Origin of the sequence: Mesonia sp. K4-1, assembly GCF_008017825.1 — a bacterium.
In the GTDB taxonomy this organism is placed as follows: domain Bacteria; phylum Bacteroidota; class Bacteroidia; order Flavobacteriales; family Flavobacteriaceae; genus Mesonia.
The window spans coordinates 115,343-173,013 of record NZ_VRLS01000057.1; the positions used below are offsets into that span (position 1 = coordinate 115,343).

The 57,671-nt window shown below is 32.8% G+C and carries 52 protein-coding genes and 1 pseudogene (2 of these 53 running past the window's edge); 25 read left to right on the forward strand and 28 right to left on the reverse strand.

Going from position 1 to position 57,671, the window contains the following annotated elements; translation table 11 throughout:
• Both scpA and coaD read left to right on the forward strand, forming a co-directional pair.
• Positions 1 to 1,923 carry the 3' portion of a methylmalonyl-CoA mutase gene (gene scpA, locus FT986_RS10665; protein ID WP_147865036.1) on the forward strand. Its footprint begins 207 nt before the window's first position, so the window shows 1,923 of its 2,130 coding nt (coding positions 208–2,130); the start codon falls outside the window, past its left edge; it ends in the stop codon at positions 1,921 to 1,923.
• A 123-nt stretch (positions 1,924 to 2,046) separates the two neighbouring features.
• Positions 2,047 to 2,505, forward strand: a complete 459-nt coding sequence (gene coaD / locus FT986_RS10670; RefSeq protein WP_147865037.1) for a pantetheine-phosphate adenylyltransferase — start codon at positions 2,047 to 2,049, stop codon at positions 2,503 to 2,505.
• 72 nt (positions 2,506 to 2,577) lie between these two features.
• On the opposite strand, the gene FT986_RS10675 is transcribed toward coaD, so the two are convergent.
• Positions 2,578 to 3,435 (reverse strand): T9SS type A sorting domain-containing protein, encoded by an 858-nt coding sequence (locus FT986_RS10675; protein ID WP_147865038.1) that lies wholly within the window; start codon positions 3,433 to 3,435, stop codon positions 2,578 to 2,580.
• Between the two features lie 87 nt (positions 3,436 to 3,522).
• Between FT986_RS10675 and FT986_RS10680 the strand changes: the two genes are divergently transcribed.
• Positions 3,523 to 5,274: a M14 family metallopeptidase gene (locus FT986_RS10680; RefSeq protein ID WP_147865039.1), complete on the forward strand. Its 1,752-nt coding sequence runs from the start codon at positions 3,523 to 3,525 to the stop codon at positions 5,272 to 5,274.
• Here FT986_RS10680 and FT986_RS10685 read toward each other — a convergent pair.
• Positions 5,242 to 5,865: an NUDIX hydrolase gene (locus tag FT986_RS10685; protein ID WP_147865040.1), complete on the reverse strand. Its 624-nt coding sequence runs from the start codon at positions 5,863 to 5,865 to the stop codon at positions 5,242 to 5,244. The two genes, FT986_RS10680 and FT986_RS10685, sit on opposite strands and share 33 nt — an antisense overlap.
• An 8-nt stretch (positions 5,866 to 5,873) precedes the next feature.
• On the opposite strand from FT986_RS10685, the gene pyrE reads away from it, so the two are divergent.
• Both pyrE and FT986_RS10695 read left to right on the forward strand, forming a co-directional pair.
• Positions 5,874 to 6,521 carry an orotate phosphoribosyltransferase gene (gene pyrE, locus FT986_RS10690; RefSeq protein ID WP_147865041.1) on the forward strand — a complete coding sequence of 216 codons (648 nt, stop codon included), beginning with the start codon at positions 5,874 to 5,876 and terminating at the stop codon, positions 6,519 to 6,521.
• A 2-nt stretch (positions 6,522 to 6,523) separates the two neighbouring features.
• Positions 6,524 to 6,916, forward strand: a complete 393-nt coding sequence (locus FT986_RS10695) for an SRPBCC family protein (protein WP_147865042.1) — start codon at positions 6,524 to 6,526, stop codon at positions 6,914 to 6,916.
• On the opposite strand, the gene FT986_RS10700 is transcribed toward FT986_RS10695, so the two are convergent.
• Entirely contained in the window at positions 6,913 to 7,644 is a 732-nt protein-coding gene (locus tag FT986_RS10700; RefSeq protein WP_187248612.1) for a biotin--[acetyl-CoA-carboxylase] ligase, read from the reverse strand. The two genes, FT986_RS10695 and FT986_RS10700, sit on opposite strands and share 4 nt — an antisense overlap.
• 92 nt (positions 7,645 to 7,736) lie before the next feature.
• Here FT986_RS10700 and rsfS point away from each other — a divergent pair, with 92 nt between their 5' ends.
• The 10 genes from rsfS (at position 7,737) to FT986_RS10750 (ending at position 19,688) form a co-directional block, all read left to right on the forward strand.
• Positions 7,737 to 8,108: a ribosome silencing factor gene (gene rsfS / locus FT986_RS10705; protein ID WP_147865044.1), complete on the forward strand. Its 372-nt coding sequence runs from the start codon at positions 7,737 to 7,739 to the stop codon at positions 8,106 to 8,108.
• Between the two features lie 21 nt (positions 8,109 to 8,129).
• Positions 8,130 to 10,124 (forward strand): ATP-dependent zinc metalloprotease FtsH, encoded by a 1,995-nt coding sequence (ftsH, locus tag FT986_RS10710; RefSeq protein ID WP_147865045.1) that lies wholly within the window; start codon positions 8,130 to 8,132, stop codon positions 10,122 to 10,124.
• A 97-nt stretch (positions 10,125 to 10,221) separates the two neighbouring features.
• Positions 10,222 to 10,830, forward strand: coding sequence for an LUD domain-containing protein (locus FT986_RS10715; RefSeq protein WP_147865046.1), 609 nt, complete (start codon positions 10,222 to 10,224; stop codon positions 10,828 to 10,830).
• A 1-nt stretch (position 10,831) separates the two neighbouring features.
• Positions 10,832 to 11,626: a phosphatidate cytidylyltransferase gene (locus FT986_RS10720; protein ID WP_147865047.1), complete on the forward strand. Its 795-nt coding sequence runs from the start codon at positions 10,832 to 10,834 to the stop codon at positions 11,624 to 11,626.
• Between the two features lie 2 nt (positions 11,627 to 11,628).
• Positions 11,629 to 12,279, forward strand: coding sequence for a phosphatidylserine decarboxylase family protein (locus tag FT986_RS10725; protein WP_147865048.1), 651 nt, complete (start codon positions 11,629 to 11,631; stop codon positions 12,277 to 12,279).
• A 3-nt stretch (positions 12,280 to 12,282) separates the two neighbouring features.
• The gene (locus FT986_RS10730; RefSeq protein WP_147865049.1) at positions 12,283 to 12,558 is read left to right on the forward strand and encodes an acyl-CoA-binding protein; all 276 of its coding nucleotides are present in this window, start codon (positions 12,283 to 12,285) and stop codon (positions 12,556 to 12,558) included.
• A 129-nt stretch (positions 12,559 to 12,687) separates the two neighbouring features.
• A complete protein-coding gene (locus FT986_RS10735) occupies positions 12,688 to 16,317 on the forward strand; it encodes a CheR family methyltransferase (RefSeq protein WP_147865050.1) in 3,630 nt (1,209 codons plus the stop codon).
• A gap of 3 nt (positions 16,318 to 16,320) precedes the next feature.
• On the forward strand, positions 16,321 to 18,534 hold the full coding sequence (locus tag FT986_RS10740) for an ATP-binding protein (RefSeq protein WP_147865051.1): 2,214 nt from the start codon (positions 16,321 to 16,323) through the stop codon (positions 18,532 to 18,534).
• A gap of 49 nt (positions 18,535 to 18,583) precedes the next feature.
• Entirely contained in the window at positions 18,584 to 19,135 is a 552-nt protein-coding gene (locus FT986_RS10745) for a response regulator (protein ID WP_147865052.1), read from the forward strand.
• On the forward strand, positions 19,128 to 19,688 hold the full coding sequence (locus FT986_RS10750) for a biliverdin-producing heme oxygenase (RefSeq protein ID WP_147865053.1): 561 nt from the start codon (positions 19,128 to 19,130) through the stop codon (positions 19,686 to 19,688). The genes FT986_RS10745 and FT986_RS10750 overlap by 8 nt, the downstream gene beginning before the upstream one ends.
• Before the next feature lie 25 nt (positions 19,689 to 19,713).
• Here the strand turns inward: FT986_RS10750 and FT986_RS10755 are convergent, their stop codons facing one another.
• Entirely contained in the window at positions 19,714 to 19,866 is a 153-nt protein-coding gene (locus tag FT986_RS10755) for a YqaE/Pmp3 family membrane protein (RefSeq protein WP_147865054.1), read from the reverse strand.
• Positions 19,867 to 20,001: 135 nt separating this feature from the next.
• Between FT986_RS10755 and FT986_RS10760 the strand changes: the two genes are divergently transcribed.
• A complete protein-coding gene (locus FT986_RS10760; RefSeq protein ID WP_147865055.1) occupies positions 20,002 to 21,495 on the forward strand; it encodes a S10 family peptidase in 1,494 nt (497 codons plus the stop codon).
• Here FT986_RS10760 and FT986_RS10765 read toward each other — a convergent pair.
• The 4 genes and pseudogenes from FT986_RS10765 to FT986_RS16180 all read right to left on the reverse strand — a co-directional run bounded on the left by FT986_RS10765 (position 21,492) and on the right by FT986_RS16180 (position 26,890).
• Positions 21,492 to 22,112 carry a response regulator gene (locus tag FT986_RS10765; RefSeq protein ID WP_147865056.1) on the reverse strand — a complete coding sequence of 207 codons (621 nt, stop codon included), beginning with the start codon at positions 22,110 to 22,112 and terminating at the stop codon, positions 21,492 to 21,494. The genes FT986_RS10760 and FT986_RS10765 overlap by 4 nt on opposite strands.
• The gene (locus FT986_RS10770) at positions 22,112 to 25,168 is read right to left on the reverse strand and encodes a two-component regulator propeller domain-containing protein (protein WP_147865057.1); all 3,057 of its coding nucleotides are present in this window, start codon (positions 25,166 to 25,168) and stop codon (positions 22,112 to 22,114) included. The genes FT986_RS10765 and FT986_RS10770 overlap by 1 nt, the downstream gene beginning before the upstream one ends.
• 66 nt (positions 25,169 to 25,234) lie before the next feature.
• A pseudogene (locus FT986_RS16175) lies at positions 25,235 to 26,182 on the reverse strand (phytoene desaturase family protein); the annotation flags it as partial.
• A 24-nt stretch (positions 26,183 to 26,206) separates the two neighbouring features.
• Positions 26,207 to 26,890: an NAD(P)/FAD-dependent oxidoreductase gene (locus FT986_RS16180; protein WP_255505947.1), complete on the reverse strand. Its 684-nt coding sequence runs from the start codon at positions 26,888 to 26,890 to the stop codon at positions 26,207 to 26,209.
• A 76-nt stretch (positions 26,891 to 26,966) separates the two neighbouring features.
• On the opposite strand from FT986_RS16180, the gene FT986_RS10780 reads away from it, so the two are divergent.
• The 3 genes from FT986_RS10780 (at position 26,967) to yidC (ending at position 30,920) form a co-directional block, all read left to right on the forward strand.
• Positions 26,967 to 27,206 (forward strand): DUF3820 family protein, encoded by a 240-nt coding sequence (locus FT986_RS10780; protein WP_111541581.1) that lies wholly within the window; start codon positions 26,967 to 26,969, stop codon positions 27,204 to 27,206.
• A gap of 107 nt (positions 27,207 to 27,313) precedes the next feature.
• Positions 27,314 to 28,933, forward strand: a complete 1,620-nt coding sequence (locus FT986_RS10785; protein WP_147865058.1) for a CTP synthase — start codon at positions 27,314 to 27,316, stop codon at positions 28,931 to 28,933.
• 148 nt (positions 28,934 to 29,081) lie between these two features.
• Positions 29,082 to 30,920, forward strand: a complete 1,839-nt coding sequence (gene yidC, locus FT986_RS10790; protein WP_147865059.1) for a membrane protein insertase YidC — start codon at positions 29,082 to 29,084, stop codon at positions 30,918 to 30,920.
• Between the two features lie 57 nt (positions 30,921 to 30,977).
• On the opposite strand, the gene FT986_RS10795 is transcribed toward yidC, so the two are convergent.
• Both FT986_RS10795 and FT986_RS10800 read right to left on the reverse strand, forming a co-directional pair.
• The gene (locus tag FT986_RS10795; protein WP_147865060.1) at positions 30,978 to 31,337 is read right to left on the reverse strand and encodes a hypothetical protein; all 360 of its coding nucleotides are present in this window, start codon (positions 31,335 to 31,337) and stop codon (positions 30,978 to 30,980) included.
• 169 nt (positions 31,338 to 31,506) lie between these two features.
• Positions 31,507 to 32,898, reverse strand: a complete 1,392-nt coding sequence (locus tag FT986_RS10800; RefSeq protein ID WP_147865061.1) for a fasciclin domain-containing protein — start codon at positions 32,896 to 32,898, stop codon at positions 31,507 to 31,509.
• Positions 32,899 to 32,946: 48 nt separating this feature from the next.
• On the opposite strand from FT986_RS10800, the gene FT986_RS10805 reads away from it, so the two are divergent.
• The 4 genes from FT986_RS10805 to FT986_RS10820 are packed head-to-tail and all read left to right on the forward strand — an operon-like array spanning position 32,947 to position 37,441.
• Entirely contained in the window at positions 32,947 to 33,672 is a 726-nt protein-coding gene (locus FT986_RS10805) for a toxin-antitoxin system YwqK family antitoxin (RefSeq protein WP_187248613.1), read from the forward strand.
• Positions 33,673 to 33,703: 31 nt separating this feature from the next.
• The gene (gene mnmA, locus FT986_RS10810; RefSeq protein ID WP_370451171.1) at positions 33,704 to 34,885 is read left to right on the forward strand and encodes a tRNA 2-thiouridine(34) synthase MnmA; all 1,182 of its coding nucleotides are present in this window, start codon (positions 33,704 to 33,706) and stop codon (positions 34,883 to 34,885) included.
• A 10-nt stretch (positions 34,886 to 34,895) separates the two neighbouring features.
• A complete protein-coding gene (locus tag FT986_RS10815) occupies positions 34,896 to 36,497 on the forward strand; it encodes a S8 family serine peptidase (RefSeq protein ID WP_147865064.1) in 1,602 nt (533 codons plus the stop codon).
• Positions 36,497 to 37,441: a nitronate monooxygenase family protein gene (locus tag FT986_RS10820; RefSeq protein ID WP_147865065.1), complete on the forward strand. Its 945-nt coding sequence runs from the start codon at positions 36,497 to 36,499 to the stop codon at positions 37,439 to 37,441. Before FT986_RS10815 ends, FT986_RS10820 begins: the two co-directional genes overlap by 1 nt.
• Positions 37,442 to 37,517: 76 nt before the next feature.
• Here FT986_RS10820 and FT986_RS10825 read toward each other — a convergent pair whose 3' ends face one another.
• The 3 genes from FT986_RS10825 to guaA are packed head-to-tail and all read right to left on the reverse strand — an operon-like array spanning position 37,518 to position 41,400.
• Positions 37,518 to 37,925 carry an OsmC family protein gene (locus FT986_RS10825; protein WP_147865066.1) on the reverse strand — a complete coding sequence of 136 codons (408 nt, stop codon included), beginning with the start codon at positions 37,923 to 37,925 and terminating at the stop codon, positions 37,518 to 37,520.
• Positions 37,926 to 37,927: 2 nt separating this feature from the next.
• On the reverse strand, positions 37,928 to 39,841 hold the full coding sequence (locus tag FT986_RS10830) for a LysM peptidoglycan-binding domain-containing protein (protein WP_147865067.1): 1,914 nt from the start codon (positions 39,839 to 39,841) through the stop codon (positions 37,928 to 37,930).
• Positions 39,842 to 39,870: 29 nt separating this feature from the next.
• Positions 39,871 to 41,400 carry a glutamine-hydrolyzing GMP synthase gene (guaA, locus tag FT986_RS10835; protein ID WP_111541569.1) on the reverse strand — a complete coding sequence of 510 codons (1,530 nt, stop codon included), beginning with the start codon at positions 41,398 to 41,400 and terminating at the stop codon, positions 39,871 to 39,873.
• 84 nt (positions 41,401 to 41,484) lie between these two features.
• On the opposite strand from guaA, the gene FT986_RS10840 reads away from it, so the two are divergent.
• Entirely contained in the window at positions 41,485 to 42,210 is a 726-nt protein-coding gene (locus FT986_RS10840; RefSeq protein ID WP_147865068.1) for an SIMPL domain-containing protein, read from the forward strand.
• 5 nt (positions 42,211 to 42,215) lie between these two features.
• Here the strand turns inward: FT986_RS10840 and FT986_RS10845 are convergent, their stop codons facing one another.
• The 14 genes from FT986_RS10845 to recR all read right to left on the reverse strand — a co-directional run bounded on the left by FT986_RS10845 (position 42,216) and on the right by recR (position 54,995).
• On the reverse strand, positions 42,216 to 43,604 hold the full coding sequence (locus tag FT986_RS10845; RefSeq protein ID WP_147865069.1) for an aminotransferase class V-fold PLP-dependent enzyme: 1,389 nt from the start codon (positions 43,602 to 43,604) through the stop codon (positions 42,216 to 42,218).
• A gap of 38 nt (positions 43,605 to 43,642) precedes the next feature.
• Positions 43,643 to 45,238 carry a bacillithiol biosynthesis cysteine-adding enzyme BshC gene (bshC, locus tag FT986_RS10850; RefSeq protein ID WP_147865070.1) on the reverse strand — a complete coding sequence of 532 codons (1,596 nt, stop codon included), beginning with the start codon at positions 45,236 to 45,238 and terminating at the stop codon, positions 43,643 to 43,645.
• A gap of 219 nt (positions 45,239 to 45,457) precedes the next feature.
• On the reverse strand, positions 45,458 to 46,768 hold the full coding sequence (gene rimO, locus FT986_RS10855) for a 30S ribosomal protein S12 methylthiotransferase RimO (protein ID WP_147865071.1): 1,311 nt from the start codon (positions 46,766 to 46,768) through the stop codon (positions 45,458 to 45,460).
• Between the two features lie 140 nt (positions 46,769 to 46,908).
• Complete coding sequence (gene ftsY / locus FT986_RS10860; protein ID WP_147865072.1) at positions 46,909 to 47,865, reverse strand: signal recognition particle-docking protein FtsY; 957 nt, start codon at positions 47,863 to 47,865, stop codon at positions 46,909 to 46,911.
• 210 nt (positions 47,866 to 48,075) lie between these two features.
• On the reverse strand, positions 48,076 to 48,228 hold the full coding sequence (locus tag FT986_RS10865) for a DUF4295 domain-containing protein (protein ID WP_111541563.1): 153 nt from the start codon (positions 48,226 to 48,228) through the stop codon (positions 48,076 to 48,078).
• A 6-nt stretch (positions 48,229 to 48,234) separates the two neighbouring features.
• Entirely contained in the window at positions 48,235 to 48,417 is a 183-nt protein-coding gene (gene rpmG, locus FT986_RS10870) for a 50S ribosomal protein L33 (RefSeq protein WP_111541562.1), read from the reverse strand.
• Between the two features lie 24 nt (positions 48,418 to 48,441).
• Positions 48,442 to 48,681, reverse strand: a complete 240-nt coding sequence (rpmB, locus tag FT986_RS10875; RefSeq protein ID WP_111541561.1) for a 50S ribosomal protein L28 — start codon at positions 48,679 to 48,681, stop codon at positions 48,442 to 48,444.
• A 95-nt stretch (positions 48,682 to 48,776) separates the two neighbouring features.
• The gene (locus FT986_RS10880) at positions 48,777 to 50,018 is read right to left on the reverse strand and encodes a competence/damage-inducible protein A (protein ID WP_147865073.1); all 1,242 of its coding nucleotides are present in this window, start codon (positions 50,016 to 50,018) and stop codon (positions 48,777 to 48,779) included.
• Complete coding sequence (locus tag FT986_RS10885) at positions 50,015 to 50,356, reverse strand: Hpt domain-containing protein (protein ID WP_147865074.1); 342 nt, start codon at positions 50,354 to 50,356, stop codon at positions 50,015 to 50,017. The genes FT986_RS10880 and FT986_RS10885 overlap by 4 nt, the downstream gene beginning before the upstream one ends.
• Positions 50,356 to 50,970, reverse strand: coding sequence for a fumarylacetoacetate hydrolase family protein (locus FT986_RS10890; RefSeq protein ID WP_147865075.1), 615 nt, complete (start codon positions 50,968 to 50,970; stop codon positions 50,356 to 50,358). The genes FT986_RS10885 and FT986_RS10890 overlap by 1 nt, the downstream gene beginning before the upstream one ends.
• A gap of 6 nt (positions 50,971 to 50,976) precedes the next feature.
• Positions 50,977 to 51,753 carry a 3'-5' exonuclease gene (locus tag FT986_RS10895; protein ID WP_147865076.1) on the reverse strand — a complete coding sequence of 259 codons (777 nt, stop codon included), beginning with the start codon at positions 51,751 to 51,753 and terminating at the stop codon, positions 50,977 to 50,979.
• Between the two features lie 101 nt (positions 51,754 to 51,854).
• Positions 51,855 to 53,162: a dihydrolipoamide acetyltransferase family protein gene (locus FT986_RS10900; RefSeq protein WP_147865077.1), complete on the reverse strand. Its 1,308-nt coding sequence runs from the start codon at positions 53,160 to 53,162 to the stop codon at positions 51,855 to 51,857.
• 84 nt (positions 53,163 to 53,246) lie between these two features.
• A complete protein-coding gene (locus tag FT986_RS10905) occupies positions 53,247 to 54,374 on the reverse strand; it encodes a glycosyltransferase family 2 protein (protein ID WP_255505948.1) in 1,128 nt (375 codons plus the stop codon).
• Positions 54,375 to 54,995: a recombination mediator RecR gene (recR, locus tag FT986_RS10910; RefSeq protein ID WP_111541555.1), complete on the reverse strand. Its 621-nt coding sequence runs from the start codon at positions 54,993 to 54,995 to the stop codon at positions 54,375 to 54,377.
• Positions 54,996 to 55,155: 160 nt separating this feature from the next.
• Between recR and pheT the strand changes: the two genes are divergently transcribed.
• On the forward strand, positions 55,156 to 57,582 hold the full coding sequence (gene pheT / locus FT986_RS10915) for a phenylalanine--tRNA ligase subunit beta (protein ID WP_147865078.1): 2,427 nt from the start codon (positions 55,156 to 55,158) through the stop codon (positions 57,580 to 57,582).
• A 71-nt stretch (positions 57,583 to 57,653) separates the two neighbouring features.
• Here pheT and FT986_RS10920 read toward each other — a convergent pair whose 3' ends face one another.
• Positions 57,654 to 57,671, reverse strand: the 3' portion of a protein-coding gene (locus FT986_RS10920) for a fasciclin domain-containing protein (RefSeq protein ID WP_147865079.1). The gene runs 534 nt beyond the window's last position; the window shows 18 of its 552 coding nt (coding positions 535–552); its start codon lies off the right edge, out of view; its stop codon occupies positions 57,654 to 57,656.

Genomic DNA, 57,671 nt, shown 5'->3' on the forward strand with positions numbered 1-57,671 from the left:
CCTTGGACAATTAGACAATATGCTGGATTTTCTACAGCCGAAGAAAGCAATGCCTTTTATAGACGAAATTTAGCTGCAGGACAAAAAGGACTATCGGTCGCATTCGATTTGGCTACTCATAGGGGTTATGATAGTGACCACGATCGTGTGGTTGGAGATGTAGGAAAAGCCGGCGTAGCCATAGATTCAGTGGAGGATATGAAAGTTCTTTTCGACCAAATTCCACTCGACAAAATGTCGGTTTCAATGACTATGAACGGTGCTGTACTTCCTATTATGGCTTTTTATATCGTCGCTGCGGAAGAGCAAGGCGTTTCTCCAGATAAATTGGCGGGAACCATTCAAAATGATATTCTTAAAGAGTTTATGGTGCGTAATACTTATATTTATCCGCCTACACCTTCCATGAAAATCATTTCAGATATTTTTGAGTTTACTTCTCAAAATATGCCCAAATTTAATAGCATTAGTATTTCTGGCTATCATATGCAAGAAGCTGGGGCAACCTGTGATATTGAGTTGGCATATACCCTAGCAGACGGTCTAGAATACATTCGTAAAGGGTTAGCAGCAGGAATGGATATTGACACTTTTGCTCCGCGTTTATCTTTCTTTTGGGCTATTGGAATGAATCACTTTATGGAAATTGCCAAAATGCGTGCTGCGCGTATGCTTTGGGCAAAATTGGTAAAACAATTTAATCCTAAAAACCCTAAATCTTTAGCCTTAAGAACCCACTGTCAAACGAGTGGTTGGAGCTTAACAGAACAAGACCCTTTTAATAATGTAGCTCGTACTTGTATTGAAGCTTCGGCAGCAGCCTTTGGCGGAACTCAAAGTTTACATACTAACGCTTTAGATGAAGCCATTGCTTTGCCTACAGATTTTTCGGCAAGAATTGCCAGAAATACACAACTTTACTTACAAGATGAAACGCAGATTACTAAAACAGTAGATCCCTGGGCTGGAAGTTACTACGTAGAAAAGTTGACTCAAGATATTATGGATGAAGCTTGGAAACTTATTGAAGAAGTAGAAGAACTTGGCGGAATGACTAAAGCTATTGAAGCTGGTATTCCTAAACTACGTATTGAAGAAGCTGCAGCTAAAAAGCAAGCAAGGATAGATAGCGGACAAGATATTATTGTTGGAGTTAATCAATACCGAAGAGAAAAAGAAGATCCTATTGTTACTTTAGAAGTAGATAATCAAACCGTTAGAAGACGACAAATAGAACGCTTAGAGCAAATTAAAAGCTCACGAAATCAAGATAAAGTAGATCAAGCCTTGCAAAATTTAACTCAAGCGGCTAAAACGGGTGAAGGTAATTTATTAGCTTTAGCAGTAGAAGCTGCCAGAGAAAGAGCAAGTATTGGAGAAATAAGCGATGCCCTCGAAAAAGAATTTGGTAGGTATAAAGCACAAATTAAATCATTTAGCGGCGTGTATAGTAAAGAAATAAAAGACGATTCTTCATTTAGTAAAGCTAAAGAATTAGCTAATAAGTTTGCAGATTTAGAAGGTCGCCGACCAAGAATCATGATTGCTAAAATGGGACAAGACGGTCACGACCGTGGTGCAAAAGTTGTTGCTACAGGTTATGCCGATGTTGGTTTTGACGTAGATATAGGTCCGTTATTCCAAACCCCTCAGGAAGCAGCAAAACAAGCAGTAGAAAATGATGTTCATGTACTTGGTGTTTCTTCTTTAGCAGCCGGACACAAAACTTTAGTTCCGCAAGTTATTGAAGAATTGAAAAAGTTAGGCAGAGAAGATATCATGGTTATCGTTGGAGGTGTAATTCCTTCTGCAGATTATGAGTTTTTATTCGATGCTGGTGCCGTTGCCGTTTTTGGCCCAGGAACTAAAATTAGTGAAGCGGCAATTCAGATTTTAGAGATTTTGATAGATTCTGTGGCTTAATTAACCAAATTACCTCAACTCCATCCATACTTATGTACTGATTAACTGACATTTACAGTAATTAAATTAGTTATGTTTTATTAAAATAATATGTCAGTAACCTTGTAACTCGAAATTTTAAAAATGAGAAAAGCTGTATTCCCCGGATCTTTTGATCCTATCACCTTAGGCCATTATGATATTATAGAGCGTAGTCTTCAACTATTTGATGAAGTTATTCTAGCTATTGGAGTAAACGCTGATAAAAAGTATATGTTTTCATTAGAAGAAAGAAAACAATTTATAGAAGAAGCTTTTAAAGGAGAACCTAAAATTAAGGTAAAAACTTATCAAGGCTTAACTGTAGATTTCTGCATTAAAGAGAATGCACAATTTATATTGAGAGGGCTTAGAAACCCTGCGGACTTTGAATTTGAAAAGGCCATAGCTCATACAAATAGAAAGTTAGAGAAAATAGAAACCGTTTTTTTACTAACCTCCAGTGGCAAAAGTTATATTTCTTCTTCTATTGTAAGAGATGTAATTAGGAATAAGGGAGATTATACTATGTTAGTCCCAGATTCTGTACGCGTTAAATCTTAATAATTAATTTTAAAATTAAGTATAAAAAAAGCTCCCAAATTGGGAGCTTTTCTATTATTAAATATGTTAGGCTTATTGCTTAACAATTTTCTTTGTAATATTTCCTTCATTAGTATTGATCGATAATAAATATACACCAGAAGCTAAAGAAGAAGTGTTAATTGTATTGTTAGCAGAAATTTCTACTTGTGTACCTTTTCCTAAGATATCATACATTGTAGCACCTTCAATTTGAATAGAAGAAGGAATACTAACATTTAATACATTATTTACAGGGTTAGGATATAGAGAAACTTGAGAAGCAATTGCATTGTTAACCGCTAAGACCTCATCAGATAAGTTAAAAACATATTCTGCAGCAGGTGCACTTCCAGTTCCAGTTTCTGTTGGCACAGTAATACCACAAGATTCAGCTTCAAGATATGAAGGGGCATTTTGACCTGATCCATTAGTTCCTGGGAAAAATCTTAAAGAAGCCGTTCCGTTAGCACTTTCTGGTACATTTACTTCTAAAACAGTTAAAACATTTGCAGGAATTTGAGCTACAAATGGTAATTCAACTAAGGTTAAATCATCAGCAGAAGATAAAGTAAATTGTTCAGTATTTAAAGGCACTAAAGTTCCTCCAGGAAATGTATCAGCAGCATATAAAGTAACGTTAATTACAGTACCATCTACAGCACCTGCTTGACCAATTTGTACAGAACCTACATCGAATGTAGTAGAAATACCAAAATCGTTTGCTAAGTCATAAGTTCTATAGAAACTATTTTCTCTATAATCTCCAGACCCACCGCTACCAGGACTACTCCAACAAGCAGCTCCTCCATCATCAACCGTTACAGGATCTACAGATTGAGAAATTACAGTTTGAGCATTAACAAAAGATGAAACCGCAAAAGCTGCAGCCAATAAAGTAATTTTTTTCATTTTAATTCGGGTTTATAAGTTTATAAGAGACTAAATTACTAATTTAGTTTCAAAAAACAATTCTTTTTTACGAAAATTTCATTACTTATGAAAAAAATAATAATCCTAGCCTTAGCAGTAATAGCGCTAACTAGCTGCGATTTATCTAAATACAAGTTAACCAAAGAATATAATTTCTCTACTGTTTTTGAAAAATCAAAAGGAGAAGAAACAGCTACTTATCAAGAAGTCATTAAATTTTATAAAGATTTAGATGAGGCCTTTACCAGTATTGAAATGCAAGAAATAGGCACTACCGATAGTGGTAAACCCTTACATTTAGTTATTTACAATCCAGAAAGTAATTTTAACTGGGAAAAAATTCACGAGAATAAAACGGTTTTACTTATCAACAATGGTATTCATCCTGGAGAAAGCGATGGTATAGATGCTACCATGCTCATGCTAAGAGATTTTGCCAAAGATTCACTAAAAGCCCCCAAAAACACGGTTATAGCGGCTATTCCTATATATAATGTTGGCGGTGCTCTAAATCGAAATAGCACTTCAAGAACAAACCAAAACGGACCTAAGGAATATGGTTTCCGTGGCAACGCAAGAAATTACGATCTTAATCGAGATTTCATTAAAATGGACTCTAAAAATGCTTTCGCTTTCGCGGAAATTTTTCATAAGGTAAATCCAGATGTTTTTATTGACAACCACGTAAGTAATGGAGCAGATTATCAATACACTTTAACTCATCTTCTAACTCAGCACAATAAGCTTTCGGGTTCATTAGGAGAGTATTTGAAAGAGGACTTTATGATTCAGCTAGAAGATAGCTTAGCAGTTAAAGGTTTACCCATTACTCCTTATGTAAATGTATTTAATGAGGTTCCTGAAAAAGGCTTTTCGCAATTTAATGATCATCCAAGATACTCTACAGGGTATACAACCTTATGGAATACTTTAGGCCTTATGATTGAAACTCATATGCTAAAACCCTATAAAGAAAGAGTCGAGAATACTTACCAGCTTATGCTTACTACGGTAGATATAATTGAAAACAGTAACGGCAAAATAAAAACTTTAAGAAAAGAGAATCTACAAGAATTTAAAAACGCTAATCAATATTTTTATAATTACACGGTAAATAAGGATACACTTACTACTATAGATTTTAGAGGTTATGAAGCAGAAATTGTTAAAAGTAAAGTTACAGGCCAGAATCGGTTAAAATATAACAGAGAAAAACCTTTTGTAAAAGAAATTAATTATTACGATTTCTTCAAACCTCAAGATAGTGTTACAATTCCTCAAGCATATATAATTCCTCAAGGATGGTGGATGATAAAGGAAAGGCTTTTAGCAAATAACATTGAAATGGAGACCTTAGAAAAAGACAGCTTGATTGAAGTAGAAAGTTATAGAATTAAAGATTTTACTACCTCTCCTTCTCCTTATGAAGGACATTATTTACACAAAAACACATCTGTTTCTACTTCCGTAAAGAAAATGATGTTTAGAAAAGGAGATTTAATAGTTAATACCCGTCAAGACGGAATTAGATACTTGCTAGAAACTTTAGAACCTACGGCTGTAGATTCATTTTTTAATTGGAATTTCTTCGATACTATTCTACAGCAAAAGGAAGGCTTCTCTCCATACGTGTTTGAAGATATAGCATTAGAGTTTTTAAATAACAATCCTTCCGTCAAGAAGGAATTTGAAGAAAAAAAATCTAAAAATAGAAGTTTTAGAAACAATTGGTATGCACAATTAGATTGGATTCACAAAAGGAGTCCTAACTATGAAAAAGCTCATTTAAGCTATCCTATTTTTAGGATGCTGAATTAAATATTCCTTTGGAAACAATAGCTTAATATTTTCATAAGATTTCTTAAGAGCCTTTTGACTTTGCTCAAAATCTTTCCATTTTACTTTGGTAATTCCTTCCTTTTCTTGTGGAATTAATTCGCCTTCGTAGCTAGTTTTCATCTCAAACCAATGGGTTTCTTTTAATTTATATTTACCATTACGCTTTAAGATATGGTAAGTAGTTTGCAAGAACTTGGTAATTTCCAAACCCTCAACCATAGTTTCCTCTTCTACTTCACGAATAGAAGTTTCTTCGATGGTTTCCTTCTTTTCGGCCTTTCCTTTAGGCAAATCCCATCTTCCGTTACGTTTTATAAATAAAATTTCTCCTTTTTGATTATATACCATTCCGCCACCAGCCACAATGGTTTTCAGCTTTTTCTTTAAGATTTTGAGAAGCTTTTCCTCTTTTTCGTGATAAAGATTTACATAAAAAAGTTCTCCTTTACTTACTTTTTTAATAATACGTTTTATCTTCGCCTTTTTAATTGGGATAGAGGTATATTGACTTCCTATTTCTTTTTCGGTTGAAAGAATTAACGGAATATCATTTACAAAAACTTTATACATTTTATAGTATGATTTTAGATAAAGAAACTGCCAAAAAAACAGCTGAGTTACTGTTGCAAATTAAAGCAATTAAATTAAACCCACAAGAACCTTTTACATGGGCTAGCGGATGGAAATCACCCATCTACTGTGATAACCGTATTATTCTCTCTTACCCTCCTATTCGTAATTTTGTAAGAGACCATATGGCGAAACAGGTAGAAAAAATCTACGGTAAAGCCGATGTAATCGCTGGTGTAGCTACTGGCGCTATTGGAATTGGAATGTTAGTTGCCGAATATTTAGGTGTTCCTTTTATATATGTTAGACCAGAAGCTAAAAAGCATGGGAGACAGAACCAAATTGAAGGTCATTTAGAAAGCGGACAAAATGTTGTGGTAATTGAAGACCTTATAAGTACAGGAAAAAGTAGTCTTAATGCTGTTAAAGCTTTAAAAGAAGCTAAGGCTAACGTAAAAGGGATGATTGCCATTTTTTCTTATGGTTTTGATGTTGCTGAAGAGAATTTTAAGCAAGAGCATCTTCAAGTACACACTCTAAGTAACTACACCTCACTTATTGAGCAAGCTTACGAAACCAATTATTTAAACAAAAAAGAGTTAGAAACGCTTCAAGAGTGGAGAGTAGATCCTTCTAATTGGAGTCCAAAACTATAATTATGCATTTAGAAAGCGAAAAAAACACCGTAAATAAGAGTCAGGAAGAGTTATTTAATTTCCTTACGGAAGTAAAAAACTACGAAACCATTATGCCAGACTCTATTCAAAAATTTGAAGTAAAAGGAGAAGATAGCTTTTTATTTCAGCTAAAAGGAATGCCAGAAATAAAACTTCTTATTAAAGAGAAAACACCTTGTAATCAAGTAGTTTTAGGTGCAAAAAGTGAAAAACTTCCTTTTACTCTTACCGCAAATATTACTGAAATCGCTTCCGCGGAAAGCGAAGTACAACTCATTTTTGACGGAGAATTTAACGCTATGATGGCCATGATGATTAAATCTCCTTTAAAAAACTTTATTAACACATTAAGTCAGAATATGGGGAAACTCTAGTAAAGAAGTTTTATTTCCTTTATCTCAAAAGACTTTAAAATATGGTCTTCAAACAAGATTTCTAACAAACCTTGTTTGGAGACTTTTTTTATAATCCCTGTCGTTCTTTCTCCATTAGGAAACTCAAAAGTAGAAGCCTTCCCTATTCTAAATAAATTTTCGTGGTATTTTTCTAGTATAGCTTCAATAGAATACGGTAAGAATTCATAAATGTCATCTTCTATTTGTTTTACCAATTTTTTTAGTACATAATCCAAATCATAATGTATGCCTGTTAATTGTTTTAATGATGACGCTCTATACATTTTATCAAAATCTTCCTGATTTACATTCAGCCCAATACCTATAATACTCGCATTAATTTTTTGATTACTATACATATTTTCGATAAGAACGCCACAAATTTTAAGACTCTCTGCCAATATGTCGTTTGGCCATTTTACCTTTAAATTAGTTATCCCTAATTGCTTCAAAACTTTTAAAATAGCTAAAGAGGTAATAGCACTTAATTTAAATTGATTTTCTATTTTTAAATTCAAACCTTCTAGAAGTACACTAAAAGTGAGGTTCTTACCTTCTTGGGAAATCCAATTCGCACCCATTTGCCCTCTCCCATTAGTTTGATTTTCAGCAACGACATAGCAGTTTTTAATATTGGGGTTTGCTCTATATAGTTCTCTCAAATAAAGATTTGTTGAGGGGGTGGTATGAACTTTGATACTCTTCATAAAAAAAGTGTTGAAAATAGAACGATAAGTTTTTGTTAACAATGCAAAAAAAGAGCAAAAAAACATAACTTTGCACAAAACAAATAAATTTAATGGTAAAAACTGAAAATAACACAGACCAACTCTTAACTCAAATCATAAAAGGTATTGAAGACGTTAAGGGTAACGACATCCAAATATTAGATCTTCGCGAGATTGAAAATACGGTTTGTGACTATTTTGTAATTTGTAATGGTAATTCTAACACCCAAGTAAACGCCATCGTTAACTCTGTTCAAAAAGGCGTTAGCAAATCTTTAAAAGATAAGCCGTGGCATGTTGAAGGTACAGAAAATGCCGAATGGGTTCTTATTGACTACGTTAATGTTGTAGTACACGTTTTTCAAAAGCACATTAGAGAGTTTTACGACATCGAAGGGCTTTGGGGAGATGCCAAGACGACCACCATTCCAACAAATTACTAAAAATACTAGCACCCACACATAATGGCTAAACAAGAAAACAAAAAACAGCCGGAAGGCAAAAAGCCTAAATTCAATTCTTACTGGATTTACGCAGGAATCATACTCATATTTTTAGGAATAAATTTTTTTAGCGGAAGCGGTTTTAACGAACCTGCCAAAACTAACATTGCCGAATTTGAATCATTTTTAAAAGACGGTGATGTTAAAAAAGTAGTAGTTATTAATAAACGAACCGCTAATGTTTATTTAACTGAAAAAGCTGCTCAAAAACCTAAACACGAAAAATCTAAGCAAAAAGAATTTTTGCCTGCAGGTGAAACCCCAGATTATACATTTGAACTTGGAGATCTTCAAAATTTTGAAAATGATTTTGACGAACTTAAAAACGAATATAATTTAGATACGATAAGAGTGAACGAAACACACTCTGATGTTTGGGGAGAACTTATTTGGTCACTTCTTCCAATAATTTTAATTATTGGAGTTTGGATTTTTATTATGAGAAGAATGAGCGGCGGCGGCGGCGGCGGTCCTGGCGGACAAATCTTCAATATAGGAAAATCTAAAGCCAAGCTTTTTGATAAAAACACAGATGTTAAAGCTTCATTTAAAGATGTGGCTGGTTTAGAAGGAGCAAAAGAAGAAGTACAAGAGATTGTAGACTTCTTGAAGCAACCTGAAAAATATACCGCTTTGGGTGGAAAAATTCCTAAGGGAGCTTTACTTGTAGGACCTCCAGGAACAGGAAAAACTTTATTGGCTAAAGCCGTAGCAGGAGAAGCTAAAGTGCCTTTCTACTCGCTATCTGGATCAGATTTTGTTGAAATGTTCGTAGGAGTTGGAGCTTCACGTGTAAGAGATTTATTTAAACAAGCAAAAGAAAAATCACCTTCAATTATCTTTATCGATGAAATTGATGCTATTGGTAGAGCAAGAGGAAAATCTAATTTCTCTGGTTCTAATGATGAAAGAGAAAACACTCTTAATCAGTTATTAACTGAAATGGATGGTTTTGGCACCAATACAAATGTTATTGTAATTGGAGCTACTAACCGTGCTGATGTTCTTGATAAGGCTTTAATGAGAGCCGGACGATTTGACAGACAAATTTATGTAGATCTACCAGACATTAGAGAACGTAAAGAGATTTTTGAGGTTCATTTAAGACCTCTTAAAAAGGTTGCTGATGAATTAGATACAGAGTTCTTAGCAAAACAAACTCCAGGGTTTTCGGGGGCAGATATTGCAAATGTTTGTAATGAAGCTGCTTTAGTGGCTGCTCGTAAAGGAAATAAAGCTGTAGGAAAACAAGATTTCTTAGACGCAGTAGATAGAATTGTAGGAGGATTAGAGAAAAAGAATAAGATTATAACTCCAGATGAGAAAAAAGCTATTGCTTTTCACGAAGCTGGTCACGCTACTGTAAGTTGGATGTTAGAACATGCTGCTCCTTTAGTTAAAGTTACTATCGTACCAAGGGGTCAGTCTCTAGGTGCAGCTTGGTACTTACCAGAAGAGCGTTTAATTGTTCGTACCGAGCAAATGCTAGATGAAATGTGTGCTACTATGGGAGGTAGAGCTGCTGAAAAAGTTATTTTTAATAAAATTTCAACTGGTGCTTTAAGCGATCTTGAAAAAGTAACCAAGCAAGCTAAAGCCATGGTAACGATTTACGGACTTAATGAAAAGGTTGGAAACCTTACTTATTATGATTCTTCAGGACAGAGTGAATACAACTTCACTAAACCTTACAGTGAGAAAACTTCAGAGTTAATAGATAAAGAGATCTCTAATATTATTGAAACGCAATACAATAGAGCTATTGATTTATTGACTGAACATAAAGATAAACTTACCCAGTTAGCAGATATTCTATTAGATAAAGAAGTTATTTTTAAAGACGATCTACAAAGAATTTTTGGAGATCGACCTTTTGATAACAAGAAAGGAAAAGAAACTCCATCTGCAGAAATTTTTTCCGCTAAGGAAGATAGTATCGAAGAGAAAAAAAATTAAGAATCTTCAAAAAATATAGATTTAGTCTCTTGACTAAGTCTATATTTTTTATCTTTGATTTAAAGCAACATTAATTTATTTACCCCATTAACTGAATATGAGTATATTTAGTAAAATTCTAGGATTCAAATCTAAGTCTGAAAACGAAGAGAATTCTAATCAAAAAGATCAAAGTAAATTTATGCCCGAGGAGAAAATACCTACGGATGAAAATTTCATGATCAATTTTAAAAAAAATGGCGGTAAATTTCTTTATTGTAGCGATAAGGATGAGATGTTAGATGCATTTTATTCTATCCTCAAAGAGAACAATTGGGAAAACTCTAAAGCTTGTTGTTTCGATGAAAATTTAAAAGCAACCTTTAAAGATTTTAATTTAGATTTTAATAAAAGTTCCGATTCTAGTTTCTTTCTTTCTACAAGTGAGTATTTAATTGCTAATACTGGTGCTTTATTGATTTCTTCTAATCAAATTGGAGAAAAAAAATTAAATGAATTGCCTCATGATTTTATTATTCTTGCAGCAACAAGTCAGCTTATAGACACTATAGGTGAAGGCTTAAGAGGAATAAAACACAAGAGCAAAAACAGAATCCCTTCAAACATTACTACCATAAAAACTTTTGAAGACAAGAAAGAAAGTGATTTTATGAGCTATGGTAGTCCTTCTAAAAATCTATATTTGCTGCTATTAGAAGATTTATAGTATGAAAGAAACCTTAACGAGGGCTTTATCGGGTGCCTTGTACATTATAATATTAATTACCTGTGTCCTTGTATCTAAATATTCCTTTTGGGGGCTATTTTTGCTTTTCGGATTTATTTGCGTACACGAGCTTCAAAAACTTTTAAAGCTAAACAGCTACCTTTCTTATGCTTTACTACTAGGTTTTTTTGCTGTCTTTAGTGTCTTCACACTTAATACTTATGCTTTAAATACGCTTTTAGTACTCACCTTATTGGTTAAAATTTTACTTTTAAGAGACTTGATAATTGTAAGGAAAATTCCTCTTTTTCACGAAAAAAAATATATTGTTGTTATTTTTTACCTTATAGCTTCATTTATTTTCTTAACCTTGATTCCTTTTGACTCTAATAATGAGTATCAACCAGAGTTACTTATTGCCATATTTATATTAGTTTGGGTAAATGACACCTTTGCTTATTTAGTAGGGAAAAATTTTGGTAAAAGGAAGTTGTTTGAGAGAGTTTCTCCCAAAAAAACCATTGAAGGCTTTTTAGGAGGTTTATTTTTTAGCATCGTAACAGGTTATGTAATCTCACTTTATATTACTATTTTTACCTACGATCAATGGATTATACTTAGTATAATTGTTAGTATTTTTGGAACCTACGGTGACTTAATTCAATCTAAACTAAAAAGACAAGCCAACGTTAAGGACAGTGGAACAATTATGCCGGGACACGGTGGTATGTTAGATCGATTAGATAGTGTATTATTTGCAGGAACTTTTGTTTATACTTATTTACTTTTTATATAATTATGTTTCATAAAGAAGGTTATAAAATATTAGGGTTTTCATTATTAGCTTTTTTAATTATCAATATTTTAAGCTATTCATTTATTGATATCTTATGGCTGCAAAGTGCCGTATTAATTATTACAGCAGTACTTTTTTTACTCGTTGTACAGTTTTTTAGAAATCCGCAAAGAAAAACGGTTATAAATGACTCTACTATTGTTTCTCCAGTTGATGGTAAAGTAGTAGTTATAGAAGAAGTATTTGAAAAAGAATTTTTTAACGAGAAAAGATTACAGGTTTCAGTATTTATGTCTCCAATTAATGTACACGTTACTAGATACCCTGTAAACGGGGTTGTTACTTATAGTAAATATCACCCAGGAAAATACTTAGTAGCTTGGCACCCTAAATCTAGCGAAGAAAACGAAAGAACGACGGTTGTTGTGAAAAATAAAGCATTTGGTGAGATATTATATAGACAAGTTGCTGGAGCATTGGCTAAACGAATTGTTAATTACGCAAAAGTTAATGACAAAGCTGTACAAGGTGATGATAGTGGATTTATAAAATTTGGTTCTCGTGTAGATTTATATCTTCCGTTAAATACTAAACTCAACGTTAAGCTTAATGAAAAGGTGAAAGGTGGAGTGAGTGTGATTGCAAAACAGTAAATAATGGATAACAATAAAAAGCTAGAGGTAGAGTTTCAAGAAGCTTATGAAAGAGCTACTCATACTAAGCTACGTTTTCCTCCCGATTTAATGCTTCATTTTTATGCATATTACAAAAGAGCTACCAATGATTCTGAAATTTATAATTTAGCTAACCCTGATGACGAGCAACTAATTACAGCATTTAAAATGAATGCCATTTTTCAAGTAAAAAACTTAAGCTCAAATGAAGCTAAAAAAGAGTATATTAAGCTTGTAAATAAACATATTCCTAGGTAACCTCCCCCCTCTTTTACTTAAATTTTACTCAAAACTTATAGTCTTTGTGTTATTTTATTAAGCACATATGGCAGCACTATGTTTTAAAAATTATTATTTTTATAGATTTTAGGCTAATTAAACTAAGTAATGATTAAAGATATTATTAGGAATTCCAACGCCGCTTCAAGTCAGCATATTATAGCTATAGGTGCTAGTGCTGGAGGGTTAGAGGCTTTAAAATTGTTTTTTAGCAATTTATCAGATAACGATAATAATAGTTATGTAGTTATTCAGCACTTATCTCCAGATTACAAAAGTATGATGGGTGAGTTACTGGCTAAGTCTACCTCCCTTGTTATTAAACAAATTGAAGATAATAGTGATCTTCTACCTGGTCATATTTATTTAATCCCTCCTGTAAATAATTTAGTTTTAGAAAACAATAAATTACATCTACTAGAAAAACCTAAAGATCAAAAACTAAATTTGCCTATAGATCTTTTTTTAGAATCTCTTGCTCATTCAAGAAAGGAAAAAGCTATAGCGGTAATTTTAAGTGGTACAGGTAGTGATGGGACAAGCGGAGTTAAAGCTATAAAAGAAAATGATGGTGTAGTAATTGTGCAAGACCCTAATCAATCTAAGTTTGATGGCATGCCAAAAAGTGCTATAAGAACAGGGTTAGTTGACTATATATTACCTGTCGAAGATATGGGAAGTGAAATTACAAGCTTCATCAAATCTTTAGAGTCCTTCCAGGAAAACCAAGAAAATGATATAATTTATAGTAAAACTGTAATGTCTAAAATTTTACATTTAGTAAATCAGGTTATTGATTTAGACTTTACGGAATATAAACATACTACGCTCGCCCGAAGATTACTCCGTAGAATTCATGTATGCAAATGTTCTTCTTTTGATGAGTATTTTACGCTATTAAAATCTAATGAAAAAGAAATAGTTTGTTTAGCTAAAGAGTTTTTAATTGGCGTAACTAAATTTTTTAGAGATACTGAAGTTTGGGAAATTCTTACCACTAAAGTTATACCCGAACTGGTAGAAAAAACTCAAGATGGCAATACCTTAAAAATATGGGATGTCGCTTGTAGTACTGGTGAAGAGGCTTATTCACTAGCAATAATCATCAATGAGGAAATTGAAAAACAAGGAAAAGATATAGAGGTTAAAATCTTTGCTACTGATATTGCAGAAGACCATCTTGATATTGGAAGTGCTGCAATCTATAACCATAATATCATTAGTGATATAGACCCATATTTATTTCAAAAATATCTAATTCCTGTAAATGAAAGTTATCAAGTTGTAGAGGAGCTTAGACGAATGGTCGTATTCTCTAAACACAATATTATCAAAAACCCTCCATTTAGTAAAATGGATATGGTGCTATGTAGAAATTTACTCATCTACTTTCAACCTAGTATTCAACAGAAAGCATTAAACGTTCTTCACTATAGTCTAAAAGAAAATGGTTTTTTGGTTTTAGGAACTAGCGAAAGCATTCATACTCATCAAGATGATTTTGAGGCTATAGATAGAAAATGGAAAATATTTAAAAATACACAACCGAGACACAGATTGAAAACAGAAATATTAAAAACTTCCACCAATCAAATTCATAGTGTGAAACGAGAGAATATTCAAGAAAACTCAACAAGGATAAATCCGAGAAAACAGCGATTTTTAGAAAATTTTAATCAAACTATTTTAAATCATTTTGGTGGAGCAAGTGTTTTTATTGATAAAAATTACAATATTCTTCAAGCCATAGGTGAATTTAGAAAATATGCTAACCTCCCCACGCAAGGTTTTTCAATTAATTTATTAGAAATGATAGGTGATGAACTTAAACCTATTGTACAATCTAGTATTAGAAAAGCTTCAAAAACCAATCAAGAAATTATTTACAGAAATGCTTTTTACAACGATAATGACGAGAAAAAAGCTGCAGATATTTTCATTAAACCATTTTCACAAAATAATTCCGATATAGGAGATACTTTTTCCATCACTTTTGTAGAGAAAAAAGTAGATTATTCAAAATTTGAAGAAGCACATACGCTAACAAATTCTGGAAGAAATCGAGAATATATCAACGAAATTGAAGAAGAGCTAAAGAAAACACAAGAAGAATTACAAACATCTTTAGAAGAACTCGAAACTAGTAATGCAGAACTTCAAGCAGCTAATGAAGAGCTATTAGCATCTAATGAAGAACTTCAAAGCACTAACGAAGAGTTACAAAGTGTTAATGAAGAAATTAATACAGTTAATGCTGAGAATGTTCAAAAAATGGAAGATCTCGCTCAGCTTAACGCGGATATGAACAATCTTTTAGAAAGCACAGATATTGGAACTATATTTTTAGATAAGGATTTAAAAATTAGAAAATTTACTCCAGCTATTCAAAAACACTTTAGTCTTTTAAATTCTGATGTAGGCCGACCAATTGACAACTTTACAAATAGTTTTGGTTTACAAAGAAGAAACATATTAGTAAATAGATGTAAGAAAGTTCTTAAAACGGGCAAAACCCTAGAAAAGAATATTATATCACGAGAAGGTAAAAATTATTTACAACGCATATCTTCATTTATCAATTCAAAAGATCAAGCTGAAGGAGTCGTGATCACTTTTATTGATGTTGAATCTTTACAAGTTGCTAAAGATAAACTAGTTGCAAGTGAAAAACGATTTAAATCTTTTTATGAAGAAGATCCTGTTATGCACTTTAGCGTAGATCCTCAAACTTCAAAAATTGTTCAGTGTAATTTAGAAGCTGTAGAAAGACTGGGCTACGAATCTAAAGATGAAATAATTGGGCATAACATGTATAATCTGTATGAAGATGAAGCACAATTAGAAGCTCTTAAACTCGATAAAATTTTTCAGGAAAAAGGGGAATTAAAAAATATTGAGTTGAAAATGCTTACTAAAAAAGGAGACATTATACCAATTATGATGAGCTCAAATGTAGAGTTAGATGAAAATGGTAATGGTATTACTAATAGGTTTACGTGTGTTGATGTTTCTGAACTAAAAGACATTCAAAGAAAACTAAATAAGCAAAAAATTGCCTTACAACGTGCTAATAAAGATTTAGAACAATTTGTTTCTATTTGTTCTCACGATTTACAAGAACCACTTTCTACCATTAAATTTGGTAGTGATATTTTAGGTAAAATATATGGTAATCGGTTAGATGATAAAGGTCGAGAATATATTTCTTATATAGATCAAGCTTCAGATAGGCTTTCTCAACAAATAAAAGCTTTATTAGAACACTCTAGAATTGGGAGAAATACTCAAAAGCAAATTGTAAATACCAAAGAAATCGTAGAAGTAGTGAAATATGATTTAGGAAAGAGAATAAAAGAAACCAATGCTAAAATTTATTCTGGTAGCTTACCTAAAATAACTGGTTATGAAGTAGAGTTAAGATTATTATTTCAAAATTTAATAAGTAACTCTCTTAAATACAAGGCAAAAAATAAAGAACCAGAAATTAGAATTTCTTCATTTAAAGAAGGAGATTTTTATGTGTTCTCTATTATGGACAATGGGATAGGAATATCTAAAGAAGATCAAAAAAATATTTTTACCATTTTTAACCGTGTACCTACTCAAGAAAAATATGAAGGTACAGGAGTCGGTTTAGCCCACGTAGAAAAAATTGTAGCTCTACATAAAGGAAATATATGGGTAGAATCTCAAGTAGGAGTGGGAAGTACCTTTTACTTTAAATTAAAGGCGAAATAAAAAATGCAGGATCAAGAAAAAATCATAACTGCTACCAATTTAACAAATTGTGATAAGGAGCCTATTCATATTATAGGGCACATACAGCCACACGGAGCCTTGGTTGTAATCGATATGAAATCTTACGCAGTAGTAAATTATAGCGAAAACCTAAGTAGCTTTTTACAAACAGATAATCTATCTAGCTTCCATTCTTTAAGTGATTTATTTCCTGATGATTTCATTATTCAATTAAAAAAAGAATTAGAAGCCAATATAATCTTGTCTACTTACACGTTTGAGAAAGGCAGAGAAAATTTTCTATTAATTCCGCATTTAAGCGATGATAAAGTAATTATAGATGTTGAGAAACAAGAAGATAAACTCCCTTCTTTTACCTTTCAGCAACAGCTTAATAACATTTTAAGTCAGATAGAGAAAACCACTTCTTTAAAGGAAACCAGTCAAATAGCAACTCAACTTATAAAGAATATTTTTGGGTACAATCGCGTGATGTTATATCGTTTTGACAAAGATTGGAACGGAGAAGTGATTGCCGAAACTAAGGATGAAAATTTAGAAACGTGGCTGGGGTTACGGTATCCTGCCAGCGATATACCTAAACCTGCAAGAGAAATCTTTTTAAAACAAGGCGTTAGAATTATAAGTGATGTTTATTATAAACCCTCACCTATTCTTTCACTTGATAATTCTAATCTGCAGCCACCAATCAACCTTACCAATTCTGAACTTAGAGGTGTATCTCCTATTCATATCGAATACTTAAAGAACATGAAAGTAAATGCTTCTTTAACTACCTCGATTATAGTAAATGGTAAACTGTGGGGGCTTATCACCTGTCATCATTACAAAGCTAAAACGGTAGATTATTTTCAGCGACAAAGCTGTAAATTTCTGACCCAAGTTTTTGCTAATCAAATTAATTTATTAGATACCAAAAAATATGTAAGCAGCAGTAAACAACTAGAAACCTTAAGAAAAAAACTTATGCTACAAATGCAAAGTGTTTCTAAGTTTAAAGAAGCTCTGCTCAACTATCAGCCCAACCTGAAAGATTTTATTGATTGCGGCGGAGTTGCGTTGGTTAGAAAGAATAAAATTAATGTTTTAGGCGGCACTCCGCTTAAAAAAGAAATAGAAATCCTCATCCGTGAGCACTTGGCTAAACAAAAAAAATCTATTTATTTTACTGAAAGTTTAAGTTCTCATTTTGCTTCCGCGGAAGCGTATACAAAAACGGCATCAGGTATTTTGGCTATAAGTTTAGATGCTAATTTTAAAGACTTTATCATCTGGTTTAGACCAGAAATTATTACCACCATTGAGTGGGGCGGCAATCCTGAAAAAAATGGATATGTAAAAGATGGGGTCACCTATTTACATCCTAGAAAGTCATTTGAAAAATGGTCAGAAAAAGTTGCAGGTAGCTCTAAAGTGTGGGAAAATTCTGAAATTGAAGCTGCTGCTAAATTGCAAGAGAATATAAATACAGTTTTAGTTAAAAAACAAAAAGAAAAAATAAAGCTTCTTAACAACAAGCTAAAAAGAGTCAATAAAGAATTAGAAACTTTTAGTTATAGCGTTTCTCACGATTTACGAGCTCCACTTCGAGGGATTGACGGCTATGCTAGGATTTTGAAAGAGCATCTAAATTTAGAAGATGATGATTATTCTACGCATGCCTTAGAAACCATCATCTCATCATCTAAAAAAATGGACGTTTTAATTGACGATATTTTATCTTACTCTAAAATAGGAAGGCAAGATATTAGAAGAATCCCGGTAGACTTAAACGCTGTTGTTTTTGAGATTATAAATTCTTCAAATTTAAAAATCAATTATCCTCAAACTCAAATTAAAGCTGAAAAAAACTTACCCAAAGTATTTGCCGATTCGAGAATGGTAACTCAGGTTTGTGCAAACTTAATTACCAATGCAATTAAGTACAGCCAAAACCAAAAAGAACCTTTTGTAGAAATAGGCTATAAAGAAGAATCTAAAGCTTACTTTGTAAAAGATAATGGAATAGGCATAGATGAAAAGTACATAGATAAAATTTTTAATGTCTTTACTAGATTAGCTTCAGCGGATTATGAAGGTTCAGGAATTGGGTTAGCTATCGTTAAAAAATCTATAGATCTACACGAAGGAAAGATATGGGTAGAAACTAAGTTAAATGAGGGAACTACGTTCTTTTTTAATTTCGGTAACGCTTAATATTGTATTTTTACTCGCTAGTTGAATGTTGAATATTAGTATTTAATTTATGATCAATACAAAGCTTAGAATTCTCTTAGTAGAGGATGAAAAAACAGATGCCGAACTCATCACCTTTCAACTAAAAAAAATTGTTGAAAATTTTGAAATAAAAGTTGTAGATAACATAGAAGACGCTACACATGCTCTTCATAATTACATCCCAGATGTTGTCCTTTCTGACTATAATTTACCAACCTGTACGGGTTTAGATGTATTAACTACCACTCAAGATATCGATGCTAATATTCCGCTTATTTTTATAACAGGAACCATTAATGATGAAGAATTAGCAGCTAATACTATTCTTGCTGGTGCTTCGGGTTATATACTTAAAAAGCACATGAATATTCTTTCAGAAAAATTAGAACCTCTTTTAAAAAGGGTAATTTTTGAAATGATCGAAAAAGAGGATTTAAGAGAAAAAGTAAGGAAAAATAAAATTGCTGTCAATCAAATCTACAGTTACTTAGATCATATGAAATATGACAATGAAGAACAAAGAAAAAGTATTTTTGAAATTAGAAAAAAAATTAATAAAATAGATTTAAATAATGATTGATAAATTAAGAGAAGCCACTAAAGAACTCCATGAAAATATAGAAAAAAAGAATTTAGCTTATCTTATTATAAATCATAAAATAGAAATTGATGAATACAAGTTGCTTTTACTTCAAAATTATGTTGCTTACGCAATTACTGAACGGCAAATAAGCAACTATGTTGATATTAAAAAACCTCTTAAAAGCGAACTGCTATTAGAAGATCTTTCTGCATTAAACATCAATGAAGATGTAATTCAAAGAAATATATTAAAGTTTGAAAATCTATTTACTTTAAATAATACAATCGAATCATTAGGAGCTAAATATGTGGTCGATGGTTCTGCTCTTGGCGGTGTGTTTATTGCTAAAAATATTCCTTTATGCAAAAACTTGGAAGAGTTACCTAAACCTATTTTTTTTAGTGGTGATAGAGATCAAGTTAAGCAATGGAATTCCTTTAGTAAAACCCTAAAGAAAGACTACAGCCTTGAAGAAGAGAGCTTAGCCATTAATAAAGCTAAAGAAACTTTCATCTTCTTTGGTAAAATTTTCTCTGAAGTCTCTCTTTAGAGTTTGTAAATTATTTTACCTAGACCTAGTTATTTACATAAAATGCATGAATAACACCAGGTAGCCAACCTACAACCGTTAAAAGAACACTAATCAAAAAAGTTGTTCCTAAGCCGTGTTTTAAAAATACAGCTAACGGTGGTAATAAAATATTTAAAATAATTGTTAGTAATGACATAATTAATTGGTTTTTAGTTTATGCCAAATTAATAATTATTAATTTCCCTTTCGTTAATAATATACCAATTTACGTTCTTTTAACTATTGAAAATTGAGTATTTTTAATTCTTTCATTTATCAAATAAAAATTAACATGGTTGCAAAAAAGCTACTTTTTCTTTTCATTTTTTTTTCTTGTTTTACACATGCACAAGAAATTAAAGTACCTATAGATACTACTATTACTACAAAACACTTAGCAACCATTAACGGTGCAAAAATAAATTATACCGCAACTACAGGAATGCAACCCGTTTGGAATAATGAGAATAAAGCCATCGCTACTCTACATTATACTTACTATAAAAAACAAGAAAAAAAAGATGATGCTAATAACCAGAGACCTCTTTTAATTTCTTTTAATGGCGGACCTGGATCTGCTTCTGCCTGGATGCATATTGCTTACACCGGACCAAAAGTTCTAAATTTAAGTGAAGAAGGTTATCCTGTACAACCTTATGGCTTGAAAGATAACCCCTACTCTATTTTAAATGTTGCCGATATTGTATATATTAATCCTGTAAATACAGGTTACTCTAGAACTTTAAAAGTGGATGACAAAGAACCCAATAGAGATTTATTTTTCGGGATAAATGCAGATATTAAATACTTGGCGAGCTGGTTAGATAACTTTGTTAGCAGAAACAATCTCTGGCTTTCGCCGAAATACCTAATTGGAGAAAGCTATGGCGGAACTCGTGTTTCTGGACTTGCTTTAGCTTTGCAAGAGCAACAATGGATGTATCTTAACGGAGTAATATTAGTTTCGCCAGCCGATTATCTTACTTTCGATTCTGATACGGCCTTGTCATCATCTTTATTTTTACCTTATTATTCAGCAGCAGCTTGGTATCATAAAGCCTTATCTTCAAATTTTCAATCAAAAGAGCTTGAGCTTATTTTACCAGAAATAGAAGAGTATGCGTTAGATGTCTTACTTCCTGCTTTAGCTAAAGGCTCTATGCTTTCTACTTCCGATAAGGAAAAAATTGCTACACAGATGGCAAGCTACACCGGTATTTCTAAAAAAGTGATTCTTCAACATAATTTAGATCTTCCTTCTATAGTTTTTTGGAAAGAACTTTTAAGAGAAAAATCTGGCCATACGATTGGTAGACTAGATTCTCGTTATTTAGGTATTGATAGAAAGTTAGCAGGAAATAGTCCAGATTACAGTCCCGAGCTAGCGTCTTGGCTGCATTCTTTTACGCCTGCTATTAATTATTATATGCGAGAGCATCTTAACTTTAAAACCGATTTAAAGTACAATATGTTTGGTTCTGTTCATCCTTGGGATAATCGTGGAAATAACACTAGAGAACAATTACGAAAAGCAATGGCAGAAAACCCGTATCTAAATGTACTTTTCCAAACAGGGTATTATGATGGCGCTACCACTTATTTTCATTCTAAGTATACGATGAGTCAGATAGATCCTAGCGGACAGTTAACAGATAGAATTCAGTTTAAAACTTATCATAGTGGACATATGATGTATGTCCGTCAAGCGGATTTAAAAACTGCTAATGATGATATTAGAGAATTCCTCCAACAAACCAATCAGCAAAACAAAACCGTGAAGTATTAATAAACCTTATATAGTTTTGATGAAAAAGTGAATTTTACCAGTTCTGCAATGGTATGAAAACCTAATTTTTCTTTAATATTTTTCTTGTGTTTTTCTATCGTATGATAAGACACACAAAGGGCTTCTGCTATTTCTTTACTGGTTTTTCCCGTAGCTAAAGTTACGAGTACCTCTTTTTCTCTAGTGGTAAGATTTTCTATTTTCTTTGTGTTTTCTATATCTTCCTTTTCACCTGCAATTGTATTTTTATAGTTTAAAAGTGCTAATTGTATAGTCACTTTTAATTGATCTTCTTGAAACGGCTTTAATAGATAAGCAAAAGGCATGGTTTCTTTAGCACGTTCTAAAAAAGACTCCTCTTTATAAGCTGTCAAATAAATTACAGGAACTATTTTTATCTCTTTAAGTTCTTTTACAATCTCAATACCATCTTTGTCACACTGCAAATTAATATCAGAAATGATTAATTGATAGTCGTTAAATTGAAATAACTCTAATGCCTTGACTGGAGTTTTGGCAATATCTACTATATATTTTGCTTCTTTTTGCAATAAAAGCTGAATATCTTTTGCTATTAGAAATTCATCTTCTATAAATAAAATACGTTCTGTCATCATTAATTATAAGGGATATTAATTGAAACTTCAACTCCGTTTAAAGAGCTTATGCTAAATGTACCATTTAGTTGCTCTATCATTTCTTCTACAATTTCAAGTCCTAAAGAAGAGGAGCTTCTATTTTCATTAGAAATACCAACTCCGTTATCTTTTACTTGTAGTTTAATTTTTTCATTTTCGATTTGACAAACAATAACCACATTGTTTTCAGCTCTGTAACCTGGAAAAGCATATTTGTAAATATTAGTAATCAATTCATTTAATATAAGTCCTATTAAAATACTATTTACTTTTATAGGCTGTGTATTTTTCTCTAATCTATAAGTTATGGTAAACTTCCTCTCAGATTTATCACCTAATAAGTTTAAGATTTTTTCAGTAAATATTTTAATGAAATCCGGTAAGATAAGCTCATCTTGTTTTTGGGATAATAAATCTTGAATTATTGAAATAGAGGAAATTCTATTCTTCGCTACCATTAAAATTTGTCTAGCTTCATCATTTGTAATACTGTTCGCTTGAATATTTAAAAAACTAGAAACTATTTGAAGATTATTCTTTACTCGATGATCTAATTCTTTCATCAAGAATTGAATATTATTATTTTTTTCTTCCAAACTGGCAAAAGACAGTTTTAGTTTTTCATTAGTTTCTTTTAAACTTTGGGTTCTTTCAACCACCTTATTTTCGAGTATTAATTTATCTTTTTTTAGTTTTTTTGTTTTTAAGTAGTAGAACAAAATTAAGAGCAAAATGATAATTAAAATAGCTAATATCTTAAACCAAATACTTTGATACCAAGGAGGAACTATAGTTATTTTAATCTCATCACAGCTATCGCTCCACTTTCCTACATCATTGGTAGACGTGACATAAAAAGTATATTCTCCTGGTGGTAAGTTGGTATAAGTTGTACTTTTTTCTTGAGTGACACTTCGCCAATCTTTATCAAACCCTTCTAAAATATATTTATAATTTATTTTCTCTGGATTAAGATAATTAAGACTAGTATAATGAAGTGTTAGCACATTCTCTTTACTTTTAAAATATAAGTGATTTGCATAAAGTTCATTTCTTTCTATAGGTACATTAAATAAATCTATTTGATGAATATAGACTTCTGGTAAATGTGGATTCTCTTTAATTTGCTCAGGCTTAAAAATATTTATGCCTCGCATGCCGCCAAAATAAAAATTACCATTTTCATCTTTATAACCAGCTTTACCATTAAACTCATTGTTTTGTAGACCATCTTTTTCGGTAAAATTTTTAAAGTTTTCTGTTTCCTGATTAAAAACCGAAACCCCATGATTGCTACCCATCCATAGCTGATTGGCTTCATCAACCATCAAGCTGTAAATAAAATCATTCGGCAAACCTTTTTGCTTTCCGTAGTGAGCAACAGACTTTTCACCGTTTTCAATTTTTGAAATTCCTGCAGCTGTCCCTACCCAAATATTTTGATTTTTATCTTCTGTAATAGCGAAAATTCGGTCATTGATTAACTTTTTTGTATCATCCTCATCATTTGAAAAAATAGAGATTAATTTCTCTTCTTTCATTTTAAAAAGGCCTTCATCACTTCCTATCCATAGATAACCTTGAGAATCCTGATAAGCAATCCGAGCTCGATGTAATGGTTTCTTGTTAATTTGTAGAGGTTTAAACTCTTCATTTTTAAGATCAAATTCATTAATACCACCCGTCCAAGTACAAACCCATAACGTATTTTCATCTATAGGAATAATTTCAATAACATCATTATTTGAAATTGACGAAGAGTTGTTAGCATCGTGGAGAAACCGCTTAAAAGAATCATCTTTCTCATTATATTTTAATAGACCCGTATTAAAACCTCCAACCCAAAGATTCTTATTTTTATCTTTTCTAATTGTATAAATAAGGCTCTCTTTGGCTTCATCATATAATTTAAACTCTTGTGATAAATCTTTATATTTCACAATACCTAGTTCAGTTCCTATCCATAAATCATCGTCATCTGCTAAAAATTGAAATGAACTTATATTTTCGTGGTGTGGATATTCCTTGAGTTTAATTTTTAAGGTGTGGAATTTTCTTTGAAATTTATTATGATAAATAACTCCTTCTCCCTCTGTACCAATCCATAGGTTTCCTTTTTTATCTCCAACAATATCGTTGATACCTACATTTCCATAGATTTTTTTGGTGTCAGATTTTAAAATTTGTTTTTGTAACTTTTTAAGTTCTAAATCATAACTATAAAGTCCAGTTTCAGTTCCTATTAAGAGCTGAGTCGTAGAAAATAGATAAAAGCACCTTACTTCTGGTAAAGCAATATGTTCAAGTAGTTTTCCCGAATCAATAATAGATATACCTCTATGATTCCCTACAAATATTTGATCCTTGATAAAAAGTAAGCTTTCTACATCATTCTCTTGAAAAAGAGCGTATGCTTTTAATTTTTTATTTTTAAGATTAAATTGAAGCAATCCACTTTCTGAAGTACCTAACAAAAAATTTTCCTCATCTAAACTTAATACAGAATTTATAAAATTTTCCTTCTTTTTTTTGGGTAAGTTAAATACTTGTGTCTCTTTTGTAATCACATCATAAATCACAAAATTATTATTTAAGCTAAAAAGTACAGACCTTCTATTTAGTAGAAAAACGTCATAGGCTATCTTTTCATTTAATTTTTTTTTCGAAAAGGAAATAGAAAAATAATTGTTTTGGGATAATTGATAACCTAAAATTCCTTCAGAATTAGAAGCAATAAATAAAGTATCTTTTAAGGCTAATAAGCCTCTAATATGGTCATCTTGTAAGGAATTGTTCTTATTAGGATTGTGTACATTTGGGGTAAACGTATATCCATCAAATTTATGTAAACCATCCTCGGTTCCTACCCATAAAAAACCTAAACTATCTCTTACTATCGCCTTAGAATTAAGTTGAAGTAAACCTTTATCTTGCCCTAAATAATTTACGTGTAACGTATCACTTTCTACTAATTCCTGGGATGAAACATAGAAAATTTTGAGAAGTAAGAATATAAAAAATAGCTTTTTGCTCACCTATTTACACAATATAAACCTTTAAAAAAGGACAATAATATTAAAATTAGATTATAAGATAGGGAGTTAAATTATTATATCCCCGCTTTCACGGAACTTTTTCTGTTTTTGTACTATTTTTCTTTTTACATCCTGTGGCCATTGAGTATCATCTTCTGCTTCTAAAATTCTGAGTTTTTGATCTGCTTTAACCTGAAGTAATTCTTCTGGACGCTCTCCCAATATTTTAGCAGCCGTAGCTACTCCACTATGTGCTGCTCCTGCAACTCCATGAGACATTATGCTCGCACCAGTTAAATAGAGATTCTTAAAGGGGGATTGAGGTTTAAAAGCAAACGGACCTATTTGCTTTAAGGTTTTTTCTATACCGTAAATATTCCCCCGTGTAGAATTGATATAATATTCATTGGTCAATGGGGTCCCTAAATCAATATGAACCATGTGATTTGTAATACCCGGAAATTCTTTTTCTAAAGAAACCATAAATAAATCACATAACTGTTTTTTGAAGTTTTGGTAATCTTCATTTCGATTTTTTCCTAAATGCTCATAAGGTTTAAACTGTTCATAGTCTATTAAGGTGACTACTTCAAAATTGTGATGTTTCCCATCAAAACTAGTAGGATCTTTTAAAGTAGTGCAACTAATAAACATCGCAGGTAATTCTTTTAATTCTAATAAAGGGGTGTTTATTATTCCGCTTAAAGCGTTATCAATATTTACTTCAGTAAAACGCCAAATATTTCCACTATGCATTCCGTGTTTTGTCATATCTATATCTACAGTTAAGAATAGGATAAGTGAAGTGAGCGAATAAGTAGTTTTAGCTAATTTTTTTTGAAGTTTTTTGTTTAAATTTTCTTTTCCTATAAGCCTTTGGAATGTAGTATGTGGATCGGCATTGCTAATAATATTTTCTGCAAAAAGTTGTTTTGCATTTTCTAATTCTACGCCTATCGCTTTATTTTGCTGAAGCAGAATTTTCTTTACTCCGCTTCTAGTTCTTATTTCCGCTCCTAAAGCCCTAAGTCGATTAGTCTATGCTTTTACTAAAGCTCCTCCTCCTCCCATAGGATAATATGCCCCATTTTTATAATGTCCCATCAAAGCGCAATGAAAAGGAAATGGAACTTTACTCGGCGGAAGCGCATGGTCCCCACATTGCACCGAAATAATATTACGGAGAATGGGATCTTTAATAAACTTTTTAAGAACTTTTTCTAAGCTAAACAAACCGTATTTACCCATTTCTTTAGTCCGAAAAGGAATAAGTACATGATTCCAAAAACCTTTAAGTTTAGGAATCATCATAATTTGACTATTTACTTTATCAATAAGGTCTATTACTTTTACGATTCCTTTTTCCTCCTCAGGAAATTGAGCTATTAGTTTTATTTTTAATTTCTCATAGCTATCAGGAAAATCGAATTTATAATCTCCTAAATGACAACGTTCATAGACATCGGGATGCATTTTAAAGAAAGTAAGATCATTGGCAATACCTAAATTTTTATATAAATCGCTAGTAGATTCTCCTTCCCCAAGTAAACCTATATAATGTAGCCCCGGACTGTGTCGCTGCCCGTTCACATAAAAGCTATGGCACCAACCTCCTGGAATATCGTGTTTTTCCAAAACCAAAACTTTTTTTCCTCGCTCTGCCAAACAAATCGCACTGGTTAAACCTCCTGCTCCAGAACCTATTACAATAACATCGTACACCTTATAATTTTTGGGAAAGATACACTGATATTTTTTTTAGAAAAAAGTAAATTATGTTTTCCTACATTTGCCCCATATGATTCCCGGACTAGAACCTAAAGACCTCATTAAGCTAGCTTATGCCAAAATGTATTTTGGTAAGTATAAGAATTGGTACCTATCTGATATCCCTGAGCCTTATTACACCTGGTTTTCTCAAAAAGGATTTCCAGAAAATAGTCTTGGCAAGCAACTTAAAGCAGTACACGAATTAAAAATAAACGGTCTAGAAGTCTTGTTAAAAGATATCCGTAAGAAATACCCAAAACCTTTGTAATCATAACGATGACAAAATGTTTGTCAAATTCTATTTTTCTCTCCTATAAACGAGATTAAATTTGTACTTTTGCGCTCCGTATAGACAATATTTAAACAACCCAAAAAATGGCACAAACTAAGTACATTTTTGTAACTGGTGGTGTTTCTTCGTCTCTAGGGAAAGGAATTATCGCAGCTTCACTCGCAAAACTTTTACAAGCACGTGGTTATAGAACCACGATTCAAAAATTAGATCCTTATATTAACGTAGATCCGGGTACTTTAAACCCATACGAGCATGGGGAATGTTTTGTAACTGAAGATGGAGCAGAAACTGACTTAGATTTAGGTCATTATGAACGTTTTCTAAATGTAAATACTTCACAAGCCAATAACGTTACTACAGGACGTATTTACCAAAGTGTGATCGAAAAAGAACGCCGCGGTGAGTTTTTGGGTAAAACTGTACAAGTTGTTCCTCATATTACTAATGAAATCAAGGAAAGAATTCAGATTTTAGGTAAAAGTGGCGATTACGATATTGTACTTACAGAAATTGGTGGTACCGTTGGTGATATAGAGTCACTCCCTTACATAGAAGCTGTTCGCCAATTAAAATGGGATTTAGGAGAACACAATTCTTTGGTAATACACCTTACTTTAATTCCGTATTTATCGGCTGCAAAAGAATTAAAGACCAAACCTACTCAGCATAGTGTAAAGACTTTAATGGAAAGTGGTATTAATGCTGATATTTTAGTTTGTAGAACAGAGCACGAGTTAAGTGATGATCTTAGACGAAAATTAGCACAATTTTGTAACGTTAAGCAAGAAGCTGTAATTCAATCTATTGATGCCTCAACTATTTACGACGTTCCTAATTTAATGTTAGAAGAAGGCTTAGATACTATTACGCTAAAAAAATTAGACCTTGCCGACGATACTCAGCCAGATTTAACACAGTGGAACCAGTTTATACAACGTCATAAAAACCCTACTGCAGAAATTACAATTGGCCTTATAGGTAAATATGTAGAGTTACAAGATTCTTACAAATCTATTCTAGAATCTTTTATTCACGCTGGAGCGGAAAATGAGGTAAAAGTAAATATTAAAAGTATACACTCAGAATTTTTAGATGTAGACCATAAAAATTCTATCATTAGCAGCCTTGACGGAATTTTAGTGGCGCCAGGTTTTGGAGAGAGAGGAATTGAAGGTAAAATTGAAGCCGTTCGCTATGCTAGAGAAAACAACCTTCCTTTTTTTGGAATATGTTTAGGAATGCAAATGGCGGTCATAGAATATTCTCGAAATGTCTTAAATCTTAAAGACGCTAACAGTACAGAAATGGATGACACCACAAAAAATCCTGTCATCGATATTATGGAAAGTCAGAAAAACATTACTCAAATGGGAGGAACCATGCGCTTAGGAGCTTGGGATTGTGAGCTTAAAGCAGGCACTCTTATTGAGAAAGTATATGGTAAAGCTCAAATAAGTGAAAGACATCGTCATCGTTACGAATATAACAACGAATATAAAGAACAATTAGAAGCTGCTGGATTAGTAAGCTCTGGTATTAACCCTCAAACAGGATTAGTAGAAGTGGTAGAACTTAAAGACCACCCTTGGTTTATTGGGGTACAATATCATCCAGAATATAAAAGTACGGTAGCTACTCCACACCCTCTATTTATTGATTTTGTGAAAGCTGCCAAAGTTTTTTCAGAAAAAAGAAAATAATGCCATCTTGTCTTATTTAAAATAAGTGGTTCTTTTTTTGAAATAATTTTTAACGATTTAATGCGTGTTTTAAATGAAATTTAAGAGTTTTGCACGCTTATTTAAAGATACTCAAGTTGTTTGAAAACTTGATCATTGAAACATTCTTATGGATAATAAAAAATTTGACCTTAATTCCCTTATCGGATTTTTCTTAATTGGAGCAGTCTTACTATGGATGCTTTATTACAACCAAGACGAATCTACACAAGTAGAAGAAGTAGGCACACCAGAAAAACAGGAAAGTGTTGAACAGACTACTCCTAAAAATGAGCTTACCACAAACTCACCTACTGCAGATTCATTAAGCATTGCTAAAGCACAAGAAAAACTTGGTGTATTTAGCTATTCTTCTACCCTTCCTTCTGCTAAAGAAAACGTAACTACTTTAGAGAACGATGTATTAGAATTAAAAATAAGTAATAAAGGGGGACAAATTGTAGAAGCTAAACTTAAAAACTTTAAAACCTACGATTCTTTACCTATCTATATTGTTAAGGATGGTAATGCTTCCTTCAATTTAAACTTCACCACTCAAGATAACCGTTCTATAGCTACTCAAGATATGTATTTTGAGCCTAGCCTTTCAAAAGATGGTTCTTCTTTATCGATGAAATTAAAAGTCTCTCAAAATGAGTATTTAGAATACTATTATGAGTTAAAGCCAGAAGATTATATGTTTGACTTTGCCATTCGTTCTAATGGATTGTCCAATGTCATTAACAAAGATAATATTCAGCTTGACTGGAAATTAAAAGCATACCGCCACGCAAAAAGTATTTCTTACGAGAATAGATACACAGAAATTCTTTGGGAGTATGAAGGTGATAAAGATGATTACACTGGACAAGGAGATAACGATGACGCTGAAGATGAAGAAATCTCTTGGATAGCTTTTAAACAGCACTTCTTCAACTCTATTTTATTAACTGATGCACCTTTTGAAAGAGCTAAATTTGTTTCTAAAAATTTAGTTCAAGATGAAGAAGTAGATACTGTTTTCACTAAAGAGTTTTCAGCTTCTGTTCCTTTACAGCTAAAAGGTGGTGAGTTTAATGAAACCATGGACTTTTATTATGGCCCAACCGATTATAAAATATTAAATGAATACGACCGTAATTTAGATGAAGTAGTTCCTTTAGGATGGGGGATTTTTGGATGGATTAATCAGTTTTTAATCATTCCATTTTTTAACCTCCTTAGCGGATTTTTACCAGCTGGAATTGCTATTATTTTCTTAACTATTTCAGTTAAATTACTGCTTTCTCCTGTACAATACAAGCAGTACGTTTCTCAAGCAAAAATGAAGGTTTTAAGACCTGAAATTAATGAGTTGAATGAAAAGTACAAGGACAATGCAATGAAAAAGCAGCAAGAAACTATGAAGCTGTATAGCAAAGCTGGAGCTAGCCCTATGAGTGGATGTTTACCTGCTTTAATGCAAATTCCCGTGTTTTATGCTTTATTCAATTTCTTTCCTAGTGCTTTTGATATTAGACAAAAAAGCTTCTTATGGGCAGATGATTTATCGAGTTATGATGTAGTTGCAGAACTACCCTTTACTATTCCGTTTTATGGAGACCACGTAAGTTTATTCCCTATCCTTGCTTCTATCGCTATTTTCATTTATATGATGATGACTACAGGGCAAAATATGCAACAGACACAGCCTGGGATGCCAAACATGAAATTTATCATGTACTTATCTCCATTATTTATGTTGATTTTCTTCAATAATTACGCAAGTGGATTATCGTTGTATTATTTAACTTCTAACTTAATTACAATAGGAATTATGTTGGTCATTAAAAACTTCATTATTGATGAAGATAAGATACATGCTAAGATTCAAGAGAATAAAAAGAAACCTAAGAAGCAAAATAAGTTTTCTAGAAAAATGCAGGAAATGATGGAACAAGCCGAGCAGCAAAAAAAGGCTAAAAAATAATCACATCACCTAAATCATTGATACAAAAAAGCTCTTGAAAATTTTCAAGAGCTTTTTTTATTTAATTTTTTTCCAAGAGTATTTTCCTAAGAACTTATAAAATCTAACTTTCCAACTAATGAGCTTCTCCTTTTCAGCATTATAAGAGCATATTCTGCATTTTTTAGATGTCTTTTCAACTTCATAGCCTCCATATTGAGTTGCACGTAATTCTGACTCTTTTATACTATAAAAATTATTGGAGCCACATCGCGGACAATTTTCAAGTTCAAATTTCGCATTATGATTAGTTAGTTTAGCAAGGTGTATATCAGATAAACTTCTTTTATTTAATTCAGATTGTATTTTTTGTTTTGAATAAGGCATAAATTCTTTGTACCGGAATTTTAAAAAGAAGGCTAGTTCTTTATCGGTCATCTTCTTTAAAAAATCTTCTACTCTCTCTTTTCAAAATTTATTTTAGGCTATGCTGTAAAGAAGTCGCAAATTAATAAGTGATTTCTTAATGATTTTATTTAGAACTTTAATTTCTTATCCTATATAATCCCCATATTTTTCTGTAAATTTCATATTGAAAAATTCAGAGCTACGGCAGTAACAGAGTATCAATTTTATGTAAAAGTCCATTTTTGGCTTGAACATCTACTCTTACCGAATTAGACTGACGCAGTTGCACATCTGTTAAAGTAAAAGTACTGTCGGTTTTTATCACTTGAATTTGACTTTCTAAGGTATTTACATTCGAAGGTAAAGATTCTAATGTATAAGCATTATTAGTAACGATATGATTATTAAGTATAGAGGTTAAGGTTGCAGTATCAATATCTTCTAATGTAGCATTTTGATTTGGGAAAAGCTCTAACAAAGCACTTTCAAAAGCTGTATCTATGGGAGCAAAAATTGTAAACGGGCTTTCAGTTCCGTCGTTACTCATTAGTCGGTTTATATAATTTTCTGGGAGTTGATCATCGCGTGTTAAGGCAGTCTGAAAAGTAAATAAATCCACATCAGCGTTAACAAAAGTATACAAATTAGGAACTTCTAATACTTTATCTAAAACGTGAATTACTCCATTTGTCCCTACAATATCTTGTTCTATAATATTGCTAGTTCCATTTAATAATAATCCCAAGGTTAAATTAAAATAAGTATCTATATGATTACTATTACTGGCTACTGCCCTATTCTTAAAATATCCAGTTTGAAGAAAATCTGTTGTAAAAAAACCTTCCATAAGGTGATTTTTTAAAAAATTCACTTTTTCTGAAGTAGTAAAATTTTGATTCGCCAAAAAGGGATCTAAATCGATGTCTATAGGAACAAAAATAGTTTTGTCATCTTCAGTCTGAATTTCTGACAGTAAATCCTCAGCTTCCAATTCTTCATAATAACTAAGAAGTCGACTATCAATTTGCATTAAATCGGTTACACTTGGCGGGTTAAGAACTTTATCAATTCCGTGTAAAACGCCATTATCTACATCTATATTAGGAAAAACTATACGGGTTTGTGCATTAAAAATTAAGTCTTTTTCACTATCTACAAACAAATCTAAATTATAACTAACCGAATCATTCAATACTTTTTTAGCGTTTGTTTTTAAATAACCTGTAGTAAAGTTTTCTGCATTGTTTGGTGTTTGCAAAAGATGATAGTCAACTAGCCTTTGAGCTTCTTCATCTGATAATGCTTCTAAGCCAGAAATACCTAGGTCAGAAAAATAAATATTCATAGCCTCATTATCGGGTGCGAAAAAGGTATAAGTACCTGAATTCCCATCTAAAGTACCTTTATAGCCAGCTTTGACAACCGTTTGAGCTATAATAGAATACTCATTGTTTTTTTGCAAGTAATTTATAATAGAGTTGTTTCCTTCTATTACATTACCATTATCATCATCGTCTTGACAAGAAAAAAGAACACAGGCAAACAATAATACTGGCAGTATTTTTGTTAATTTTGATATAGAATAATTCATTTAGGATTTACATTTAAAATTATGCCCAATATACAAAAACCATCATTCATGAAAACTCAAAGATTTTTTTTACTTCTGCTATGTATTTCTATGTTCGGAATTAAAAATTATGCTCAAACAGAAAAGTTGAATCAAACCGATGCCAACGGCAAACGTCACGGGAAATGGATGAAAAAATTTGAAGGTACCAATCAAAAAAGATATGAAGGTACTTTTGAGCATGGTAAAGAAGTAGGTGTTTTTAAGTTTTACAAAGAGGGAAACTATAACCAACCCGTAGCTACAAAAGAATATAATACTAAAAATGATTCTATTCTGGTAACTTACTATACAAATAATGAGGCAATAGTAAGTCAAGGTAATATGGTTAACAAGAAAAGAGAAGGCACCTGGAGGTATTACCACAAAGGTGGGGAAAAATTAATGATGATAGAAAATTATAAAAACGATAAGCTACACGGGAACAAAAAAACCTTTTTACCTGACGGAATGTTGGCGCAAGAAGAAAATTACAAAAATGGTAAGCTTGACGGAACTGAAATCGTGTACCTTAAAGACAAGCAAATTTTGCAGTATTACACCTATAAAAATGGAAAGCTGAACGGCTTAACTAAAATCTACGATAAATCGGGAAACATTTTAAGCGAAGGAAATTATAAAGAGGACGAAAAAGACGGAATTTGGAAGTTTTATGATGACGGAAAAGTGGTACAAACCATAAAATACCCTTTACCTAAAACTCCATTGAAAGTAAAGAAAAAACAAACCGACTAAAATTCATATTTTTGCATTAAAAAAAGAGATTGTGGCTAAAAAAAGAGTGATAGTAGGTTTAAGTGGCGGAGTAGATTCTAGTGTAACCGCATACCTATTAAAGGAACAAGGTTATGAAGTAATTGGCTTATTTATGAAAAATTGGCACGATGACTCTGTAACCATAAGTGATGAATGCCCTTGGCTAGATGATAGCAATGATGCTATGTTAGTAGCCGAAAAATTGAATATTCCTTTTCAAACGGTAGATCTTAGTGAAGATTATAAAGAACGTATTGTAGATTATATGTACGATGAATATGGTAAAGGAAGAACTCCTAACCCAGACGTATTATGCAATAGAGAAATAAAGTTTGATGTCTTTATGAAAATTGCACTTTCTCTAGGAGCCGATTATGTGGCTACGGGACATTATTGTAGAAAAGCTGAATTTGAAAAAGACGGAGAAACCATCTATCAATTATTAGCGGGGAAGGATAAAAATAAAGATCAGTCTTATTTTTTATGTCAGCTTTCTCAAGAGCAATTGGCAAAAACTTTATTTCCCATAGGTAATTTGCAAAAGAGTGAAGTGAGAGAAATTGCTACCCAGCAAGATTTAGTCACAGCAGAAAAAAAGGACTCTCAAGGTTTATGTTTTATAGGGAAAGTCCGTTTGCCGGAATTTCTTCAGCAAAAACTTCAACCTAAAGATGGAATTATTGTTGAGATAGAAGCTAACGATGCTACCTATTTTTCCGATAAGGAAGAAGATGCTTCTTTAACTAGTCAAGTAAAAAAATATACTTACCATAAGGAACAAGGTAAAAAAGTAGGGCGTCATAATGGGGCACACTATTTTACAAAAGGTCAGCGAAAAGGTTTGGGTGTTGGTGGTACCCCAGAACCACTTTTTGTAATCGAAACCGATGTAGATGAAAATGTGATTTATACAGGACAAGGCAAGAATCATCCCGGACTTTTAAGAAAAGGACTTTTTGTTGATAAAAATGAGATCCATTGGGTACGAGAAGATTTAAAATTACCTGTGGGTAGCCAATTGAAAACCAAAGCAAGAATTCGCTACCGACAAACCTTAGAAGATGCTACCTTATACCAAGAAGAGCAAGGTCTTTATGTAATATTTGATCAACCTCAAACCGCTATCATGGAAGGACAATTTGTTGCTTGGTATCAAGATGATGAATTGATTGGCTCTGGCGTAATTTCTTAATTTTATAAAAATGAAAAACTATATTTTTGGAGTTTTACTCGTAATTTCTTTTGGACTAAAAGCTCAAGAACACGCTTGGATTTATTTTACAGATAAACCTAATGTACAAGCTTCTATAAGCAATCCCAGTTCTATTCTTAGTCAACGTGCAATTACACGTAAAAACTTACATAATATAGCTATAGATGCCAGAGACGTTCCTGTAAATGAAAATTACATTACCACGCTAAAAAGCCAAACCGGTATTGTGGTTAAAGCAAAATCTAAATGGTTTAATTGCGTTCATGTGCTAGGAAGCATTCAAAATATAAACAATTTAAGTAATCTAAATTTTGTTCAAAATATAGTTTTTGCGAATGATATGCTTAACCCAAGACCAGCTCAAATGGAGCAAAGTGAAGACATCCAGCAAAAATTTGAGGTAAATGTAAATTATAATTATGGGGCGAGCAACAATCAAGTTTCAATGCTAAATGTTGAGGACTTGCATCAAGATGATTATATAGGTACGGGAATGCTAATTGCTGTTTTAGATTCAGGTTTTCCTAATGTGTTAACGAATCCTGGTTTTGCAGATTTAAATCAAGATAATCGCTTGCTTGGGGGGTATGATTTTGTAGCTAGATCTAATAACTTTGCGAGTTCAAATTTACACAATCACGGAGCTATTGTGCTTTCAGATATGGTTGGTTTTCTCAATAATCAATTTGTAGGAACTTCTCCAGACGCTTCCTTTTATTTATTTAGAACCGAAGATGCTAATTCTGAAACTCCAGTAGAAGAAAGCTATTGGGTAGAAGCAGCCGAAAGAGCAGATAGTTTGGGGGTAGATTTAATCAATTCCTCTTTAGGTTATTCCCAATTTGACAACCCCAATTACAACTATACTCCACAAGATATGGATGGTAATACGGCTTTCATCACTAGAGGAGCTAATATTGCAGTAGAAAAGGGAATTTTAGTAGTTAACTCGGCTGGTAATTCTGGGCAAGATTTTAGTTTTCCTATTATAAATGCTCCTGCCGACGGGAATGTTTTTACAGTAGGCGCGGTAGATCAAAACGGAGATTATGTATCTTTTAGTTCTATAGGTCCTTCTGCAGATGGACGTGTAAAACCAGATGTAGTGGCTCAAGGTGCTGGTTCTGCAATTATTAATATAAATGGAAATATTGATTTCTCAAACGGAACCTCTTTCTCTTCTCCGATTATGACAGGTGCTATTGCAAGTTTATGGCAAGCTAACCCTAGCAAAACCAATCTAGAAATTATGCAAATTGTAAGAGAATCTGCTTCTCGTTACAACAATCCAAATAATGAAATTGGATACGGAATTCCAGATTTTTCAATGGCCGTGCAAGACGTACTTTCCACTCTGTCTGTTGATAAAAACACGATTATCGCTTATCCCAACCCCACTTCTAATATGCTTTATTTGCGTAACGCTTCCGCAGAAGCGAACACTATAAAAGTTTATACGATGTTAGGAAAAAAAGTGTTGGAAGTTAAACACGCTAACCAAATAGATTTCTCTTCTTTTTCGAAGGGGATTTACTTATTACAAGTCTCAAATAATACAGAAGAAAAAACTCTTAAAATTATTAAAAACTAATGCAAACCAATAAAATTACTTCTCTATTTAATATAAAATATCCATTAATTCAAGCTGGTATGATATGGGCTAGCGGCTGGAAGCTGGCCAGCGCCGTTAGTAATGCAGGCGGTTTAGGAATAATTGGAGCTGGCTCTATGTATCCCGAAGTATTAAGAGAGCACATTGTAAAGTGCAAAAAAGCAACTTCCTTTCCTTTTGCTGTAAATGTTCCTATGTTGTATCCCAACTTGGAGGAAATTATGGAAATTATTATAGAAGAAGGAGTTGAAATTGTTTTTACCTCTGCCGGAAATCCTAAAACTTACACTTCTATTTTAAAAGAAAAAGGAATTAAAGTGGTGCACGTGGTAAGCAGCGTAAAATTTGCATTAAAAGCAGAAGCTGCTGGGGTTGATGCCGTCGTAGCGGAAGGGTTTGAAGCAGGCGGACATAATGGAAGAGAAGAAACAACTACTTTTACCCTTATCCCAATGGTAAAAGAAAAGTTACAAATTCCTTTAATTGCAGCAGGTGGAATTGCCACAGGAAGAGGAATGCTTGCGGCTATGATTTTAGGTGCAGATGCGGTTCAAATTGGAAGCCGTTTTGTTGCTTCACCCGAAGCGTCTTCTCACCAAAATTTTAAAGATTTAGTGGTAAAAGCGCAGGAAGGAGAAACGCAACTAACCCTTAAAGAATTAGCTCCCGTACGTTTATTAAAAAATAAGTTTTTTAATGATGTGATGGAACTTTATACCACGCAACCTACTAAAGAAGATTTGATATCACTTCTAGGACGAGCTAGAGCTAAAAAAGGAATGTTTGAAGGTGATTTAGAGGAAGGTGAATTAGAGATTGGACAAATAAGCGGATTGATAAACGAAATTAAACCTGCTGCCGAAATCGTAAAAGAAATCATTACCGAATTTCAAGAGGTTCAAAAAGAAGTAATTTCTTTTTAAGAAAAAAATTTAGTATAATAAAAGCCCTATTTATAAATTATAAATAGGGCTTTTATCATTAATATGATAACGCTAATTATGATGGATATATAAACTGTATATCTTTATCAATATCTGGGTGTAAGCTATGATGAACAGGGCAAGTTAACGCCGCATTCTCAAGTTTCTTTTTTGTAGAGTCATCGTAGTTCTTAGGAAAAGTAAGCTGAACTTCAATCTTAGAAATTCTACGAGGGTTGGAAGCCATGGTTTTAGTAACGTTAGCTCCTGTTCCTACTAAATCTATATGTTCTCTTTCGGCCAAAATCCCCATTATAGTAAGCATACAACTTGCGAGAGCTGTTGCCACTACATCCGTTGGAGAAAATGCTTCTCCTTTACCATTATTATCTGTTGGCGCATCGGTTAAAAAAGTATCTTCACTTTTAAGATGAGTATTTCTGACTCTTAGATTCCCTTCGTAAACTACTGTAGATGTAACCATAATTAATCGTTTAAAACTTTAAGCTCAAGATTTTCTTGATATTGCATTAAATAAACTGCATCATTGTAAAACCCACCAATCATTTTTTTATGGTAACTGAATTTATTCTCAATATATTCTGATGTTCCTTCTATACTTAAAGCTTCATAAAAATCATTAGATGACGCTAACCTTAACAAAGCATCTAAAGTGATATCATAACCTCTTACTGCATATTTGTTAGGAATTACGCCGTAGTTTTCTTTATAAGTACTAATAAATTCACTTAAAGGATCTTTTTGATATTCTCTAGAGATAGAAGCGTATGTAAACTTTAAATTAGTTAAGTATTGGTTAGGAACCTCATCTTCAAACGTATCAGTTTTATTAGAAGTAAATAATCTAATAGGATAACTTTTAGAAAGCGCATTTAAATAAGAAGTACTATTTGTTACTAAGGCAACATCATCTGCTTCGATAACTACCCAATTTTCTTTATTTTTATCTAATTTAGAAGTTAAATCTGACTGTTGTAAATAGTCTTCTTCCTTTTGAGTAATAATTCTAGCTTCAGGGATGGTATATGCCAATTTATCTTTGATAAACTGATGTTTTTTATCAGTTAAAATCAAGATATTTTTTCCTTGTTTTAAGCTATCTAAATACGTGATTAAGGCCTGTTCCATCATTAAATCTGATGGTCTAGTTTGTATCAAATTACTTTTTCCGTTAAGCTCTCCACTCGTTAGAGGAGATAAAACGGGAACACCTGCATTATCTAATAAACGCGAAGCCTCTTCTAAGTTTGCCGTTAATAATGGACCTATTACTAATTGAGTTTCAGAAAAATCATTGGTATTGATAATTTCGCTCACCTTAGACTTATTTCTCTGTGTATCGTAAACGTTAGCATCAACATAAATCCCTAATTTTTCCGCTTTAGCGATAGCTTCTTCAACTCCGCTATAAAAATCTAAAGAAATTCTTAGTACTTTATCATTTTTAAGTTGATCTTCTTTATCAATATCTGCATTAAATTTTTGAAGACTAAAAGGAAGCATTACCGCAATCTTTTTACGATCACGGTTAGAAATTAACTCTTCTAAATTTATTTTTTCTGAATTGTTTAAAACAGAGAGATCATTCGATTTTTTTGGTAGCTTAATCGTCATACCCGCCTCTAAACCTTCTTGAGCTAATTGAGGGTTCCAAGCTAAAAGTGAATCTTTAGAAACCTGAAAGCGTCTGGTTAAACTATAATAAGTTTCCTTAGGTTGAACTTCATATTCTTGAAATCTATTGTTAGAATCATCTTGCGAATGATTACTTACCGCTTTTTTATTTTTATTGACAATGGTAAGTAACTGGCCTGCTTTTAATTCAAATACCGTAGGATTCAACTCATTTAATTGCTCTACACTTAAACCATATTTTTGAGCAATTCCATATTTAGTTTCTTTAGGTAAAACAATATGAATTACATTGCTAAAAGAAGATTCGCTTAAAGATTCATTATAATTAATCGTCTCTTTCTTCTCACTAAAAATAGGTATCTTAATAAGGTCACCTTTTCCTAATTCTTCTTTTAGTAAATACGAATTATACTTTTTAATTTCATCTACAGAAACATCATTAGTTTTAGCAATACTATATAAAGTCTCTTTACTCTTTACCTGATATTGCTTAAAAGTAATTGAACTTCCTTCTTCTGATGTAGGTACAATTTCTTCTGTTGGAATAACTAAAACAGTAGAAGCTATTTTCTTGTTCTTCGCATCTGGATTAAGCCTAAAAATTGATGCTTCAGAAATTTTATATTTCTGAGCAATACTCTCTATTGTTTCTCCCTTTTTTACTTTATGTGTTTTATATCCCTGTGAGAATCCCAATTGAAAAACTCCAACACATACCAATAAAACCTGAACCAATTTTTTCATCTACTCGTTTTTATATTCCTTAGCAATAATTATTCCCACTCAATTGTAGCGGGTGGCTTAGAACTAATATCATACACTACTCTATTAACGCCTTTAACTCGATTTATTATAGTGTTAGATATTTTTTGAAGAAAATCATAAGGAAGATTTACCCAATCTGCAGTCATTCCATCTGTAGATTCTACTGCTCTTAAAGCAACTACTTTTTCATAAGTACGCTCGTCTCCCATTACACCAACCGAATTTACAGGAAGTAATATTGCTCCTGCTTGCCATACTTTATCATAAAGCATCCAGTCTTTTAAACCTTGTATAAAAATATGATCTACTTCTTGTAAAACTCTTACTTTCTCTGGAGTTATATCACCTAAAATTCTAATAGCTAATCCTGGACCAGGAAAAGGATGTCTTCCTAATAACTCTGGATCAATTCCCATTTCTGCTCCTACTCTTCTTACCTCATCTTTAAATAACATTCTTAAAGGCTCTACCACTTTTAATTTCATAAAATCGGGTAAACCTCCCACATTGTGATGAGATTTTATAGTTGCTGAAGGTCCGTTGACGGAAATAGATTCTATTACATCTGGATAAATAGTCCCTTGAGCTAAAAATTTTACATCTTTTAATAAGTGAGCTTCATCATCAAAAACTTCAATAAATACTCGACCTATAGTTTTTCTTTTTTCTTCAGGATCACTTTTGCCTGCTAACGCATCTAGAAAACGTGCAGATGAATCTACGCCCTTTACATTAAGACCCATATCTTTATATTGGTCTAAAACGCTATCAAATTCATTTTTACGAAGCAAGCCGTTATTTACAAAAATACAGTAAAGATTTTTGCCTATCGCTTTGTGTAATAGAACCGCAGCAACAGTAGAATCTACTCCTCCACTTAATCCTAATACAACTTTATCATCACCTACTTTTTCTCTTAATTCATCTACAGTCATATCTACAAAAGCTTCTGGTGTCCACTCTTGCTCTACTCCAGAGATTTTTACTAAAAAGTTTTCTAGTAATTGTTTCCCATCTGTAGAATGATATACTTCTGGATGAAACTGAATAGCAAAAGTTTCTTCTCCGTCAATTCTGTAAGCTGCATTTAATACATCATGTGTACTGGCTAAACGAACTCCGTTTTCTGGCAGTTCTTTAATGGTATCACTATGAGACATCCAAACTTGAGAGTTTTCTGTAATAGCATCAAAAAGCATTTCCTTATCTTTAATAATAGAAAGGTTTGCTCTTCCATATTCTCTAGTTTGTGAAGGTTCTACTTTACCGCCATGAAAATGAGCTAAATATTGTGCTCCATAACATACCGCAAGTAGAGGCACTTTTCCTCTAATTTTTGATAGGTCTGGATGCGGAGCATCTTCATTACGAACCGAAAAAGGACTTCCCGAAAGAATCACCGCTTTAAAGGTTTCTACGTTGTCTGGAATCTTGTTGAAAGGATGAATTTCACAGTAAATATTTAACTCTCTTACTCTTCTTGCGATTAGTTGAGTATACTGTGATCCGAAATCTAATATAAGTACGTTGTTTTGCATAGGCAAAAGTAACAATTTGAGTTAAAATTTATAAGCCTAAACCTATATTTTATATCTTTATTTTTTTGATAAGTTATATAGATAATGAAATACCTAAGTGCTATTATTTTTTCAATTGCTATAGTTGTAGCTTCCTATTTTTTGGGAAGTGCATATATAGAACGCGCAAACACTAATGACTCTATTAAAGTTACCGGAGCTGGAAATTCTAATTTCACTTCAGATTTAATTGTTTGGAATGGTACTTTTTCTAGATTTAGTAAAGATCTTAAACAAGCTTATGAGGGTATCGCATTAGATAAAGAAATAGTAAACAAATATTTAGAAGAAAAAGGTATTAAAGAAGGTGAAGTTATTTTTGACTCTGTTAATACTATAGAACGTACAAAAAGCAAATACGAAAACGGAAATTTTGTAGGTCAAGAGTTTGAAGGCTATGAATTAAGACAATCTATAAAAGTAGAATCTACTCAAGTGGAGCTGATTGAAAAAGTAGCTCGTGAAATTACTGAACTGCTAAATAGAGGTGTTCAATTTAACTCTACACCTCCAAGATATTATTATACTAAGTTGGCAGATTTAAAAATTGAAATGATTTCTAAAGCTACTGAAGATGCCAAGCTTAGAGCTGAACGCATTGCTAAAAATGCTGGAGGAAAGTTAGGAAAACTGAAAAAAGCAGATATGGGCGTTTTTCAAATTACTGGAAGAAATAGCGGAGAAGATTATAGCTGGAGTGGCGCATATAACACCTCTAGTAAAAAGAAAACCGCATCGATTACAATGCGGTTAGATTATGAAATTGAATAATATTCTTACTTCATTGAAGCTAAAATTTCTTCAATATCTTTTTCAGTAGTATCAGGATTTATAAAACAGAAACGAGAAATTGTTTCTGTTTTTCCATTTTTAGTCCATTTTGTAGGTGTAACTAAGGCAAATCCTGCTTTATGATTGTCATAAGTCCAGTCTCTATAGTTATCGGGATTCCATCCTACTCTTCTAAATAGTACACAAGACAAACTAGGATCTCTTACCAATTCTAAATGAGGTGCTGCTTCAATTTGTTGGGCTGCATTTTGAGCCAGTTCTAGGCCTCTTTCTATAGCTTCGGTATATTTATCGGTTCCATGCATAGCTAAAGAGAACCAGAGTGGCAATCCGCGTAAGCGTCTTGTTAATTGAATTTGATAATCTGAAGGATTAAAACCTTGCGCTCCTGGATCTTTAAAAATATCTAAATAAGAACCTTTTTGAGAGTGAGCATTTTTTGCTAGTTCTAGATTTTTATAAATTACTGCTCCACAATCGTAAGGGGAAAACATCCATTTATGCGGATCTATAGTAATGCTGTCTGCACGTTCAATTCCTGTAAATAAATGTCTTACCGAGGGTGCAGCTAATGCTCCACCTCCATATGCGGCATCTACGTGATACCACAAATTCTCTTTTTCACAAACATCAGCCACTGTATCTAACTCATCAATAATTCCTGCATTGGTAGTTCCACCTGTAGCAACTACTGCAAATAAACGTTTGCGGTCAAGTTCACTTAGATCATCAATTGCTTTTTGAAGCCATTTACCTGTTAACCGATCATCTTCATCATCGTCCACCAAAATAATATCTGCATCTATTACTTTTGCCATAGATTTCACCGAAGAATGCGCACCATTACTGGTAATAAGCAAAGCTTTATACGCTCTGTTGTCTTCGTTGCGATCGCGCCAAGCTTCACGAGCAGCAATCATAGCAGATAAATTGGCTGATGTTCCTCCACTCGTAAAAACACCAAAAGCTCCTTCGGGTAAACCTGTAAGGGAAACCAGCCATTTCATAGCCTGATTTTCACAGAAGATTCCGCCACCACCAGTCATCCAATAAGCACCGTGCATACTAGAGGCTGAAGTAACTAAATCAAAAAGGGTCGCTGCTCTGGTTGGAGCGGCAGGGACAAACGCTAAATATCTAGGATGATCTGCAGGAACGGCAGTCTTTACCAATACGTCTTTAAACATTTGAAAGGCTTTCTCTCCGCCAATTCCTTCTTTGGTGACTGTCTCTCCTACTCGGCTTAGAAGTTCTTCTTCTCTAACTGGCGAGCCCAATTCTGGATTGGTATTAGAAATTCGGTTAATGGCGTATTTCATGATATCTAACGTCATCTCGACGGTTTCCATATCAATGGAATGCATACTTTTCATAAGGTTAGTTTTTTAGTTTAGAAATTTAAAATTTCTATTTATGGTAAGGTTATAATTGTAAACTGCAAGTCTAAAGGCTTCAGTTCATTTTTCAAAATAGGTACCAAATCTTCACCATATATTTCATAAAACTTACTAAAGTTAGCTGTTCTCTCTTGTAAACTTTGATGTGGAAAAATTTGATCTTGTAAATGTACCAAACGTTTTAACTCGTCTTGTAATTTTCTTTTTTGAGCTTTTAATAAACGTTTTTCTAAATGGTCTAAACCATTAATTTGCTTTTTTTCTTGTGCTGCCACCGCACCATTAAAAGACTGGTCTGTATTTTTAGCTAAGGAATAAAGATCTTTAAATTGCTGTTGAAGGTGTTCTTTTTGAGTAGAAAAATCTATTTCTATATCAGAAATTTCGTGAGTTCTTTTTGTAATTAAATCTTCTTGTTTTAAAAACATATCTGTTAAAGATAGATTTAATCGCTCTGCTTTTTCAGATTGTTTTTTAGACATAAGCAAAGCTGAATTCCTCAATAATAAAATAGGAAAAGTAACTTCTTCTTTACGGAAATATGATTTTAACTGAAACCAATAGGCTAATTCTCCACCGCCACCAATGTAACAAAGGTTAGGCAAAATTACTTCTTCATAAAGCGGCCGCATAATTACATTAGGAGAAAAACGTTCGGGATGATTTTCTAATTCTACTAAAATTTCCTCTTCCGTAAAGCGGATGTTCGTCTCGTGAACGATATAAGATTCTTCATCTTTTACAATACGCTCTCTTAGGTTCTCTTTTAAATAAAAAAGATTGATCTCCCTGGAATTCACTTGTACTTTATACCCTAATTCATTCAGTTTCTTTGAAGTTTTACCAACTTCATCTGAAGAATTTTGATACAATAACTCATTTTTCACATACGGACTAAATTCTTTTTTTAGTGCTGCATCATTTCCGTCAAGGATAATTAAACCGTATTCCCCAAATAATTCATTAGCTAAAAATCGGGTAGCCTCTGTAAGATTATCGTGCTCTAGATATGCTTCTTGAAACAGAGATTGTATATGTTTCGATTGATCTGAACCATTCAAAATGGTTTGAAACTTCTCAAAAACTTGCTCTAAACCTTTAGTATCAAGATCTCCAACCGCTCCGCTAGCTTCTCGTTGCCATTGAATTTTATGATGTTCAAAATTAAAAAAATTGATTTCTTCAAAATCATGGTCTTCGGTAGCCATCCAATACACGGGAACAAAATGCTGTAGAGGATATTTCTCTGAAAGCTCTTCGGCTAAATTGATAGTCGAAATAATTTTATATAAAAAATAAAGCGGACCCGTAAATAAATTGAGTTGATGCCCCGTAGTAATCGTAAAGCAATTTTCTTTAGTCAAAAACTCTAAGTTTTCTTGAGTTTTAGCCGAAACTGCTGTTTTTACATATTGATTCTTGAGACTTTCCACCAAAATTTTTCTAGTCTTGGCAGAATAGTTGTTTTGCTTGGTTTCCACTTGTTTTTGAAAATTCTCTAAACTTGGAAAGTTCTCGTAAAAGCCTTTTAAGGATTCTTTTTGATCTAAATAATCGTTGATTAAAGAAGAGAAGTAGTTCGTTTTTTGGTAAGCTATACAGTCGGCCATAAAGTAGAATCTTAATCCTACAAAGATACATTTGTTAAGCTTTTTATCTACTAATTTTTAGTTAACAATATCAAGTAATAAATTGAACGCTTTTTTCCTTAAACTATTTATTTCATCAGATAATTACGTTTTAAGAGCAACAATGATATATTTTAATTTGTAGAACTATAAAGTTCATGTAAATAAAAAAGCCTTGGAAGGTTCCAAGGCTTTTTTATTTTATTCTTCTGTAACCGGTTCGCCGTAAAGATCAAAATCTTCGGCTTGATTAATTTTTATTTGTGTAAAATCACCCGTCTTTAAATAGTATTTAGTAGCATCTATTAAGACTTCATTATCTACATCGGGAGAATCATATTCTGTTCTCCCAACGAAGTAATTTCCTTCTTTACGGTCAATCACACATTTAAACACTTTTCCTATTTTTTGCTGATTTAATTCCCAAGAGATTTGCGATTGAATTTCCATAATCTCATTAGCACGTTCTTGTTTTACTTCTTCAGGAACATCATCCTCTAGGCTATATGCGTGTGTATTCTCTTCATGAGAATAGGTAAAAGCTCCTAAACGTTCAAAACGCATCTCTCTTACCCAGTCTTTTAATTCTTGAAAATGAGCTTCGGTTTCTCCAGGATATCCAACAATAAGTGTTGTTCTTATTGCCATTTGAGGAACGATTTCTCGGAATTTATGAATTAAGTCTGTAGTTTTTTTGTGGGTAGTCCCGCGACGCATAGATTTTAGCAAATCATCAGAAATATGCTGTAACGGAATATCGATATAATTACAAACTTTTGGTTCTTCTTTAATCACATCGAGTACATCTTCCGGGAAACCGGTCGGGAAAGCATAATGCAAACGAATCCACTCAATCCCATCAACCTTTACCAGTTCACGAAGTAATTCTGCTAAAGCTCTTTTCTTATAAATATCTAACCCGTAATAGGTAAGATCTTGAGCAATAAGAATCAATTCTTTTACTCCGTCTCTCGCTAAACCTTGAGCTTCTTTTACCAATTGCTCGATGGGTGTAGATTTATGACCGCCACGCATTAAAGGAATTGCACAAAACGAACAAGGACGATCGCAACCTTCGGCAATTTTTAAAAAGGCATAATTTTTTGGCGTAGTCGTAACACGTTCTCCTAAAAGTTCGTGTTTATAATCGGCTCCTAAAGCTTTTAATAAAGAGGGCATCTCGGTAGTACCAAAATATTGATCTACATTGGGAATTTCTTTCTGTAAATCTGGCTTATATCGCTCAGAAAGACAACCGGTAACGAAGACTTTATCTACAATACCTTCTTCTTTCTTTTGTGCATATTCTAAAATAGTATTGACAGATTGCTCTTTAGCATTATCTATAAATCCGCAGGTGTTAATGACAACAATATTACCTTCTTCCTCGTGAACCACTTCTTTCTTATTGGCCTTAAGTTGCCCCATAAGTACTTCAGAATCATAAATATTCTTACTACACCCCAGCGTTACGACATTGATTTTATTTTTCTTCAGTGATTTTGTTCTCATAGCAATTTTAAAAATGTGTGCAAAGATACAAAGCTTTTAAGACTTAAAGCTTTATTTAATTAAGGATGAATTTAAATATATAGAATTTAAAAAAAGCCATTCCGTAAAGAATGACTTTTTGTTTTCTTTTCTTGTAGGGTTTAGATGGTCTTTTTAAAGAAAGAGTCTACAAATTCTAATTTATTGAATATTTGTAAATCTTCTATCCCCTCACCTACTCCTATGTATTTTACAGGAATTTGAAATTGATCACTAATACCAATAACAACTCCTCCTTTTGCTGTTCCATCAAGTTTGGTAACCGCTAAAGAGGTTACTTCTGTTGCTGCAGTAAATTGTTTAGCTTGTTCAAAAGCATTTTGTCCTGTACTACCATCTAATACCAATAAAACTTCGTGCGGAGCATCTATAATTACTTTTTGCATCACTCGCTTTACTTTAGAAAGCTCGTTCATTAAGTTCACTTTATTATGGAGTCTACCCGCAGTATCAATAATCACCACATCGGCATCCATTTTCACAGCACTCTGTAAAGTATCGAAAGCTACGGAAGCAGGATCACTACCCATACTCTGCTTTACAATAGGAACATCTACACGATCGGCCCACACCTGAAGTTGGTCTATTGCGGCAGCTCTAAAAGTATCTGCAGCTCCCAAAACTACTTTCTTACCTTGTGCTTTAAATTGATGAGCCAATTTACCAATAGTCGTAGTTTTACCTACACCATTTACACCCACTACCATAATTACATATGGCTTTTTCTCGGAAATTAAATCTTTTTGTTCTCCTGAACCTGATTCGCTTAATAAACCTGCAATTTCTTCTCTCAAGATTACATCAAGCTCTGCTGTACCTAAGTATTTATCCTTAGCCACACGAGCCTCAATACGATCTATAATTTTAATAGTCGTTTTTACCCCAACATCACTCGCTACTAACACTTCTTCTAAATCATCTAAAACCTCATCATCAACTTTAGATTTTCCTGCAACGGCTTTACTTAGTTTGCCAAAGAAGTTTTCTTTTGACTTTTCTAAACCTTTGTCTAAGGTTTCTTTTTTTTCTTTTGAAAAAATTTTTTTAAAAAAACTCATACGCTATACTTATGTGTGTTAGGCATAAGGGCAACCTTAGAGCTTTTTTAGTAAAAATATAAAAAGCAACTACCCAAAAACCTAACTTTCTCATCTTAAAATTAAATTAATAAAATAAGAAACGCTCAAATTAAATGTTTCGCAAATATACACAAAAACAAAAAGCCGTCTCGAAAATTCGAAACGGCTTAGTTATTTTTTTATAAGTATTTATTTCTTATCGAAATAATCCTTTACATCTTCTGGCGCCATAATAGCTTCTTCAAAAGTATAAGCTCCAGATTTTGGAGATTTTACCATTTTGATCGCTTTACTAAGCCTCTTTGATCCTGTTTGTAACGATGCTACCGATTTCTTTGCCATAACTTATTACTTTATTTCTTTATGAACCGTCATTTTGTTAAGAATTGGGTTAAATTTCTTTAACTCCATTCTATCCGGCGTATTCTTTTTATTTTTTGTGGTAATATATCTAGAGGTACCTGGTTTACCAGATCCTTTATGCTCTGTGCATTCTAATATTACTTGAACTCTATTTCCTTTCTTTGCCATTGCTCTAAGATATTAAAGGTAAGATTACTTTTTTAAGAATCCTTTTTCTCTCGCTTCTTTAATCACAGCAGAGATTCCTTTTTTATTAATGTTTTTTAATGCGGAAGTCGATACTTTTAAAGTTACCCACTTATCCTCTTCTGGGATATAAAAACGTTTTTTAACTAAATTGGCGTTAAATTTACGCTTAGTTTTATTCATAGCGTGAGAAACATTGTTTCCTACCATCGCTTTTTTACCCGTAAGTTCACAAACTCTTGACATTTTTTCTAATCTTTTCTCGTTATTTCAAAACAGGATGCAAATTAACGATATTTTAATCTAATCTCCAACAATATCTTCATAAAAAATTAAGATAATTATGAAAAATAGCTTAAAAGAATTTCCTGCGCCTTTATTACTGCCTTTTCAATCACTTTTTCTCTTTTATTTCCGAAGTTAAATTGATAGACTTTTTCTTCTTTTTCACTCACTAAAGCAATATATACTGTCCCTAACTCTGCATCACTATCTCCTTTTGTAGGACCTGCATTACCCGTAGTCGCAATAGCTACGTCTGCCTTAAACAATTTCCTCGCTTTTAAAGCCATTTGAAGGGTTACTTCTTCACTTACCACACTAAACCTATCAATAAGCTCTGTAGGGATTCCTAAAACATCATTTTTACTACTGGTGGCATAAGTCACAATACTTCCTTTAAAGTACTGGGACGCACCAGGATATGAGGTAAACCTAGAAGCTACTTCTCCCCCGGTACAACTTTCTGCAGTAACTAGTGTTTTTTTATGTTCAACAAACTTTTGGGCAATTTGTTCTTCTAAAGTTTCTTCTCCTTCAAAACCTTTAATAATATCACCTATAATATGCTGAAGCTTCTCTATTTCTGATTCAATTGAGTTTTCTAAAAATTCTCTTTCACTTCCCCGAGCACTTAGGCGTAATCTTACTCTTCCTAAACTAGGTAAATAAGCTAATTTAATATGATTAGGAAGAGCTGTCTCCCAGCTTTCAATTTTTTCCGCAATAGCACTTTCTCCTAATCCGTAAGTTAAAATCGTTTTATGAACAATATGAGGTCTTTCAAATTTTTGCTGAAGTCTAGGTAACACTTCATTATCTAAAAGTGCTTTCATTTCATAAGGAACACCTGGCAGTGAAATATATACAACATTGTTTTCATCAAACCACATTCCCGGAGCCGTACCATACTCGTTATTAAGAGCTATAGCCTTAGATGGAATCAAAGCTTGATCTCTATTAAGTTGAGAGATAGGAGTATCTACATATTTTTCAAACAATTTTTCTACGTGAGAAAGAACTTTCTCATTTACCACATAAGAATCATTAAAATACTCACATAGTGTTTTTTTAGTCAAATCGTCATTGGTAGGTCCTAAACCTCCAGTAATAATAACTATATGAGCTCTTCCACTTACATCATTCAGCGTTTGAGTAATATGCTCTTTTGTATCTTTTATAGAAGTGATTTGACCAACTTCTACTCCAATAGAATTTAATTTTTTTGAGATATAAGCTGAATTGGTATCTACAATCTGACCAATTAAAATTTCATCTCCAATAGTTATTATTTCTGCAATCATATGACTTGAAAATCTTCTTTTAAAGATTCGCAAGCTAACAAAACTTTCTTTTCAATAAGGCTTACATCCTCTAAAATATCTTTTCTCGTTACTCTATCTTTAGACCAAGATTCCAATCTTTTAATATTTTCTAAAAGTTCTAAACCAAAAATCTGCAAATTTGGTTTCATTTTATGAGCCACACTATAAGCCAATTCTGGATTATTATTTTCAACTGCTTCTCTCATCAGGTTGATATCTGGAGGAAGTTCTTCTAGAAATGCTTTTACTATTTCCACGACAAAATCATCATCCCCCCCAGCCATTTCTTTTACCTGTTGCAAATCGTATATTTTCATTATTTCACTTTAATTTGAAAAACAGATTCATTTTCAATATATCCATTTAACACGTCATTGGTTTTAACTCTCCCAACTCCTTCGGGAGTACCTGTAAAAATAATGTCTCCGATTTTCAAAGTAAAGAATTGTGAAACATATTCGATTATCTCATCGATTTGGCAGAGCATATGCGCAGTATTTCCTTTTTGAACCTCTTCTCCATTCCTCTGTAATGAAAAATTGATATTTTGAAGACTCTCAAATTCTTCTTTTGAAAACCATTTTTCTCCAATTACTGCAGATCCATCAAATGCTTTAGATTTTTCCCAAGGCAATCCTTTTTCTTTTAATTGTGATTGCAAGTCTCTAGCCGTAAAATCTATACCCAATCCAATTTCATCATAATATTTATGAGCAAATTTAGACTGAATATATTTCCCAACTTTATTAATCTTTACCAGAAGTTCAACTTCATAATGAACATCATCAGAAAAATCTGGAATAAAAAATGGTTGTTTTTTTAAAAGTACAGCAGTATCGGGTTTTAAAAAAATTACAGGATCTGTAGCTCTTTCATTTTTTAACTCCTCAATATGCTTAGCATAATTTCTTCCTATGCAAATAATCTTCATACCGCCTTAATTCAAGTTATCTGATAGTTTTTTTAGCTTGATTGCTGTCAAAACCTTTTTTGTATATAAAGGAAAATCTGCGTTTTGTATCCAACCATAATACCCTGGTTCTTTTTCAAATACTTCTTCTACTAATTTACCTCGATGCTTTCCAAAAGAAAACACCTCTTCTCCTTTTTTATTGTAGGCTATAAACCCTGCAAAATCTACAAATTTCTTATGAGCACTAAATTCTGCTAACCATTTCATATCATTTTCTAAATCTGGATATTTATCTAACTGCGATTCCAAAACTTCAAAAGTAGCGTTAGTATCCGCTTCAGCAGAATGTGCGTTTGTTAAATCTTTATCGCAGTAGAATTTATAAGCTGCCTCTAAAGTTCGTTTTTCTTTTTTATGAAAGATGGTTTGTACATCAACCGCCAAAGCGCTTTTAATATCAAAATCTATTCCTGCTCGAAGAAACTCTTCAGCTAAAAGTGGAATATCAAAACGGTTACTATTATACCCCCCCAAGTCACAACCTTTAATCATTTCATACACCTTTTTAGAAAGGTCTTTAAATGTAGGTTCATCTTTTATATCGTCATAACTTATGCCGTGAATCTTTGTAACTTCTGCTGGTATCTCCATTTCGGGATTTACACGCCATGTATAGCTTTCTTTATTTCCGTTAGGAAAAACTTTAAGTATAGCAATTTCTACAATTCTATCTTTGGCAATATTGGTTCCGGTAGTTTCTAAATCGAAGAAACAAATGGGTTTGGTTAAATTTAATTTCATGGTATGGATTTTTGTAAAGATACTATATCACAAATTGTTTCATAAAAAAAAGCCCGAAACTTAATTCGGACTCCTTTTTTCTTTAATTTATTGATCTTAATTTAGACCGCTCTAGAATCATCAAAAGCTTCTAAATACTGAGCAACGCGTTGTACAAATTGACCTCCTAGAGCTCCATTTACTACACGATGATCGTAGCTATGAGATAAGAACATTTTATAGCGAATCCCGATAAAATCTCCGTCTGGAGTTTCCACCACAGCAGGAACTTTTCGTATAGCTCCTAAGGCTAAAATTGCTACTTGAGGTTGATTAATAATTGGAGTTCCCATAATGCTTCCAAAAGTACCTACATTGGTAACTGTATAGGTACCTCCTTGCGTATCATCTGGTTTTAACTTTCCTCCTCTTGCACGTCCTGCTAAATCATTTACAGCTTTAGACATTCCTACAAGATTAAGACGGTCTGCATTTTTAATTACAGGAACAATTAAATCTCCATTTGGTAAAGCTGCAGCCATACCAAGGTTGATATTCTTTCTTTTTATGATTTTATCTCCGTCAACAGAAATGTTAATCATAGGAAAGTCTTTTATAGCTTTTGCTACTGCTTCCATAAAAATTGGAGTAAAAGTAATTTTTTCTCCTTCTTTCTTTTGGAATTCGTTTTTCACCTTATTTCTCCAGTTCCAAATCTTAGTCACATCTACTTCAATAAATGACTGTACGTGTGCTGACGTTTGAACACTGTTAACCATATGATGAGAAATCATTTTGCCCATTCTGGTCATTTCGATAATTTCATCATCCCCGTTTACACTAATAGGAGCAGCAGCTGGCTTTTGAGTTTTCGCTTCCGCGGAAGCGTTATTAGCAGCAACTGGCGGAGTAGAGCTTTGATTCTTCCCTCTATTCGCTACAAAGTCTAATATATCATTTTTGGTTACCCTACCATCTTTTCCAGTCCCCTGAATAGATTCTAATTCGTTTAAACCAATATTTTCTTCTTGAGCTATATTTTTAACTAAAGGAGAGTAAAAACGATCGCTAGATGAAAAGTCTTGAGAAACAACTGCTTCTCTAGCCTGATTCACCATATCTTCTGCCTGTTGTGTGTTTACTTCTTCTTTGTCTTCGCTAGAACTGGGCGCTGGTGCAGGAACATCTCCATCAGTTTCTATAATCGCAATCGTCTGGCCTACTTTCACTACATCATCTGGGCCAAATAATTTTTCAACTAAAGTTCCTTCTACTTCACTAGGCACTTCACTATCCACTTTGTCGGTAGCAATCTCTAAAACTGCTTCATCCTCTTCAATTTTCTCTCCAACTTCTTTTAACCAATTGGTAATGGTTGCCTCTGCAACGCTCTCCCCCATCTTAGGAAGTTTTAATTCAAATTTTGCCATATCTTTAACCTAAAAGTGTGTTTTTTTATTTTGGTTGCGAATTTAATGAAAAAAACGCATTATGAATATCTATTTTGCAAAGTTTTACAAGTCCTTAACTTCTCCTTTACTCGTACTTTGATCGCTACCGAGGATAAAATTAAAATTTCTTGGTTTTATTCTAAAACAATTTCGTTTATTTTTTTGCTTTTCCATTACCATTTTTATATCATCGGCAGCAATATATTCTGCATCAAAAACTATATAGCTATCTGAAATTGTTTCCTTTAACACCTCCTTTACGGAAATACAATTAAATTGATGATGGAGTATTTCTTCTAACCTTTCTTTTAATGCGGAAGTCTTATTTGTTACTAATAAGCAGCTTACATATTCTTTTTGTACCTGCTCATTATTTGATTTTTTTATAAGCGCATCTTTTAAAGAAGCTAATTTTAAACCCTGTTGCACTAAAAACTGAACCGCTTTTCCCTTATTGAAATGCTTTTCATAGAAAATTTGCATTGCTCCATAAAATCTTTGCCTGTAAACCTTATCTCTAGTCGTGCTTTCTCCTTTATAATGAATAATGCTTTCACTACCTAAATAGTAGTTTTGATAACCTGCTTTTAAAAATTTATAGCTTAAATCTATATCTTCCCCATACATAAAATAGTCTTCATCTAACTTTCCTATTTCCTCATATCGCTCTCTGTGCATCCACATAAAAGCACCAACCAAGACATCTACTTTTCCTGTTATATTTTCGCTTAAAGCGGAATAATAATTTTTATTAATCTGAAAAATCTTTTCTAAAGCTACTTTTGGGGTCGGTAAATTTCTTTTTGATTCTGGTAAAAAATTTCCGCAGCCATCTATAAGTTTTACTCCGATTGCTCCTACATCTTGCTTGGTTTCCGCGAAAGCGTACACATTTTTAAAAGTATGATTACCCACATAGGTATCGGGATTAAGAAGACAAACATATTTGCCTTTTACATGTTCAAAACCTAAATTATTGCCTTTACTAAAACCTGAATTCACCTTATTCTCAACCAATATCACTTGCGGAAAATACTCTTTTACCCACGCCGAACTTTGATCTTCAGAGTTATTATCTACTACGATAATTTCAGCTTCCAAATCTTTGGTTGCCGCCGTCACACTACTTAAGCAATGCATTAGATAATAAGGAACTTTGTAGTTTAGAATAAGTACAGAAAGCTGAATCACTTAAGAGTTTTTTAAAGAGTTTTCAAACGGAATACGATGTAAAATGCTTCTTCCCAATGTCACTTCATCGGCATATTCTAATTCGTCTCCTACGCCAATACCACGAGCGATAGTAGAAGTTACCACTCCTTCTCCTTCTATTTGCCTGTAGATATAAAAATTTGTAGTATCACCTTCCATAGTACTTGAGAGCGCAAAAATAATTTCATCCACTTCCTTAGCTCTCACTTTTTGCACAAGGGATTCAATATTTAACTGACTAGGACCTATCCCATCCATCGGACTTATTTTCCCTCCTAACACGTGATAAACTCCTTTATACTGACTTGTATTTTCTATCGCCATCACATCTCTCACATCTTCTACCACACAAACTATTGCTTTATCCCTGTTAGCATTGGCACAAATTTCACAAATAGTATGATCACTAACATTGTGACAATTTTTACAAAAGTTCACTTCGGTTTTTAAATCTATCAATGCTTTTGAAAGATGCAAAGTTTGTTCTTCGGGTTGCTTTAGCAAATGAAGTACTAAACGCAACGCAGTACGCTTTCCTATTCCTGGAAGCTGCGACATTTCTTCTACTGCTTTTTCTAATAGTTTTGATGAAAAATCCATAGCAACAAAAATAGTATTATTTATTTACATCATTACCATACTCCACAAACTGTTAAAACACCTTTCTAAAATTTATTGATAATTATCCAAACCCTATATTTCCCTTACCAAAATGACAAAATAAATTCTATCTTTGCCACCGTAAAAAAGACTGTATTTTATGAAGATTTCGTACAACTGGATTAAGCAATTTATTAAGACCGATTGGGATGCTGAAAAAACTGGTAAACTTTTAACCGATTTAGGACTAGAAGTAGAAGGTATTGAAAATTTTGAATCTGTAAAAGGCGCTTTAGAAGGTATCGTAGTAGGACACGTTCTTACGTGTGTTCCTCATGAAAATGCAGACAAGCTTAAACTTACAACAGTTAATATAGGAGAAAAAGAGCCTGTACAAATTGTTTGCGGAGCTCCTAATGTTGCTGAAGGTCAAAAAGTACCCGTAGCAACAGTAGGAACTACTCTTTATGATGATAAAGGTGAGGCTTGGAAAATTAAAAAAGGAAAGATTAGGGGAGAATACAGTTTTGGAATGATTTGCGCCGAAGATGAACTAGGCCTAGGAAAAAGTCATGATGGTATTATGGTCCTCAGCGAAGATTTGGTGCCTGGTACTCCTTTAAATGAAGTTTTTGAAATTGAAAAAGATCAGGTTTTTGAAATTGGCTTAACTCCAAACCGAGCAGATGCTATGAGCCATTTTGGTGTGGCCAGAGATTTAAAGGCAGGATTACTTCAAAGCGAAATTAATACAAGTTTAGATACTCCTTCGGTAAGTAGTTTTCATGTGGAGAACAGAAGCAAAAGAATGCTTATTGAAGTTGATAATTATGAGTTGGCTCCACGTTATTGTGGTGTAACTATCTCTGGGGTTAAAATAGCTCCTTCTCCAAATTGGCTTAAAAATAGATTAAAGGCTATTGGTATAACTCCTAAGAACAATGTAGTAGATGTCACAAATTATGTCTTACATGAACTAGGGCAACCTCTACATGCTTTTGACGCCGATCATATTATAGAAAATAAAATTAAAGTCAAAACGCTACCAAAAGGTACTAAGTTTACCACTTTAGATGAAGTAGAAAGAGAGTTACACGAGGATGATTTAATGATTTGTGACAACGAAAAACCTCTTTGTATTGCGGGCGTTTTAGGCGGATTAGATTCTGGAGTAACCGAAAAAACAACTTCCATCTTTTTAGAAAGTGCTTACTTTAATCCCGTAAGTATTCGCAAAACCGCTAAGCGACACGGAGTAAATACCGATGCTTCTTTTAGGTTTGAAAGAGGTGTAGATCCTAACATTACAGAGTATGCACTAAAAAGAGCCGCTCTTTTAATTCAGCAAACTGCAGGAGGATATGTCACTAGTGATTTAGATGATTTTTATCCGAAAAAAATTGAAGATTTTCAGGTCTTTTTAACTTTTGACAAAATTTACAAACTTATTGGTCAAGAAATTGACCCAGGAACCATAAAATCTATTTTAGCTTCTTTAGATATTCGTGTGAACAATGTTACTGAAAGTGGTTTAGGACTTACCATTCCCGCTTATCGAGTAGATGTACAGAGAGAAGTAGATGTTATCGAAGAGATTTTAAGAGTGTATGGGTATAATAATATTGAGTTTAATGAAAAGCTAAATGCTTCCATTTCTAACTCTACTCGGTTTGAAGATTATAAACTTCAAAATGTAATTGCCGAACAACTGGTAGGGCAAGGATTCTACGAGATGATGGCCAATTCTCTAACAAAAGATTATTCCGCTTTAAGCGAAACCCTTAAGAAAGATTTTAATATAGAGATTTTAAACCCTTTGAGTCAGGATTTAAACGTTATGCGACAGTCTTTACTTTTTAGCGCTTTAGAGTCTACAGCTTATAATCTTAACCGAAAAAATGAAAATCTAAAATTATTTGAATTTGGTAAAACCTACCATAATTTTCCTAATGGAAGAGAAGAACATAAACATCTTACGTTATGCCTTAGCGGAAATAAAAACAGGGAACGTTGGAACAGTGTAGCTCAAAAGAATGATTTTTTCTTTGCTAAAGGAACTATTTACAGCATATTAGAACGTTTAAATATTGCCGAAGGTATTAGTTTTCAGCCTTTAACTAGTGATATTTTTTCTGAAGGCTTACAAGTGAGTTACCAAAAGAAAAAAATCATAGAATTTGGGGTTGTTAAAAATGCAGTCCTAAAAAACTTTGGCATCGATCAAGAAGTTATTTTTGCCGATTTTGATTGGGGAGCTGTAATTGAAGTGGTTAAAAACAAAGAGATTGTTTTTAAACCTATTCCTAAGTACCCTTCCGTAAGAAGAGATTTTGCATTATTATTAGATCAAAAAGTAAGCTTTAATGATATTTATGAGATTGCTCATAAGACAGAGAGAAAACTTTTAAAAGAAGTAGATCTCTTTGATGTATACGAAGGAAAAAACCTTCCTGAGGGAAAGAAAAGTTATGCGGTAAGTTTTATCTTTTTAGATGAAAACAAGACCCTTACCGATAAACAAATCGATAAAGCAATGGTTAAGCTTCAGCAACAATTCGAAAAACAATTGAATGCAGAATTGCGTTAATCAATTTCCAATCATTAAAAAAGGCTATTTCTTTCGAAATAGCCTTTTTTTGTTACTTTAATTTTAAGTAATTAAGGTAATAATACCGT

Excerpts from the sequence above, each read along its gene's own strand:
- FT986_RS10725 (WP_147865048.1), top strand. The coding sequence starts at position 11,629 with ATGTTTCATAAAGAAGGTTATAAAATATTAGGGTTTTCATTATTAGCT.
- FT986_RS10820 (WP_147865065.1), top strand. The coding sequence starts at position 36,497 with ATGCAAACCAATAAAATTACTTCTCTATTTAATATAAAATATCCATTA.
- FT986_RS10695 (WP_147865042.1), top strand. The coding sequence starts at position 6,524 with ATGCATTTAGAAAGCGAAAAAAACACCGTAAATAAGAGTCAGGAAGAG.
- FT986_RS10680 (WP_147865039.1), top strand. The coding sequence starts at position 3,523 with ATGAAAAAAATAATAATCCTAGCCTTAGCAGTAATAGCGCTAACTAGC.
- recR (WP_111541555.1), bottom strand. The coding sequence starts at position 54,995 with ATGGATTTTTCATCAAAACTATTAGAAAAAGCAGTAGAAGAAATGTCG.
- FT986_RS10720 (WP_147865047.1), top strand. The coding sequence starts at position 10,832 with ATGAAAGAAACCTTAACGAGGGCTTTATCGGGTGCCTTGTACATTATA.
- FT986_RS10745 (WP_147865052.1), top strand. The coding sequence starts at position 18,584 with ATGATCAATACAAAGCTTAGAATTCTCTTAGTAGAGGATGAAAAAACA.
- FT986_RS10815 (WP_147865064.1), top strand. The coding sequence starts at position 34,896 with ATGAAAAACTATATTTTTGGAGTTTTACTCGTAATTTCTTTTGGACTA.
- rpmB (WP_111541561.1), bottom strand. The coding sequence starts at position 48,681 with ATGTCAAGAGTTTGTGAACTTACGGGTAAAAAAGCGATGGTAGGAAAC.
- FT986_RS10755 (WP_147865054.1), bottom strand. The coding sequence starts at position 19,866 with ATGTCATTACTAACAATTATTTTAAATATTTTATTACCACCGTTAGCT.
- bshC (WP_147865070.1), bottom strand. The coding sequence starts at position 45,238 with ATGGCCGACTGTATAGCTTACCAAAAAACGAACTACTTCTCTTCTTTA.
- FT986_RS10890 (WP_147865075.1), bottom strand. The coding sequence starts at position 50,970 with ATGAAGATTATTTGCATAGGAAGAAATTATGCTAAGCATATTGAGGAG.
- yidC (WP_147865059.1), top strand. The coding sequence starts at position 29,082 with ATGGATAATAAAAAATTTGACCTTAATTCCCTTATCGGATTTTTCTTA.
- FT986_RS10780 (WP_111541581.1), top strand. The coding sequence starts at position 26,967 with ATGATTCCCGGACTAGAACCTAAAGACCTCATTAAGCTAGCTTATGCC.
- rsfS (WP_147865044.1), top strand. The coding sequence starts at position 7,737 with ATGGTAAAAACTGAAAATAACACAGACCAACTCTTAACTCAAATCATA.
- FT986_RS10805 (WP_187248613.1), top strand. The coding sequence starts at position 32,947 with ATGAAAACTCAAAGATTTTTTTTACTTCTGCTATGTATTTCTATGTTC.
- FT986_RS10830 (WP_147865067.1), bottom strand. The coding sequence starts at position 39,841 with ATGAAAAAATTGGTTCAGGTTTTATTGGTATGTGTTGGAGTTTTTCAA.
- ftsY (WP_147865072.1), bottom strand. The coding sequence starts at position 47,865 with ATGAGTTTTTTTAAAAAAATTTTTTCAAAAGAAAAAAAAGAAACCTTA.
- FT986_RS10675 (WP_147865038.1), bottom strand. The coding sequence starts at position 3,435 with ATGAAAAAAATTACTTTATTGGCTGCAGCTTTTGCGGTTTCATCTTTT.
- FT986_RS10750 (WP_147865053.1), top strand. The coding sequence starts at position 19,128 with ATGATTGATAAATTAAGAGAAGCCACTAAAGAACTCCATGAAAATATA.
- ftsH (WP_147865045.1), top strand. The coding sequence starts at position 8,130 with ATGGCTAAACAAGAAAACAAAAAACAGCCGGAAGGCAAAAAGCCTAAA.
- FT986_RS10740 (WP_147865051.1), top strand. The coding sequence starts at position 16,321 with ATGCAGGATCAAGAAAAAATCATAACTGCTACCAATTTAACAAATTGT.
- FT986_RS10700 (WP_187248612.1), bottom strand. The coding sequence starts at position 7,644 with ATGAAGAGTATCAAAGTTCATACCACCCCCTCAACAAATCTTTATTTG.
- FT986_RS10795 (WP_147865060.1), bottom strand. The coding sequence starts at position 31,337 with ATGACCGATAAAGAACTAGCCTTCTTTTTAAAATTCCGGTACAAAGAA.
- FT986_RS10900 (WP_147865077.1), bottom strand. The coding sequence starts at position 53,162 with ATGGCAAAATTTGAATTAAAACTTCCTAAGATGGGGGAGAGCGTTGCA.
- FT986_RS10800 (WP_147865061.1), bottom strand. The coding sequence starts at position 32,898 with ATGAATTATTCTATATCAAAATTAACAAAAATACTGCCAGTATTATTG.
- FT986_RS10765 (WP_147865056.1), bottom strand. The coding sequence starts at position 22,112 with ATGATGACAGAACGTATTTTATTTATAGAAGATGAATTTCTAATAGCA.
- FT986_RS10685 (WP_147865040.1), bottom strand. The coding sequence starts at position 5,865 with ATGTATAAAGTTTTTGTAAATGATATTCCGTTAATTCTTTCAACCGAA.
- pheT (WP_147865078.1), top strand. The coding sequence starts at position 55,156 with ATGAAGATTTCGTACAACTGGATTAAGCAATTTATTAAGACCGATTGG.
- FT986_RS10760 (WP_147865055.1), top strand. The coding sequence starts at position 20,002 with ATGGTTGCAAAAAAGCTACTTTTTCTTTTCATTTTTTTTTCTTGTTTT.
- FT986_RS10785 (WP_147865058.1), top strand. The coding sequence starts at position 27,314 with ATGGCACAAACTAAGTACATTTTTGTAACTGGTGGTGTTTCTTCGTCT.
- rimO (WP_147865071.1), bottom strand. The coding sequence starts at position 46,768 with ATGAGAACAAAATCACTGAAGAAAAATAAAATCAATGTCGTAACGCTG.
- FT986_RS10730 (WP_147865049.1), top strand. The coding sequence starts at position 12,283 with ATGGATAACAATAAAAAGCTAGAGGTAGAGTTTCAAGAAGCTTATGAA.
- FT986_RS10885 (WP_147865074.1), bottom strand. The coding sequence starts at position 50,356 with ATGAAAATATACGATTTGCAACAGGTAAAAGAAATGGCTGGGGGGGAT.
- FT986_RS10825 (WP_147865066.1), bottom strand. The coding sequence starts at position 37,925 with ATGGTTACATCTACAGTAGTTTACGAAGGGAATCTAAGAGTCAGAAAT.
- FT986_RS10735 (WP_147865050.1), top strand. The coding sequence starts at position 12,688 with ATGATTAAAGATATTATTAGGAATTCCAACGCCGCTTCAAGTCAGCAT.
- FT986_RS10895 (WP_147865076.1), bottom strand. The coding sequence starts at position 51,753 with ATGAAATTAAATTTAACCAAACCCATTTGTTTCTTCGATTTAGAAACT.
- FT986_RS10845 (WP_147865069.1), bottom strand. The coding sequence starts at position 43,604 with ATGAAAAGTATGCATTCCATTGATATGGAAACCGTCGAGATGACGTTA.
- coaD (WP_147865037.1), top strand. The coding sequence starts at position 2,047 with ATGAGAAAAGCTGTATTCCCCGGATCTTTTGATCCTATCACCTTAGGC.
- FT986_RS10865 (WP_111541563.1), bottom strand. The coding sequence starts at position 48,228 with ATGGCAAAGAAATCGGTAGCATCGTTACAAACAGGATCAAAGAGGCTT.
- guaA (WP_111541569.1), bottom strand. The coding sequence starts at position 41,400 with ATGCAAAACAACGTACTTATATTAGATTTCGGATCACAGTATACTCAA.
- pyrE (WP_147865041.1), top strand. The coding sequence starts at position 5,874 with ATGATTTTAGATAAAGAAACTGCCAAAAAAACAGCTGAGTTACTGTTG.
- FT986_RS10715 (WP_147865046.1), top strand. The coding sequence starts at position 10,222 with ATGAGTATATTTAGTAAAATTCTAGGATTCAAATCTAAGTCTGAAAAC.
- FT986_RS10880 (WP_147865073.1), bottom strand. The coding sequence starts at position 50,018 with ATGATTGCAGAAATAATAACTATTGGAGATGAAATTTTAATTGGTCAG.
- rpmG (WP_111541562.1), bottom strand. The coding sequence starts at position 48,417 with ATGGCAAAGAAAGGAAATAGAGTTCAAGTAATATTAGAATGCACAGAG.
- FT986_RS10840 (WP_147865068.1), top strand. The coding sequence starts at position 41,485 with ATGAAATACCTAAGTGCTATTATTTTTTCAATTGCTATAGTTGTAGCT.